The organism is Acinetobacter lwoffii (genome assembly GCF_024129355.1).
In the GTDB taxonomy this organism is placed as follows: domain Bacteria; phylum Pseudomonadota; class Gammaproteobacteria; order Pseudomonadales; family Moraxellaceae; genus Acinetobacter; species Acinetobacter lwoffii_I.
Window position 1 is genome coordinate 1 of record NZ_JAMXXP010000025.1, and the last position, 45,476, is coordinate 45,476.

Genomic DNA, 45,476 nt, shown 5'->3' on the forward strand with positions numbered 1-45,476 from the left:
AAAAGCTTTATTTTCACCCGATAAAATACCCATAAAACAAGAGGAAGCTCAAATGAGCTTCCTCTTGTGAAAAATTGTGGGACAGCAATGGACCTTAGGTCGCTTTTTTAATGAGCTAAATCTGCTGCTGTCCGCGATAAGATAGAGCTTCCGAAAGATGCTGACTTTGAATATCTGGACTTTGATTTAAATCGGCAATGGTGCGTGCAACACGCAAGACCCGATGATAGCCACGTGCTGATAAATTCAGTTTTTGCTGAGCCATTTCAAGTATATTCTGAGCAGACTGATCTAACGAGGCATATTGCTCTAGCTGCTTTGGACTCAAACTTATATTCAAGCTATTTTGCCGTTGCATCTGAATTTCATAGGCCGCAATGACGCGTTGTCTGACCGTTTCGGAGTCTTCGGCGGGTCGATTGTCCTGTAGCTCATGTGCCTGTAATGGCGGTACATCAATATGCAAATCAATCCGATCCAGCAACGGGCCTGAAATCCGGTTCTGATAGCGTTTAATACTTTCGGGTGAACATTGGCAGCGGATATCTTGATTAAAGGCATATCCACACGGGCAGGGATTCATGGCAGCCACCAACTGGAAATTGGCCGGAAAGGTAATTTGGCGTGATGCTCGGGAAATGACGATTTCCTTCGCTTCCAAAGGCTGCCGTAAGACTTCCAGAACTTTGCGGTCGAATTCAGGCAGTTCGTCCAGAAATAAAACCCCTAAATGCGCTAGGGTAATTTCTCCTGGCTTGGGGTGTGAGCCGCCACCGACCAATGCTACCGCCGAAGCAGTATGGTGGGGTGCTCGAAAAGGCCGTTGCCCAAAAGGGTGATTGGCATTCGCCACCGAATAAATACTGGCGACTTCCAGATTTTCCTGCGTCTTTAAGGGTGGCAAAATACTGGCCAATCGGGAGGCCAGCAAGGTCTTGCCTGTTCCGGGTGGGCCTCGAAACAGCAGGGAATGACCACCTGCCGCGGCAATTTCTAAAGCACGCCGTGGTCGTAATTGTCCTTTTACATCCGCAAGATCAAACTTATAAAAATGGTCTGTAGCAAGTGTACCGGATTCTATCTGCTGCAAGGGCTTTGTCTGGGAAAGATGTTCACACACCTCTTTCAGATGATTGGCTGCGAAGACTTTAAAATCAGGGAGCTGACAGGCTTCTTGGGCATTTGGGCCAGGCAGGATCAGTTGATGCTGGTCACTTTGACAGGCAATTGCAATACTTAAGGTACCGCTGACAGGACGTAATTGACCATCGAGGGCCAACTCGCCAATAAACTCCAGATACTCGGTACAATCTTCAGGCAGCTGCCCGGAGGCCACTAAAATACCTAAAGCAATCGGTAAGTCCAGACGTGAGCCATCTTTTGGCAGATCTGCAGGGGCCAGATTAATGGTCAGACGTTTGGTTGGAAATTGAAAGCCGCTATTCAAAATGGCAGAGCGTACCCGGTCTTTACTTTCACGTACCGCCGCTTCGGGAAGCCCCACTATAGTGAGCGAAGGCATACCCGAACTGACATGAACTTCGACTTCAATTAAAGGCGCATGCAGGCCCAGCAAGCCTCGCGTATAAATTTTGGCAAAAGACATTATTATTGTTCCAATTTGGTGCGTTATTTTTATAGTTCTGGTGTCTTTTATGCACTGTAGTTGTGCTTATTTTTTGTTCGAAATTCTCTCTTCTAATGCTTCCACCTGTTTGAGCAAATCATTCAGGCGATGATTGGCATTATTTAGGGCAGTACGCTGACGTTCTATTTCTTCTTTAGACACCAAATCCATTTTCGCCACAGCTTCATTTAACAAGGCACGGATATTATGTTCCAAATCTTTCTTAGGTTGTTCGACTTGCTGCAAAATTGCTTGTAATAAAGTTTCAATCATTGTCTGATCCATCGCCGTAGAAAGGAACCGACAGTTTAGCATTGCTAAAATGCAGACTATAGTATTTCAGACAAAATATAGACTTATTCGATTAAAGATATTGTAAAAATCCACATAAAAAATGTCTATTTTTTGAAGATTCAAAGTCTTTATCCGTATAAAATAAGGTATAAATAAACCACATGCCGGGCTTTCTAATTTCCCCCGACCTTAGGAATCTTGGCATGAAATTTGAACGTAAAACCTTACTGGTGAAATAAGCCGAAGGAAAACAAACATGAAGCTCGTAACTGCAATTGTAAAACCTTTTAAATTAGACGATGTTCGCGAAGCATTGTCTGAAATTGGTGTTCAAGGCATCACTGTAACTGAAGTGAAAGGCTTTGGTCGTCAAAAAGGCCACACTGAACTCTATCGTGGTGCTGAATACGTTGTAGATTTCTTGCCGAAAGTCAAAATTGAAATCGCGATTAGCGATGAAATGGTAGACGCGGTGATTGAATCTATTACTCGTGTGGCGAGCACTGGAAAAATCGGTGACGGAAAAATTTTCGTGACTAACTTGGAACAAGTCATCCGTATTCGTACAGGTGAAACAGGTGCAGACGCTGTCTAACTTGGCACGAAGTTTGCTGAGTACCTAATAACTCACAAAAACTTGGTTGGGGGATACGAATGAAAAAAATGCTACTCGCGTTCGGCATGGCCGGCGCTCTTTTTGGTGGTTCTGTTGCATGGGCTGAAGAAGCTGCAACAGCAACAACACCGACAGAAGAAATTGTGCTTGTTGAAGAAGCAGGCGATACCACAAATACAAAAACAGACACTACAGCAGCAATTGCTGAAGCAGCGCCAGTTGAAGCTGTAGCGCCTGCAGAAGAAGAACCAACTCTAGATACCGGCGATACTGCCTGGGTTTTAACCTCTACTGCTTTAGTTCTACTTATGACCATTCCTGGCTTGGCGCTATTTTATGGCGGTATGGTCCGTAAGAAAAACGTTCTGGCGACGATGGCACATAGCTTTATTGCTGCGGCGGTGGTCAGTATTGCTTGGGTGATTATTGGTTATACCCTAGCTTTCGGTGAAGGCAATGCCTTTGTAGGTGGCCTGGACAAGTTCATGCTGGCTGGTATCACCACAGAGGCGCTTTCAGGTACGATTCCTGAAATCCTGTTTGTGATTTTCCAAATGACTTTTGCCATTATTACGGTTGCCATCATCAGCGGTTCGATTGCAGAACGTATGAAATTTGGTGCTTTCGTTGCTTTCATCGCACTTTGGGTGGTGATTGTCTATGCACCAATTACCCACTGGGTATGGGGTGGTGGCTGGTTAGGTAACGACGGCGCGCTTGATTTTGCAGGTGGTACGGTTGTACATATCAACTCGGGTGTTGCCGGTCTGGTAGCAGCGTATATGCTAGGCAAACGTATGGGCTTGGGTCGTGAATCTATGGCACCGCATAACCTGACGCTTACTGTGGTCGGTGCATCTTTACTCTGGGTAGGCTGGTTCGGTTTCAACGGTGGTTCTGCGTTAGGGGCAAATGGTTCTGCAGGCTATGCTTTGATCGTGACTCAAGTCGCAGCAGCAGCAGCAGCCATTTCTTGGTTAATCACTGAAAAACTGGCACGTGGTAAAGCTTCTGTACTGGGCGGCGTATCGGGTGCAGTTGCTGGTCTGGTGGTCATTACTCCAGCTGCAGGTTTTGTGACTGTAGGCGGTGCATTGGCGATGGGTCTGATCGGTGGTGTGGTGTGTTTCTGGGGGATTACCGCACTGAAACGCGCATTGAAAGCTGATGATTCTTTAGATGCTTTTGGTCTACATGGTGTAGGTGGTATTGTCGGCGCGATTTTAACCGCGTTCTTTGCCAGCGAATTCATCATGGGTGATAATGCCCCTGCCAATGTCATGCATCAGCTTTGGGTGCAAGTGGAAGGCGTACTGGCGACAATTGCTTACTCTGCGATCATGACCTTCATTATCCTGAAAGTCATCGACTTGATCATTGGAATCCGTGTGGCATCTGATGATGAGCGTATGGGTCTGGATTTAAGTCAACATGGCGAACGTGTCGAATAATAATAAATACACCATAATCAATATATAGTGTAAAACAGCCCGAATGGGCTGTTTTTTTCTATATGTTGCGTAAAACTCTACAAAGTTTGTAATTTTTGCTACACTCGGAATCCATCTGGATTTGTTCAATTAAACCGCTATGCATTGCCCATTTTGCAATACTGCAGACAGTAAAGTGATTGATTCACGCCTGGCAGCTGAAGGCTGTCAGATTCGTCGCCGCCGTGAATGTGTCAGTTGTAATGAACGCTTCACTACCTTTGAAAGCTATGAAGTGGTGATGCCGCGCGTCATCAAGTCGGATGGCAAGAATGAACCTTTCGATGAAGCCAAATTACGTCGTTCCCTGATGCATGCCTTGCAAAAACGTCCGGTGACCCAGGAACAGATTGAAACGGTGCTGAGCGATATCCAGCTACAGATTCGCCGTTTAGGCGAGCGTGACGTGAAATCGCGTACCATCGGTGAAATCGTGATGCAGTCTTTATTCGCACTTGATCATGTTGCTTATGTGCGTTTCGCTTCGGTCTATCAGGATTTTCAGGATGTCGAAGCTTTTCGTCATCAGATTGAACAGATGCAACAACGAGAATTACAAGAATAAGTATGGCTGAACTGAATCAAGATCAAATCTGGATGCAGCGGGCCATTGAATTGGCACGTCACGGGCAATATTCCGCCAAACCGAATCCGAATGTCGGCTGTGTCATTGTTAAAGAGGGCATCGTCATTGGTGAAGGCTTTCATCCTCAAGCAGGACAGCCGCATGCCGAGGTGTTTGCGCTGCGTCAGGCGGGTGAGCAGGCACGTGGTGCCACAGCTTATGTCACCTTAGAGCCTTGTGCGCATTATGGCCGGACGCCGCCTTGTGCCGAAGGTCTGGTGGAAGCAGGCGTGGCAAAAGTTATTGTTGCCTGTCCGGATCCCAATCCGCTGGTGGCCGGAAAGGGCGTACAGATCCTGAAAGAGGCTAGAATCGAGGTCGAGATTGGTATCTGTGAAGATGAAGCGCATCAGCTGAATCAAGGTTTCCTGAAAGCGATGGCGACTGGTCAGCCTTATGTGCGTTTAAAAATTGCCTCAAGCCTGGATGGCCGTACTGCCATGGCATCGGGTGAATCAAAATGGATTACCGGTGTGGAAGCGCGTCAGGATGTACAGCATTGGCGTGCAATTTCAGGCGCGGTGATCACCGGAATTGAAACAGTCCTTGCGGATGACTGTCAGCTGAATGTGCGGCAACTGGATGGCGTTGAAGATATCAAGACTGTGGTGCAACCGAAACGGATTATTCTGGACCGTCAGGGGCGTTTACCACTCAACGCAAAAATTTTAGCGCAAGCCGACACCGTGATGGTGATGGGGCCATTTCGTCAGGAGCTTGCAGACATAGGTGTGCTACACTTGCCGGTACAGCCTTTAGCAGAATTATTAAAGCAACTGGTTCAACAGTATCAGATTTATGATGTCTTGGTGGAAGCAGGGGCGACCTTATCTACCGCATTTTTACAAGAACAATTGGTTGATGAACTGATCAGTTATGTTGCACCAACCCTATTGGGTCAGTCTGCGCGTACCATGTTTAATGCAGAATTTAGCCATATGGCCGAACAACTCCGATTTAAGCTGCGCGATGTAACTCGCTTAGGTGATGACGTGCGCTTCAGGCTAATTCCTTTTCAAGAGACACTATGAGTTCAGAGTCTACGGTTTATCATAAACGTCGCCATGCGGCACGTACCACCGATGAATATCTTTTCCATCAGCTGGTTCCTTATTTGGGCAATAAGCGCCGTTTACTGCATTTAATTCTGGAAGCTCTGGAGAGTACAGGAACCCTGAAACGTAGCGATGGCCGTGCTCCGATTTTTGCTGACTTTTTTGCAGGTTCAGGTGTGGTTTCACGTTTGGCCCGTCAGAATGGCTATCGCGTCATTGCCAATGACTGGGAGCCATATAGCCACGCGCTGAATCATGCGGTATTGGCCTGTACGGAAGCACCAGCATTTAAAGAGCTGGGTGGTTATCAGAAAGCCATTGACTATCTGAACCGTTTGCCTGAAGTCAAAGGCTGGGTCACGCATAACCTCTGTCCACGTAATGATGAAATCTATGATCCAGCCCGTGACCGTTTGTTCTTCAAACGTCGTAATGGTATGCGTATTGATGCGATTCGTCAGCAGATTGCCGCCTGGCAGGCCCAAGGTGCAATTGATGATGTAGAGATGTCTGCATTGTTGGCCCCTTTGCTTTATTCCGCCAGTTTTGTCAGCAATACTTCTGGTGTTTTCAAAAGCTTCCACCATGGTTGGGGCGGGAAAACCCAAACTGCGCTGGAACGGATTGAATCATTGCTGTGGCTGACCCCAAGCCGTTTTTGCGAGTCGGATCAGAAAAAGGGGATGGCCGCAGAAATGTGGTGTGTCGATGCCCAGCATCTGGCCAACCAGATGAGCGGTTTTGAAGTAGACGTGGCTTATCTGGATCCACCGTATAATCAGCATGCGTATAGCAGTAATTATCATGTGCTGAATGCGCTGACCTTATGGGATCAGGCCGATTTACCGACTCCGGATACCAAGGGCTTCAAGAGCGGAATTGATCGGGCATGGCGCAAAGAGCGTCCGAGCCAGTACAACTCTTCTAAATATGCCAAAGAAGCCTATGAAAATTTGTTGGCCACCATCAATGCGCGATTCATTCTGACCAGTTATTCAACCGACGGGAATATCAGTGCCACTGATTTATTGCAGGCCAACTTGAAACGTGGCCGGGTGACCTTGCTGACCCAGGATGTGCCGCGCTATCGTGTCAGTAAACAGCGCCAGTCTGAACGTGCACGCGTGCTGGAATTTATTGTGATTACCGATACCCACGCCAAGTCAGGTCCACCGATCCGTCAATTACTCAGCCAGCTGCATCATTATGCAGAGTTGGGCGGTGTCGATACGACCGGCGTCAGCACTCAGTTGGCACTCTGGTAAAAGAATTGAAAAGGAAATAAAAATGTTTACAGGTATTATCGAAAGCCTAGGCAAAGTCGAAAGTCTGCAAAGCGTTGGTGGTGATGTACGTTTACGCATCCAGACTGATCTGGACATGTCCGATGTGCATCTGGGGGATTCTATTGCGACCAATGGTATCTGCCTGACCGTGATCGACTGGGGTGAGAATTGGTATGCGGCTGATGTTTCTCGTGAAAGTCTGAACCGGACTACGCTCGGCACCTGGAAAGCGGGTCAACCTGTCAATGTCGAAAAAGCCATGTTGCCGACTACGCGTTTTGGCGGTCATATTGTGTCAGGTCATGTCGATGCAGTCGGTGAGATCACGCTGGTTCGTGAAGATGCTCGCTCGATTTATTATGAAGTGACTGCACCGGCCGAAATTGCCAAATATTTGGCAGAAAAAGGCTCGGTTACAGTTGATGGCATTAGCCTGACGATTAATCATTTGCGTGGCAGTGTGATCAGTCTGAACCTGATTCCGCATACTGCTGAACGAACCAATATTGGTACCTGGAAAGTTGGCAGCAAGGTCAATCTGGAAGTGGATGTATTGGCACGTTATATCGAGCGCTTATTGCTCGGTGATAAAGCTGCTGAAACTACTGAGCAATCAAAAATCAGCATGGATTTCCTGGCTGAAAATGGTTTCTTAAAATAAAAGAAATGTTGATTTACTGAACAGTCTGATTGAAAAATTAGACTGTTTTTTTATTTTTCGGGATAATCAGCAGTTCAACTTGCAAATATTGCCTGGGTGGGCGGGTCGAATGCTCGATTTTTTACTTAACTTGGAACAGTCATTGCCGCTATTGCTCGATCAATATGGGGTATGGATTTATGCAATCCTGTTTCTGGTGATTTTTGCAGAAACAGGTTCGGTGTTTTTCTTTTTCCTGCCCGGCGACAGTTTATTGCTGGCTGTGGGCGCTTTGTGCGCCAGCAGCGATCTGGTGACCCTGCATTCGATGGGGCTGTTGTTATTCACTGCCTCGGTGCTGGGCTATAGCGTGAATTATTACACCGGAAAAGTTCTCGGTTTAAAATATTTCAATCAACATTCACGCTATTTCAAGCCGGAATATATGGTGAAAACCAATCACTATTTTATGAAACATGGCGGTAAAACTATTTTAATCGCACGTTTTATTCCCTTTGTCCGCTCATTTGGCCCTTTTGCCGCCGGTTCAGCGCATATGAGCTTTGCCACATTCAGCTTTTATAATATTGCAGGTGGCATCCTTTGGATTAGCACGTTATTAAGCATTGGTTACTTGCTCGGAAATGCTGCCTTTATGCTGGCAGATTTTTTCTAAGACGCGACATAGAAGACAAAAAAGCCCGAATTTTCGGGCTTTTTTAATCTGAAAGGATCATTTAAATATTGCGTGGCTGATCAGAAAATTCCGAATTTTTCAGCATATACTCGATTTCTTCTTTGGCCGCCGCACGCATTTTTTCACGCAGTGCATTGACGGTCTGTTCAATCACGGTTTCTGCCTCAAGTTCCAGACGTAAACGCACACTTTCTAATTCGGATAAAATGCTCTGGTCCTCAATCTGGATGCGACCTCTGGCAAAATCAAAAGTCGTCTCAGGATTTTTTGCATAACGTGCGACATAGTGCTGCACTTCAGTCTCTAGATGCGTCTTTATTTCAGCAAGCGCCTGACTTTGTTCGCTAAATTTGCGCTGTTCCTCATGACGTAGCTGTTCCTGATAGGCCTTTTCTTCGGCACGTTTCTCGGCCAAGGCTTTTTCAAGCGCGAGCTGTTTACGAATACGGGCTTCTTCAATCAATTCGGCCTTGCGCTGCGCATAGGCAGCTTCGATCTTGCGATCAGATTCCTGTTGCAAGCGCTGGTCGCGATTCTGCCATTCTTCCAAAGACGTTTCTGGCTTTAAAATATCGCAGATCCGAGAGAGGTCATCGATAAAGGTCTGACGTACAGCTTCCGGTACATTTAACCAGCGCTGTTTAAAATCGGGACCTACATTTAATGCCACGTGCCTCTCCTTGTGGATGATATCGGTTAAAGCTTATGGGTGTCCGGTTCAATACCTAATCGACGATATTGCTTGAATTTTTCACGACCCAGCTGTTTAGCCGTTTCATGGTTTTCAATGATCTCAATAATGTGACTAAATTTTGCGTAAGGTTCAAGTGCTTCCGGATTAAAATTGAAAATAATCCAGTCGGACTGTTCCGGTAGTGTTGCCGAAATACAGACCGTGGCCTGAGGCTGATCAATGCCATGTGGAATAAAGCTGCTGGGGTCAAAACTCCACAGACGTTCATCCAGCTGCTGTTGCAAATCTGTATCGGCACACAGTAACCAGATCCGCGCCGGCTGACGCAGAATCTTACGACATAAACGACAAGTGCTGTCCACTTGTCGTTCAGGGCTTTTTTCAAATAAATAAAAGCTGACTTTAGCCATTGCTTTGAACGCGATTCGCCAGGAATTGCATTAATAATGGGACTGGACGGCCCGTTGCGCCTTTATTGGTACCTGAGTTCCACGCTGTGCCTGCAACATCGAGATGTGCCCAGCGATATTCACGGGTAAAACGTTGCAGGAAGCAGGCTGCAGTCACAGAACCGGCTTTTGGACCACCGATATTGCCAATGTCGGCAAATGGTGAATCCAGTTGTTCCTGATAGTCATCCAGTACTGGCATACGCCATACCCGGTCAAATGAATGCTGGCCGGCAGCTTCTAGTTCTGCTGCCAGTTTATCATCTGGTGTGAACAGACCAGTTAGCACCGAACCTAAAGCGACCACACAGGCACCAGTTAAGGTTGCGATATCAATCACCAAAGCAGGGTTAAAACGTTTTACATAGGTCAAGGTATCACACAGCACCAGACGACCTTCGGCATCGGTATTCAGGATTTCAACCGTCTGACCGCTCATGGTCGTTACGATATCGCCAGGACGGGTGGCTTTGCCTGAAGGCATGTTTTCTGCTGCAGCGATGGTTCCCACCACATGTAGAGGTAAACGGGCTTCGCACAATGCACGCATTGTACCGAGTACAGAGGCTGCGCCGCACATGTCATATTTCATTTCGTCCATGCCTGCGCCTGGTTTAAGGGAAATACCGCCGGTATCAAACGTAATGCCTTTACCCACCAAGACTACCGGTGCTTCGCTACGCTCTGACTGATATTCCATGCTGATAATCCGACCAGGACGCTCTGAACCTTTACTTACCGCAAGGAAGGCACCCATGCCTAAATCTGCCATCTGCTGTTCATCTAGCACAGTGACTTTAAGCAGCTCCGGATATTCGGCCGCCAAAGCCACTGCCTGTTCTGCAAGATATTCAGGGAAACAGATATTGCCTGGGCGGTTACCTAGATCACGTGCCAGGTTTTGTCCGCTTTGCACCGCTTGTACCAGTTGCAACTGCTCGGTAGTTAAGACGCTATGGGTGGCAATCAGGTCGATCTGCTCGAGCACAAATTCATTCTTCTTGGATTTATATTCATCATAACCATAGCTGGCCTGAGTCAGAAACAGGGCAAACAGATAGTGGAATTCTTGTGGAAGTTGTGTCAGATCTACAGAAATCTGTTTGAATTTTTTTTGCGTGACTTGAATAATAGTTTGCGCGATTTTTGCAAGTTTTGCTGGTTGCAGTTCAGCGACCTTGCCTAAACCAATCAGCGCGGCATGGCTGGACTGGTTTACCTGACCAATCAGGCTCAGGCTTTCAGCCAAAGTTGCCTTGAATTGAGAGGCTTCAATTAATGTGTCTAAATTATTGATTTGATAGGTTGCGGTTGTATTCTGAAGTTGTTCCGAGTCAACTAAAATCAACAAAGATTGACTTGATCCATTCTCTGGGAATGACGTATTAATTGTAAGTTTCATATTCTGTTTTCACGCCTGTCTAGATGGGTAAATCATTCAGTCATTGAAACATTTATCTGAATAGATTTTCAATGGGCAGGGCGGCCTAGGTTTTATATTTTTGCTATTCGGGTAAACTAGCACTCGTTTTATGGACCTTATTTTGGAAGAATTAATTTGATTATTCGGCGTTATCTGGTCAAGCAAGTTGTCTCGACATCCTTGGTGGTGATTGCCTTATTGACCTTGATCATGATGGGCGGTCGACTGATCAAGTATTTTGGTGTCGCGGCGCAAGGCCGTCTGGATGCAGGCATTTTATTTAGCATTATTGGCTATCGTTTGCCTGAATTCTTAACCCTGATTCTTCCGCTCGGTTTCTTTATTGGACTGATGCTGGTGTTTGGCCGTTTATATGTCGATCATGAAATGGCTGTAATGAATGGCAGTGGCGTCAGTCGGCATCAATTGGCGCGTCTACTGGTGCCGATGACCCTGGTGTTTTTGATTGCTCAGGCCGGATTGATGCTGTGGGCTGCGCCGTGGGGCATTCGCCAGTTTGAAGCCCTGACCACCAGTCAGGCGGTACGTACCGGCTTTGACTTGGTGAGACCGAAAGAATTTATCTCCTCTGGGCCCTATACCATTTATGCCGGTGACCTGTCAGAAGACCGTAAAAATTTAAAAGATATTTTCTTTTATCAGCGTGCGGAAAAAGAAGGCAAACCGGATGTGATGATTCTAGCGCAGGAAGCCACCCGAATTGAGGTACCGAATGATGCTGCCAATGTGGTGGATCTGGTCCAAGGTCGCCGTTATGAGATCTATCCGGGCACACCGCAATATACCCAAGCTGAATTTGAAAGCTATCGTCTGCGCTTAGAAAGCGATGAAGAAGCGCAATTTGCCAGTACTGAAGTTGAAGCCTTACCGACCTCGCAATTGTGGCAGAACCGTCAGGATCCTGTAGTGGCCAGTGAGCTGGGCTGGCGGGTGTTTGTTCCTTTTGCGATTCTGATTGCCCTGATTCTGGCTGTGGCATTGTCCGAAGTGAGCCCACGACAGGGTCGTTATCTCAAGTTATTTCCTGCTCTCATGATCTTTGCCAGTCTGATTGTAGCCTTGATGGCAGTGAAGACCCGGATCAGTAAAGAAGAAATGGGAATATGGGCCTATCCATTGATCCTGATTGCCTATGCAATTGCGGGTGCCTTGTTCTCACGTAAACAGAAATTAGGTCCAAAAATCAAGAAACAGATTCAGCGAGTGAGGTCTTAACAATGTTGGCACGTCGTATAGTTGCAAAACATGTGACCCAAACCACTGCGCTGGCGATGCTGGGTGCAACCGCAGTATTGGCAGGTTTACAGGTATTATTTACTTATCTGGGTGAGCTTGGCTCGCTCAAAGATGGTTATGGTGCCTGGGATGCCTTGAAATATGTGCTTTGGGGCGCACCAAACTATTTATATGAAATCCTGCCGATTTCTGCACTGATTGGTGCTGTCCTAGGTCTTGGTACATTAGCCTCGAATAGCGAGCTGATTGTGATGCGTTCGGTCGGCGTGAGCTTATGGCGCATTGTCGGCTGGGTCATCCGTTCGGCACTGTTGTTGGTGGTGTTGTCATTTGCCCTGAGCGAGTGGGTCATTCCTTATACCAATGAACAGGCCAAAAGCGTCAAGAGTGCCAGTAAAGCCGCTCAGCTCGGTGAAGTGCGTGGTTACTGGACTCGGGAAGGGCAGCGCTTTATTTATATCGATTATGCTAACTCGCAAGGCCAGCTGAAAAATGTGCAGATGCTGGACTTTGACCAGAACTATCGTTTGCGCGGTACCTTACAGGCAGATCAGGGGCAATTCGTTAAAGATGGTTCCTGGACACTGGACAATACAGAGCAGTTCGATATTTTACAAAATGGCAATGCCACGTTGGTTAAGCAACAACAGCAACCTTTAGCGCTGGCATTGCAGCCCAAATATGTACATATGGTGACGATTGATCCTGAAGATTTATCGCCTAGCCAACTAGTGAGCTTTATGAGCTATATGCATGAATACAGCCAGGTACCGAAAACCTATCAGCTGGCCTTCTGGCAAAAACTTGGTTCGCCTTTTGCCCTGATTGCACTAGTAGTGATTGCCTGTTCATTTATCTTCGGGCCGTTGCGTCAGCAATCCATGGGTTTCCGTCTGGTGATTGCCTTATTTGCCGGACTAGGTTTCTTCTATCTGCAGGATTTCCTCGGCTATGCCAGTCTGATTTATGCACCATCTCCGGCCTGGTTCGTGTTTATTCCGATTCTGATCATGTTCGGCATCGGCGGATACTTGCTGCATCGGGCGCGCTAAGGCACAGGAAAATAGAACAAATCAATCATCATGAGAGGCTTAAACCATATACGGGTCATGGCCTCTTTTTATAAACTTCGCTAAAATAGAGCGATTAATTCGTAGACGAACAGAGTATTTCATTATGACGGATGCAACTGCTGGCAAAATCCCTCACGTTTTGGTGATTATGGATGGTGTGGGTCATCGCGAAGCGGTCGAAGACAATGCGTTTTTAGCAGCTAAACGACCAAATTTAACTGCGATACAGGACAAGCATCCGCATGGTTTGATCTCGGGTTCAGGTGAAGATGTCGGCCTGCCGGATGGCCAGATGGGTAACTCTGAAGTTGGACATATGAACCTCGGTGCAGGTCGTGTGCTGTATCAGGACTTTACCCGAATTACCAAAGACATTCGTACGGGCGACTTCTTTGAACATGAAGTTCTGGTCGATGCGATTGAGAAAGCCAAAGCTGCAGGTGGGGCAGTACATTTGCTTGGCCTTTTGTCTAAAGGTGGTGTGCACTCCCATGAAGATCATATTGTGGCGATGGCAGAGCTAGCGCTAAAACGCGGTGCGCAAGTCTATTTACATGCATTCTTAGATGGTCGTGATACGCCGCCTAAAAGCGCACAACCTTCTTTAGAAAAACTCGATGCCTTATTCGCTCAATATCCAGGTCAAGGTCGTATTGCCACCATGATCGGCCGTTATTTTGCCATGGATCGTGACAACCGTTGGGATCGTGTTGAACAGGCCTATCGCTTGTTGACTGAAGGTGAAGCGGTTCGTACAGCTGCTAGCGCAGTTGAAGGTCTCGAACAAGCCTATGCCGCAGATGAGTCTGACGAATTTGTTAAAGCCACCCGTATTGGCGAGCTGGCAAAAATCCAGGATGGTGACAGCGTTGTATTCATGAACTTCCGTGCCGATCGTGCCCGTGAATTGACTCGCGCATTTGTAGAAAAAGACTTTACTGGTTTCGAGCGCAAAGTCGTGCCGAATTTGGCGAAGTTTGTCATGCTGACGCGTTATCAAGCCACGATTGATGCACCTGTAGCGTATATGCCTGAAGCGTTGAAAAACTCGATTGGTGAATACTTATCTGATTTGGGTAAAACACAGCTGCGCATTGCGGAAACAGAAAAGTATGCGCATGTGACTTTCTTCTTCAGCGGCGGCCGTGAAGATGAATACCCAGGTGAAAAACGTATCCTGATTCCATCGCCAAACGTAGCCACTTATGACCTTAAACCGGAAATGAGTGCTTATGAAGTGACTGATGAGCTGGTGGCTGCGATCAATTCAGGTGAATTTGACCTGCTGGTGGTGAACTTTGCCAATGGTGATATGGTCGGTCATACGGGTGTATTCGATGCTGCGGTGAAAGCTGTTGAAGCGGTTGATACCTGTTTGGGCCGGGTTTATGAAGCGGTAATGGCGCAAAAAGGTCATATGATTGTGACTGCCGATCATGGTAACGTAGAGCAGATGCAGGACTATCACAGTGGTCAGGTACATACTCAGCATACCACTGAATTGGTTCCGTTTATTTATGTCGGCCCAACTCAGGCCACGATCGCAGAAGGCGGTGTATTGGCAGATGTCGCACCGACTTTATTAAGTCTGATGCAAGTTCCGGTACCTGCTGAAATGCAAGGTCGTAACCTGATTCAGCTTGATGCATAATTTTCGATAAAATTCTAAAAAGGTCAAAGAATGGCAAGAACACGCTGGAAGTCTGTTGTAATACCATGCTTACTGATGTGTTTGAGTCATTCAGCTTGGGGTGCGGGTCCAAATGAGCCCGCATTCGATGATATGGAAATGGATGGGCAGGTCTATTCTGAAATTCCTGTGGCATCCATTCAGGAATTCGTACAAATTTATGGCATTGTGAAAGACAATTATATTCAAGATAAAAATGACGATGCCTTGTTTCAACAGGCCATTCAGGGGCTGGTCAGTGGTTTAGACCGCTATTCCCGCTATTTGTCGCCTGAAGATTATAAGCAGCTGCGTGAATATACCGAAGGTGATCTGGCCAGCATTGATTTTGATCTGCAATTTGACCCGCGGATGAAGCAATGGGTGGTTCAGGGCTTGAATGCCGATGCAGATTCAGCCAAGCAGGGACTGCGTAATGGCGTCACTGTTTATAAAATTGACGATCAGGTATTAAGTAGCCTGAATCAGGAACAAGTCCGGCAGTTATTGAGCGGAGCCGTTGGCTCTACGCTCATGATTCAGCTCTCCCCGCAAAGTCCGGCCGTTCGTCTGGTCCGCAATACCAAACTGGATACTGAAATTAAATCGAGCCTGCACAATAATCAGGTACTGGTATTGCAGGTCAAGGTTTTTCAGCAAGATACTGCCAATGAAATCAAGCGCCTGATTGAAAGTTATGCCGACAAGCGCCTAAAAGCCGTGCTATTTGATTTACGCAATAATCCCGGTGGCTTACTCTCGGCCGCAGTTGAATCTGCCGATTTATTTTTGAATCAGGGCGTGATTGTATCGACCAAAAGCCGTGCTGAAGGCAACCAGCAATTTCAGGCCTTGCCGAGTTTTGAGTTCCAGAATCTGAAAGTTGGGGTGCTGATTAACAACCGCTCTGCTTCTGCAGCAGAAGTGTTTACTGCAGCCCTGAAAGAACATAACCGTGCCTGGGTGGTCGGAGAAAAGAGCTATGGCAAAGGCGTAGTACAGAAACTTTTTCCTTTAAGCAATGGTTCGGCTTTACAGATGACGGTATCGCAATACTTTAGCCCAAGTGGCCAGATGATTGAAGGGCGGGGCATACAGCCGCATTTCAACTATCCGTTTAAGCAGGAAATGCGTGAGGAGAGCTATCTGGAACATGTTACAGATTTACTGCTCCTGCAAAAATAATTATTCATCTTCTTCGGTATCCAGTCCGAACTTTTTCAAGCGATAGCGCAGGGAACGGAACGACATGCCGAGTTTTTTGGCGGCCAGTGTCCGGTTCCAGTGGGTCAGATTCAGCGCATTGAGTAAAATTTCTTTCTCGACCTTTTCCAAAAACAGCTCTAAACCCTCTTCAGGCAGCTTTTTAGGTGCAATCAGGGTTTCGGTCGCAATGATCTCGCTGGTGAGCGTATTCATCTCCTGAGGGCTGTTTAGCGCCTGACGCAGCGGTGCACTCTGCAAATGCTGAAGATCAATCCGCTCTTCATCACTTAAAGTAATTGCGCGTTCCATAATATTACGCAATTCACGCACATTACCTGGATAATATTGTCCCAATAAGAAATCTTTGCTACGTTCGGTCAGTTTTTTATTGGGAATGCCCCATTCCTGGCAAATCTTCTGAATGAAATGTTCGGCCAATAGCAGAATATCCTGACCGCGTTCACGTAATGGCGGTAAAGTCAGATCCATTACATGAATACGGAAATATAAATCCTGACGGAATTTGCCTTGTTGCACCAAGGCTTCCAGATCCTGATGCGTGGCACTGATCACACGGAAATCCACATCAATTTCGGTATCCGAACCGAGTGGACGAATACGTTTTTCCTGTACGGCACGTAACAATTTGACCTGCATAGAAAGCGGTAATTCTGCAATTTCATCCAGAAACAGACTGCCACCATGGGCAGATTGAATCAGTCCCTGTTTGTCCTGAGCAGCGCCGGTAAAGCTGCCTTTCTTATGCCCAAACAGTTCGCTTTCCATCAACTCAGTCGGAATGGCGCCACAGTTAATCGCAATAAAAGGACCTTCATTGCGGTTACTCAGGCGATGGACCAGATTGGCCACGACTTCCTTACCTGTGCCTGATTCACCAGTGATAAAAACCGGGGCTTGTGAGCGGGCAATTTTTTGTAAGGTAATGCGTAATTGCTGAATTGGCATGGATTGTCCAATCAGCATTTTATGTTCGAGCGCATCATTCGGATTATTATGCGAATAATCCACCGGTTTATTCAGGGCTTTTTGTAAGAGCTGTTCCAGATGTTTCTGATTAATCGGTTTACTGACAAAATCAAAGGCCCCGGCTTTGAGCGCAGCAATGGCGATTTCCATGTTGCCATAGGCGGTCAGAACCGCGACTGGAAGTGCCGGGTAAAGATTGCCAATCCAGTCCAGTAACTCCAAACCATTGCCATCGGGAAGGTTTAGGTCGGTCAGACAGGCATCATATTGATGATTGGCAAGGCATTTTTTAGCGTCTTCCAAACGATGGGCAATGTGCGTGCGAATTCCCATGCGCAGCAATGACATTTGCATGAGGGTACATAAATCTTCCTCATCATCCACCAAGAGCACCAGTGGTTGTTGTTCCCCATTCATCTTCCTTGACCCCTTTAAAGCGTAATACGTTGACAGCTGATGCGAAAGCATGCGCCCTGTTCTTGTTGTATATAGTTTAATTGTGCCTGATTTGCTTCGCAAAAACTATGTGATAAATACAATCCTAATCCGGTACCACTAATCGATGTGCTAAAAAAGGGTTTAAACAATAAGGCCTGATCATGTACGGCTACGCCAGAGCCAAAATCCCGTACATCAATCCAGACCCGATGTTCATAAGGATGCACATTCAGCTGAATATAGGCTGCATCTGCTGAATTGTGACGAATGGCATTACGAATCAGATTAATCAGGATTTGCCGGAATTGTGCTTCATCAAACTGAATCACTAGCGGGATATCAATATTAAATTGAATCTGATCGCGAATATCGGCCAGATCTTCCTGGATAAATAACGGGATAAATTCATTGAGATGAATCGGTATCGGGTGGGTTTCTTTATTTTTGACCATATTCAGCGTGTCCTGAATAATCCGGTCAATCCGGGTCGCCTGTCGGCCAATCATCTGCTGGAGTAGCTGTTGCTGTTCAGTTTCTGAGTCCAGATACAAATCATTGGCCTGCACAATGGCCGCCAAGGGGTTACGAATTTCATGGGCAATACTGGCTGAGAGTTGACCCAGTGCAGCAAGTTTAAGTTGCTGCACCTGCTGATTCAGTTTTTTGGCATCCTGTAACACCAGTAGCATTAGAGTCTGATGCGGCACAATCAGTTTTTGCACCTGCACATGAATATTATAGCGACTTTGATGGGATTCAAACTGAAAGCGCTCACCATTTTCTAGCGTTTCAAAATGGATCAGTTCAAATAAATCTGGCTGTGATTGAGATAAAGTAAATTTCTCATGGCCGTATTTGGACTCAATTCCAAGAAGATTACAGGCGGCAGGATTACTGAGTACCACATGATAGTTTTCATCCAGAACCAGATAACCGGTTTCAATCTGTTCCAGAATATAGCGGTTAATATTCTGTAAGCGATGCAGTTCCAGCGATTGAGAAAAATTCAAATTTTCCAGAATCTGAAAACGGCGCACGGCAATTTGTCCAGTGCCATAAACCACAAAAAACAAAAAGGCCAGCAGGGCGCTATTACTGATATTGCTGAGTGAAGAAAACGCAAAAATACTGCCGATAAAATGCTGATAAATAACACTAATGACTGCAATGAGGGTGACGACCAAGGCCTTTTTTGCATCTAATAATAAAGATGCAGAAAAGATAGTAATCACAAACAGCAGCCCAATTTGCAGATTAGGACCGTCGCTCGCCAAAGTCAGCAAACTTAAAACGCAGACATCGCTAAAGAAAATCATAATCAGCTGCGGCTGGATCAGGCGTCTGATCCATTTCAGCACAAACAGCTGTACGGTATTGATCGCAACCCCGATTCCCAGTGCATAATAATACAGCTGCGGGTATTGATAATCGGTGGTGAGTTCGGGGTAGGTCAGCAGAAAAATCAGTAACAAACCGGTGCTGATCAGCAGACGATAAGCGCTGTACCAGATACCGAGATGGTATTGATTCAGTTCAGCATAGTTTTTTTGTTGTGCCATATGCACCGGAAATCGTTAAAAGCTAAGGTTTAATGAGTCCATAGCGCATGGCCAGATGAGTCAGTTTAACATCGCTATCGATATTCAGTTTTTCAAAAATACGGTAACGATAAGTATTCACGGTTTTAACACTCACAAAGAGCTTGTCGGCAATTTCCTGAGCGCTGATACAATTCACGACCATCATCGCGACTTGCATTTCACGTTCTGACAATGCATCAAAAGGCGATTGTTGTGTATCAGAAAGGTAAGAGCTTGCTAACTGTTCCGCAATGTCTGCACTGAAATATTTGCCGCCTTGCATGACTTTGTTAATCGCACGGACCATTTCCGAAATCGGGGCCCCTTTGGTGATATAACCTTTGGCACCGGCTTTCAATAACAGGGACGGATAAGGCTCTTCTGCCAGACCGCTGACCGCTAGAACTTTGGTTTCCGGCGCACTCTGAAGTAGACGGCGCGTGGTTTCTACGCCGCCAATGCCCGGCATATTTACATCTAACAAAACTACATTAGGATGATGTTGACGAACCAGAGAGATCGCTTCTTCACCAGATTCAGCTTGTCCAATTACCTGAACCTCCGCATGGTCTTCTAGCATTCTGCAAATTCCAGTACGAACTAATTCATGGTCGTCCACAACTAAAACTGTGATCACCTACGCTCTCCCTCTGTTAAAAAAATCATTTTTTTGTTACATAAAGCAAAATAAGCTTGCAATGAAAGTACAAAATTAGCAATCCTATTCGCAAGATTAAATCTGAAACTTATCACACAGTGTCAAGAACAAAAAATGTTCGGCATTGTGTTTAAATGTAAGGCATATTAGAGGTAATACGCAAATCAATCTTACCTCTGTTAGTTGAGTGAAGGAATAGTGAAGAAAATAAACAAGTCTTTAAGGCATCTACTCGGCCTGTCCGTGTTAATCAGCATGAGCACGACAAGTTTTGCTGAAATCATTATGAATTCTGGCACGGCAGAGGGCGGTTCCAGCATTAGTTGGTCTTCTGAAGAAGTTAACCAGTTAATGAGCGATGATTTTAATGCGTCAGCCAATGAGCCTTCGCCACCCGGGTCTGCAACAGTGACCACCACTTTGCGTCAGGCCGGCACAGCAGCGCCAGCAGTAATCAAACCTGCTTATACTGCGCCGCAGATTATTGATACCAATCATTTTAGTAATCAACCTTCTGTCAATGCACGGGCTGCACTGGTCATGGATGCGCAAACCGGTGAAGTGCTGTTTAGCAAAAATACCAATACTGCCTATCCGATTGCATCGATTACCAAGCTGATGACAGCGGTGGTGATTTCTGATGCACGTCTGAATATGTCGGAAAAAATCACCCTGCAACAGGCTGATTTTTCCTGTTCAGGCTGTAAAAGCTCAAGCTCGACTTTAAGAGCAGGGGACAGCATGAACCGTGCTGAAGCTTTACTGTTTGCTCTGATGAAGTCCGAGAATCCGGCTGCAGCCGCTTTGGCACGGACCTATCCCGGTGGTCGATCAGCGTTTATTGCCAAAATGAATGCAAAAGCTAAAGAGCTGGGAATGAACTCCACTCGCTTTATGGAATCAACAGGTTTGCATCCGGGTAACGTGGCATCAGCTCGTGACTTGGGAATCTTGGTAAATACGGCCTCTCAATACGGCCTGATTCGTCAGTTCTCGACCACGCCAAGCTATGACTTTAACTTGGGTTATCGTGTATTGAAATCGAATAATACCAATGCCTTGGTACGTAATGGCGGATGGAATATCAATATTTCTAAAACCGGTTTTATTAATGAAGCAGGGCGCTGTGTGGTGATGCACACCACTCTGAATAACCGTCCTGTGGCAGTGGTACTTTTAGGTGCAAACAGCTCACAGGCGCGTACCAATGATGCGACCCGTTTAATGAGTTGGGTTAGCCAGCAACCTAAACGAATCTAATTGATTGGTTCATAAAAAAAAACCCTGCACTTGCAGGGTTTTTTTAATTCTGGCCGAAATTACATATTCGACAGAATAGAGTCTTTAACTTGAGTCATGGTCGCATCAATCGACAGCATCACAGCATCAGCACATTGCTTGATGGCAGTGTCTGGATCTTTCAGACCGTTACCCGTTACGGTACATACGATCACTGAACCTTCAGCAATTTTACCCGCTTTAATATCACGGATCGCACCGCCGACAGACGCAGCAGACGCAGGCTCTACGAATACACCTTCATACATAGAAAGCAGACGTTGAGCTTCAAGAATTTCCGCATCAGTCAGTTCATCAAACCAGCCGTTTGAATCACGAACAACCGCTTTAGCATGATTGAAGCTTTGCGGATTGCCGATACGAATCGCAGTTGCAACAGTTTCCGGGTTTTCTACTGGACCGCCACGAAGGAACGGTGCAGCACCAGAGGCTTGGTAACCTGCCATGATTGGCAAACCTGCCGGTTTAGGACCAGTGAAAGCATCAGTTTCAGCATCGTAAACGACTTGCTCAAATTCTTCTTTCGACTGGTTAGCCACCGCTTCGGTATAACCCATCCAGTGTGCAGTGATGTTACCCGCGTTACCTACAGGCAGGCAGTGATAATCCGGTGCACGACCTAAAGCTTCAACGATTTCATAAGCAATGGTTTTTTGACCTTGCAGGCGGTATGGGTTGATTGAGTTTACAATCGTTACCGGTGCCTGATCGGCAACTTCTTTAACCAGACGCATACCGTCATCGAAGTTACCGCGAATTTGCATGGTGATCGCACCATACATCATCGCTTGAGCCATTTTACCCATGGCAATTTTGCCTTCAGGGATGAGCACGAATGCTTTGATGCCAGCACGCGCAGCATATGCCGCCGCCGCCGCAGAGGTGTTACCAGTAGATGCGCAGATGATGGCTTTAGAGCCTTCTTCAACGGCTTTGGTCACCGCCATAGTCATACCGCGGTCTTTAAATGAACCAGTCGGGTTTAAGCCCTCGTACTTCACATAAATTTCAACATCTTTACCAATAATGCGTGGAATATTCTCAAGCTTGATCAGTGGAGTATTACCTTCACCCAAAGAGATCGCACGAGTAGTTGCAGACACTGGTAAACGGTCGCGATAGCGGTCAACTAAACCAGTATAACGATTGGCATTCGACATGATGATGTTCCAATTGTGTGTAGAGCTTGGCAAGGGGAATGCTCCCCTCAACCCGATTAATTATCAAGCGATTCTAAACGAATTCGTACAATTTCGCCATGAATGACGGGTAATGCTTGAATTTGTGAAAGCGCTGCATCCATTTTTGATTCGACGATAGGATCAGTCAGAATCACGATAGGAATAAGGTCTTTGGATAAACGTGGTTGCTGCATGATCGCATCAATACTGATGCCGGCACGACTGAGAATCGTGGTCACATCGGCAAGCACGCCCATCTGATCTTCGGCATTAATACGGATGTAATAGCCGGTGGTCATTTGTTCACGACTCAAGATCGGTAAATCACTGAGCGCTTCAAAAGCCAGTTGCGGAATGGTGCCTGCGCCGTCTTCTGTGTAAATAATGTCACGGACAATATCAACCACATCGGCAACAACCGCAGAAGCCGTTGGTCCCGCACCCGCGCCAGCACCATAGTACAGTGTTGGGCCAACCGCATTCGCTTGTACCAGAACCGCATTTTTCACGCCGTTAACATTGGCAATCAGCTGGTCATCTGGAATCAGGGTCGGGTGTACACGGAGTTCAATCCCGGCATCGGTACGGCGTGCAATACCCAGGTGTTTAATCCGGAAACCGAGGTCTTCGGCATATTTCACGTCTTGTGCAGTGACTTTGCCAATGCCTTCAGTAAAGACTTTGTCAAACTGTAGCGGAATACCAAAGGCACATGAGGCCAGAATGGTGAGCTTGTGCGCAGCATCAATACCTTCCACATCAAAGGTCGGATCAGCTTCAGCATAACCCAGTTCTTGAGCCTCTTTCAGCACATCTTCAAAAGCACGGCCTTTTTCACGCATTTCACTGAGAATGAAGTTACCCGTACCGTTAATAATACCGGCCAGCCATTCAATCTTGTTGGCTGCCAGACCTTCACGAATCACTTTAATAATTGGAATGCCACCAGCCACTGCGGCTTCATAGGCAATCTGTACGGCATTGTCTTCAGCCGCTTTAAACAGTTCGTTGCCGTGTTCAGCCAAGAGTGCTTTGTTGGCCGTTACAATATGTTTGCCATGTTCCATGGCTTCCATAATAATTTCAAAAGCAGGATGAATTCCGCCCATGACTTCCACCACGACGTCTACATCAGGTTGACGTACGATGTCCATCAAGTCGGCACTTTGTTTGACCGATTCTGGCAGATCCAGATCAGGACGTGGACGACGGGTGCCTACATGGGTAATTTCAATTTCACGACCGGTGCGACGTTTGATCTCAGCAGCATTTTCTTTTAATAGTTTCAAGGCACCACCACCTACAGTACCAAGACCGAGGATTGCCAGACGAACTGGTTTCACGTCACACTCCAAATATAAACAGTTTTTTACAAGAGCCTAGATCATAGCTAAAAAACCCGCCTGACTCTAGGGTCATTTCAGAATATCTTTATCTATAAAATAAAGTTAAATAACGTATTAAAATGAGTTATTTAAGCCGATTCAATAATTCCGATGTAGACAGGTAACCGCCCAGATAAGTACCTTCTGAATTATAAATGGCAGGGGTGCCATTCACGCCCATATTCAGACCCATTTGATATTGATCTTGAACAGGATTTTCACATTTCTCTGCACTAATCTGTGCGCCTGAAATCGCTTGGTCAAAGGCACTACGGCGGTCGGCACTGCACCAGATCGCTTCCATGGCTGGCATATGCTGTTCACCACGCGGCCAGGCGATATAACGGACTTCAATGCCTTTGGCATTCATCTCATCCATTTGTTCATGGAATTTATGGCAATATGGACAGCTGACATCGGTAAATACATAGACCACATGCTTGGCTTTGCCCTTGGCTGGATAGACCAGCAAGTCTGCTGGCTTGAGTTCAGCAAAGAGTTTATTGTTGATGCCTGCCTGCAGGTTCTCGCTGACATTGTGCAGCTGTTTGTCGCCGAGACGGATCACATCGCCCTGAATCAGGTATTTACCATCGCTGGTGACATACACCGCAGACATGCCTTCCAGACTCACCCAGTACAGGTTTGGCACTTCAGTGGCTTTAATATCGGTAATTTTGGCACTAATGCCAGCGGTTTTGAAATGCTTTTCCAACGTAGACGCCAGACGCTGTTCTGCATTGCGTTCGGTCAGGGTAGAGGCTTCGCCCGTCGCCGGTGCGCTCGCAGTCAACTCTTGCTTTTTATCGTTGTTAGTGGAATTGGAACACGCAGTCAGACCCAAACCAGCAGCAAGTATGCAAGCCATAAAAATTTTTGAGCGGGCAAATGTCATAAAAAACCCTTTTCTTCTTGGATTAAAAACAGAGCATTAGCATAACAAAAAAAAATACCCACACGTCAAACTTCTCAGTTTATTCCGTCCGGATCTGATTCAAGCCCGTGGATGATGGGTGGCATGCAGCTGTTGCATCCGTACCTGTGCCACATGGGTATAAATCTGGGTGGTAGACAGATCACTATGCCCGAGCAACATCTGCACTACGCGTAAGTCTGCGCCATGATTGAGTAAATGTGTCGCAAAGGCATGACGTAAGGTATGCGGTGACAGTTCGGACTGAATGCCGGCCTGCAGCGCATAACGCTTAATCGCATACCAGAAATTCTGTCGGCTCATGATGCCGCCATGCTGGGTCAGAAACAGATAATCGGTCGAAGTCTTATACAGTTGCGGACGGGCTTCGTTCAGATATTTTTCTACCCATTCACAAGCCATTTGTCCCATCGGAACCAGGCGTTCTTTATTGCCCTTACCGACGATACGTAAATAGCCCTGTTTTAAGTTGATCAGTTCCAGACGTAAGTTAATCAGTTCGGTCACCCGGAGTCCGCAGGCATACAGCACTTCGAACATGGCTCGATCACGCAGTCCTAATGCCGTGTTGATATCCGGAGCATGAATCAGGGCTTCGACATCAGCTTCGGAGAGATCTTTGGGTAAGGCCCGGCCCAGTTTCGGGGTTTTATGTGCAGCCACCGGATTGTCACTACGAAGTTTCTGCTCACGCAGAAATTTATAAAATGAGCGCAAGGCAGATAGGCAGCGGGCAATCGAACGTGGACTTTTTTGCTGTTTGGTCAGCGCAATCAGTACATCAGAAATATCATCATGATTCCATTCCGGTAGAGGCTTGCTCAGGCATTCTGCACATTGCACCAGATCGGACAAATAGGCATTGCGGGTATGCGGGCTGACCGTTTGCGCAATCAGATAATCACGAAAACCCTGTAAATAACTGAACGCATCAGGAATCTGGACAGGGGCAGGAATACGGGGTTTTTTATTCAGCATAGGGTGAAAGGATCTGATCTGAAAAAGCGATAATCGGGATTGGTATTCTCCACTGTAGTTTAATTTTATGACAGTGTCGATGTGGTATAAGGCTAAATCGAAATGTAATTAATCTTATTTGTTAATTATTCTCATTTGTTTGTATACTGTACAAAATAGTTTAGGAATTTCACGGTGCGTTTGTCTGATTTAAAAGCAAAACAAATTGCCATCATTCGAAAAGTGAGTCGAACAACTGATGGTGAAAGTGCTCTACACGATGTCGTCGCGAGTCGTTTGGAAACTTTAGGCTTTGTACCAGGTACAAAGGTACAGGTCATTACTAAAGGTATTTTTGGTGGAGATCCCATTTTGATTCAAGTTGGATTCACACGTTTTGCTTTGCGTAAATCAGAAGCAGCCAAAATTGAAATCGAACAGGCGGTGTCGGCATGAGTGATACATTACGTATTGCCCTTGTCGGTAACCCTAACTGCGGTAAAACTTCATTATTCAACCATTTAACCGGAACGCGCCAAAAAGTCGGTAACTATGCGGGTGTGACGGTTGAACGTAAAGTCGGTACGTTTCAGCTTGCCTCAGGCAAAGCGGTACGGGTACTGGATTTGCCGGGAACCTATAGTCTGGATGCAACCAGTCCGGATGAAGAAATCACCCGCAACGTCGTACAAGGTAAAATTGCGGAAGAGCAGGAGCAGGATGCATTTTTATGTGTGGTAGATGCCACCAATCTAAAATTGCATCTGGGTCTGGTGCTGGAAATGATTGCACTGGGTCGTCCGGTGCTGGTTGTGCTGAACATGATGGATGAAGCACGCCGTCGTGGCATGCAGATCAATACCCAGAAGCTGTCTGAGCGACTGGGCGTACCTGTGGTAGAAACGGTGGCTGTGCGCAATTCAGGGATTGAAAACCTGAAAAATGCGCTGGATCAAGGCAAGTATTCTGTACCACAGACCGAACTCAGCGGCTTGAAAGGTGACAGTCATCAGCGCGTGGAAAACATTCTGAATGACGTGGTTAATTTCGTCGATCAGGAAGATAAACGTACAGATTTTCTTGACAAGATTTTTCTGCATCCGGTATTGGGCTTAATTAGTCTGGCCGTGATGATGTTCGTGATTTTCCAGGCGGTATTTGCCTGGGCTGCGCCGTTTATGGATGGGATTGAATCCTTCTTTGGCTGGCTGGGTGAGTTCCTCGGCGAATATATTTCGCACCCATTACTGAACAGTCTGGTGGTGGACGGGATTATTGCCGGTGCCGGTGGCGTGGTGGTGTTCCTGCCGCAGATTCTGATTCTGTTCTTCTTTATTCTGGTACTCGAAGAATCAGGTTATTTACCGCGTGCTGCTTTTCTATTAGATAAGCTGATGTTTAAAGCTGGTTTATCAGGACGTGCCTTTATTCCGTTATTGTCCAGCTTTGCCTGTGCCATTCCCGGAATTATGGCTTCGCGGACCATTAGTGATCCACGAGATCGTTTAACCACGATTTTCGTTGCACCTTTAATGACCTGTTCGGCACGCTTGCCAGTTTATGCCTTGCTGATTGCGGCATTTGTACCGGCACAAACCGTCTGGGGTTTCCTGAATCTGCAAGGTCTGGTGCTCTTCGGTCTTTATATGGCAGGTATCGTAAGTGCCTTGCTGGTGTCTTTTGTGTTGAAATTCTTCCACAAAGATAAATCACAGCACATGCTGCTGATGGAACTGCCAAGCTACCGTTTTCCGGACTTGAAGAACGTTTGGATCGGCTTATTGGATCGCGGCAAAATCTTCTTGAAACGTGTCGGCGGCATCATCTTCGCCTTATCGATTGTGCTGTGGTTCCTGTGTACGTTCCCGCAGCCACCAGAAGGCGCAACCCTGCCGGCCATTGATTATTCATTGGCAGGGATGCTCGGTCATCTGATGCAACCGATCTTTGCACCCCTCGGTTTTAACTGGCAGATCTGTATTGCCCTGATTCCGGCGATGGCAGCGCGTGAAGTGGTCGTTGCAGCACTGGGCACAGTCTATGCGATGTCGGCAGTTGATGAAGATGCGATGTCTGAAGGTCTGGCTGCGCTGATCAGCGGTGGAGGTGATCTGGGCTGGTCAGTTGCGACAGGTTTGTCTTTGCTGGTGTGGTTTATTTATGCACCACATTGTCTAGCGACTCTGGCAACGGTTAAACGTGAAACCGGTTCCTGGAAAACCGTCAGTATCATGACTGTTTACCTGTTTGGTCTGGCATATTTCATGTCATTCCTGACTTATCAAATTGCTTCATATTATTTGGGCTAAATCTCAGCTTGGCCTTGGCCAATTGAATTTGCTGCATTGTATATGTATGGGAGATTGAGATGATTGAAATTCTAATTGTGACAGCACTGGTGCTTTGGAGCATGCTGGTAGTATTCAAAAAGGTGTTTCCGAACACCTCTAACTCAGTCTTCCAGAAGCTGTCTGATGCCTGTGCAGCCAAGGGCTGGCAGCGTCTGGCCAAATGGCTGCAACCGGGTATGGCTGCAGGCTGTGGTGGCAACTGTGCCTGTCCGGTTTCAGAAAAAAGTTCAGAAGAAAAGCCAGCCCAACAAGCGGTGAAATGGAAATAATTTCCTTTTCTGGCTGAATTTTAAAAACCGTCATGATCATGACGGTTTTTTACGCATGGACACAAAAAAAATGTGCAGAAAGGCCAATCAGAAAAGGCATTCAAAACAGCAAAGTGCTACCATTTCGACAGTTTCAAAATAGACCAAAATATGGGGCGAAAATGTTAATACAACGTGGTGGGTTAAAAGTCGTTGCAGGACTCGGAATATCAGGTGTTGCAGCAGTCAATTTCTTGCATAGTCAGGGCTACCGCGTTGCAGTAACGGATTCTAGAGCTAACCCGCCCGGACATGACCAGATACCCGCTGAGGTTCAGACCAGTTTTGGTCAGTTTGATGCCGAGCTGTTGCTGTCTGCAGAAGAAATCGTGATCAGCCCGGGGCTTGATCCTAAACTTCCTGAAATTCAGGCAGCGATTAACAAGGGTATTCCGGTGGTCAGTGAAATCCAGATTTTACGCCGTGCTACGGATAAGCCTATTGTGGCGATTACCGGTTCTAATGCCAAAAGTACCGTGACTACCTTGATTGGTTTAATGGCAGCAGATGCAGGTAAAAAAGTCGCTGTCGGTGGTAACTTAGGCCGTCCTGCGCTAGACCTGACTAAAGACGATCCTGAGCTGTATATACTCGAGCTGTCCAGTTTTCAGCTGGAAACCACCTCAAATCTGGCAGCTGAAGTCGCGGTGGTGTTGAACATGAGTGAAGATCATCTGGATCGTCATGGCGATATGATGGGTTATCACACGGCGAAACACCGGATTTTCCAAGGTGTGAAAAAAGTCGTCTATAACCGTGATGACTCTTTGACCCGTCCTCTGGTGCCAGACGTAACACCGATGCAAAGCTTTGGTCTAAATGCACCGGATATGAACCAGTACGGTATTCTCAAGGATACTGATGGCAGTATCTGGCTGGCGCGTGGTCGTGAGCGTCTGCTGAAAAGTACCGAGATGTATATGCAGGGCACGCATAATGTTGCCAATGCCTTGGCCTGTCTGGCGCTGGGTGAGGCGATTGGTCTGCCACTGGACAGTATGTTGAATACCTTGAAGACGTTTAAAGGTCTGGAACATCGCTGTGAATTCGTCAAGGAAGTACAGGGCGTACGCTATTATAACGACTCCAAAGGTACCAATATCGGCGCAACCTTGGCGGCACTGGACGGTCTGGGCATGGCGATTGAAGCCCAAGGCGGTAAGGTTGCGATTATTCTTGGTGGACAAGGTAAGGGCCAGGATTTTAAAGCTTTACGGGAATCACTCGCTAAATATGCCAAAGTAGCGGTATTGATCGGTGAAGATCGTCCCATCATTGAAGCAGCGATTGCGGGCACGACAGAACTGATCCATGCGGACAGCCTGCAGCAGGCGGTAGAAATCTGCCAAAAGCACACTCAGACCCATGATGTCGTGCTATTGTCTCCTGCATGCGCAAGTTTTGATATGTTCTCGGGTTATCCTGAGCGTGGTCGCAAGTTTGTTGCGTATGTGAATGAACTCAATTAAGAATAACAAGGATTCGTGATATGGCTGGGTTTGCTCAGACTACGATCAATAAATTAAATCAATTTTATACGCAGTGGATACCTAGAATACCTGCTGAAGTGAATCCACGGAATGTATTGATTTTCTGTGTGTTGGCTTTGCTCTGCATTGGTTCGATCATGGTGGCATCGGCCTCGATGCCCTATGCAGAACGTATGCATGAAAATCCGTTTCACTATATTAGCCGACATGGGATTTCGATTTTTGTCGCTGCCGTAGCAGCTTTTCTGGCTTATAAAATCCCCTTAAAAGTCTGGTTTAATAACACTTTCTTTTTGTGGATTATTACCATCGTACTTTTGGTGGCCGTGCTATTTGTCGGGACGGAAGTCAATGGTTCCAAACGCTGGATTCGGATCGCAGGCTTTACCTTACAGGCTTCGGAAGTCGCCAAAGTGATGATGGCAATTTTTACTGCAGACTACGTGGTGCGCCGTGCGGAAGAAGTACGGAATAATATCAAGGGTCTGGTCCGTTTAAGTGCCATCATGGGTGCTACCGTCGGTTTGATTATTCTCGAGCCTGACTTGGGTGCAACCGTGGTAATTACCTTAACCATGCTTGGCGTGTTCTTTCTGGCGGGTGCGCCGTGGATTCAGTTCGGTGTGGCTTTTATGACCTTGGTCGGCGCATTTGCTGCCGCGATTCTGTTGGAACCGTATCGTCTGCAACGTCTGCTGTCTTTTTCGAATCCTTGGGAAGATCCCTTAGGCACCGGTTATCAGCTCTCTAATGCCCTTATGGCCTTTGGCCGTGGGGAATGGGCAGGGGTAGGCTTGGGGCATAGTATCCAGAAAATGTCTTATTTGCCTGAGGCGCATACCGATTTCATGCTGGCAATTTTGGGTGAAGAATTTGGCTTTTTAGGCATTTCAACCATCCTGATCTTGTCCTTCACCATGCTGGTTTGCTGTATCCGCATTGGACACCGCGCCTTGCAGCATCAATATTTGCGTGCCGGCTATCTGGCTTATGGCATCAGTATCATTTTCCTGTTACAGATTCTGGTGAATGCCGGTATGAATATGGGCATGTTGCCGACCAAGGGTTTGACCTTGCCATTTATTAGTTATGGCGGTTCATCCCTGATTATCTGTGCGGTCATGATCAGTCTGATTCTGAAAATTGATTCGACCACGCGTCAGGTCAATCCAAGCCGCGAAGAATCAAGCTTCTAGATTGGAGTTTCGTCCTGGCTCTGGCTGAGCATGGTCCAGTACCGTGCTCGGCATTGCGGTTCCACAATTGGAACAGGTCACAAAAGCAGATTTAGGCTTGGAAAGTGGAATCAAGGGTATAAAAAATAAAGAAAAATAATTACGCTGCTGTTTTAGCTCATAGCCCGAACGAGTACGGCAGACCGGACACAGAAACTGGCTTTTCTCAATGGTTTTGGTTTTAGGGCCGACGCCAAAAATAAAAAACATACTCTTCTTCCTATCAATTTTTCATTCTAGAAGTCTAGCTTAAGTGAAAAGCTGTTTTTATAAATAGTGACCTTGTAGCTCAGTTGTATGTGGAATCCGCTCAATGTCCCATTGTACTACCGCCTGTTGCAGCATCCGATCGGGAGTGTCCAAATCAACTTCAGCCTGATGCAAAGCCTGAAGTGCCTGTTTTAATAATTGGGGTGCCTGAGTTAAATCCAGTGCTTGGGCCAGATTCTGTTTTGACAGTTTTTGCCCCTGATCATTCATTGCCAGCGGTAGATGCATATAGCTCAGACGCGGATAACCGAGTAACTGTCCCAGATAGATTTGCCGTTCGGTATTATCTAAAAGATCAGCTCCACGTACCGCATGAGTCATACCTTGCAGATAGTCATCGACTACTACAGCCAGCTGGTAATTCATAATGCCGTCACGACGTTTTAAGACAAAATCGCCCAGATCTTTTTTCAGTTCTGAACAGTGCTGACCTTGCAGCCGGTCTTCAAAACAGATTTCAACATCTTCAACTTTTAAACGGATGGCCTGATGCTCAAAAGCCAGACCCAAGTTGCGGCAGGTATCCTGATAGATATGGTTGGAACCGAGCATTTTACGGGTACATTGACAGGCATAGACTAGGTCTTGCTGACGTAATTGCTGGATGACGTCTTCGTAAATATCTAAACGGTCTTTCTGGAAAATGATTTCGGCATCAGGTTCAAGCTGAAAGGCATCCATGGCACGCAGGATATGCTCTTCGCTGCCGGGATAAATGCGGGGAATATCGGTGTCTTCAATCCGGACCAGCCATGTGCCTTGATTGGCTTTGGCATCGCAGTAACTGGCAACTGCGGTAATGAGGGAGCCAAAATGCAAAGGGCCGGTTGGCGATGGCGCGAACCGGCCCACATAAGCCATCCTGTTGTCCCCCTCCTTTTTTAAAGGAGGGGTTAGGGGAGGATTATTTACAGACATACTTAACCGTTATTTTGCTTCTCTTTGATCTCTGCAAGGGTTTTGCAGTCAATACATAAAGTAGCCGTTGGACGTGCTTCTAAACGACGCAAGCCAATCTCGATACCACAAGTTTCACAGAAACCATAGTCATCATTCTGGATTGCTTCGATCGACTGTTCGATTTTACGAATCAGTTTACGTTCACGGTCACGGGTACGTAACTCAATCGCAAACTCTTCTTCCTGAGTCGCACGGTCATTCACATCTGGAAGAGCAGTATTTTCGTCTTGCATCGTATTCAGGGTACGATCCACTTCTGACATCAACTCAGCTTTCCAAGCCAGCAAGATTTGGCGGAAATGCTGAAGCTGACCTTCAGACATGTATTCTTCATTTTTTTTAGGTTGATAAGGTTCAATACCAAATAAGCTAGCAGTAGAACCACCGTCAGTCGTTTTAGGCTTAGATTTGCGTACGCGCTTTGCAGCTTTCTCTTCTACAACATCAGTTTGATTGTCTAAGACTTGATTTTGGTTGTCATTCGCCATTTAGGGCATTCCTCATCTATGCGTATGATTGCTACGCAAAAAATATGGTGATATGCAGTTTTTTATCCACCCTGTAGAAAGATTATCCTCCTATGGGGGCCGTCATCATATAGACTTTTTATGCTTATTGATAGTCTTTGATGTCTGGACTATGCATATCACATTTCCTTTGGTTGCAATAAAGTAATGCAAAAAAAACAAATTGAAAAGTTAATAACCTGAAATTTCGGTATTAATATTTTGCTGGCTCAATGCCACCCGTTCAATATAGGTATCAAACTCACCATTTTGTTGCAAATGTAATACACGATAACCTGGTGCCGCCTGATCTAGCGCGAAATCTTCACTTTTAGGTTTAAACTGCACACTGGTCGATGGCGTGGATAAAAAGTAGATGCCATGCCATTCGTTGCAGGAATCCTGATGCACATGACCAAACAGAACCAGCTTGATATTATGATGCCGAGCCAGTACATCTTTTAAATCTTCAGCATTTTTCAGCCGGTGCTGATCAATCCAGTACGATTTCATCGCAAAAGGATGATGATGGCAAGCGACAATGACATGCTGATGCTTAAATTCAAGCAATAATTGGTCCAATTGATCGAGTTGAGCTTGTTCCACCCAGCCATCGATCTTGCCTTGAACGGCACTATTTAACAGGATCATGGTCCAGGTGCCAAAATGAATGGCATGTACCTGATTCGCATGCTGGTGAAAAGGGAACACCCGAGAATCGTCATGGTTACCTGGAATCTGATAATACGGCACGTTTAAAGACTGGACAAATGCTAAATAGCGTTGATAAGTCTGCTCGACCGGCACCTGTGCCAGATCACCGGTATGAATCAGTGCATCCATTTGGGGAAAGCGCTGTTGGATCTGCTGCATCACCTCGTGAAAACTCTGCTCGGGATTCATCCGGGCAAATTCCAGCTCTTCCCGATCCATCAAATGGGTATCAGAAATCTGGATAATGGTCCAATCTGGCTGTGTGTTTATGCTTGACTGCTGAAAACTCATGTCTTTCCCCTTAGACATATTCCTGCAGTATGAATATGTTGTTGCAACCATTGCAAGGCCATAATGACAGGCGCATTTCTTAAGCGACCATTCGTGAGCAAGAACGGAATATCGGCATAATCCAGAATATGCAGCTGGATATTTTCCCCTTCATCCGGCATGCCAAAAACACCACCCTGTTCAGGTAATTCGGTCTGGGCCACATATAAATGAAATAATTCGGAACATGCTCCGGCGGAAGGATAGAAGCTGAAAATGTGCTGTAGCTCATCCAGGGTACAGCCTGATTCTTCAAGTGCCTCGCGGCGGATGCACGCTTCAGGCGCTTCATTGCCATCCAGAACGCCAGCAATCACTTCGAGTTGCCAAGGAGAATCGATATCGTCCAGTCCACCAATCCGGAACTGTTCAATCAGGCCGAATTTCTGCTGTTGATGGTTGTACATCAGCACACCCGCTGCTTCTGGCCGGTGAATCAGCTCACGTTGCAAAACAGGGGTTGAGCTTTCCTGATTAAATAAACGGTGTTTCAGGCTGACTTGTTCTACCTGAATAAATCCCCGGTACAAGAACTCACGTGCCTCTACGCTAAAGTCTTTTTTATTATAAGAGGCCTGTTTAATAATATTCATATGCTCAGATAGAATGAATTGATTTATTTTCATCCTATCTGAGTTTTTTTTGAAGACAACTGTTTTTTTTACAGTTTTATAGTTTGTGGTATAAATTTTGACCAGATTTGTGGAAGCTGGCTTTCATCTGATCCATACCCGCTTCAATTTCGGCCTGAGAGCTTGCTGGCTGATCAGGATTAGCCTGTTGACTGGCATAATCACGAACATTCTGGCTAATCTTCATTGAACAGAACTTCGGTCCGCACATGGAACAAAAGTGCGCAGATTTATGCGCCGCTTTCGGCATGGTTTCATCATGCATGCTGCGCGCCGTGTCCGGATCCAGACTCAAGTTAAACTGGTCTTCCCAGCGGAACTCAAAACGGGCTTTGGACAGGGCATTATCCCGCGCTTGTGCACCCGGATGACCTTTGGCCAGATCGGCTGCATGCGCGGCAATCTTGTAGGTAATAATGCCGTCTTTGACATCCTTTTTATTGGGTAAACCGAGATGCTCTTTAGGTGTGACATAACACAGCATTGCGGTACCGTACCAGCCAATCATCGCAGCGCCGATGGCTGAAGTAATGTGGTCATAACCCGGTGCAATATCCGTGGTTAAAGGCCCCAAGGTATAAAAGGGTGCTTCCTTACAGACTTCCAGTTGCAGGTCCATATTTTCCTTGATCATATGCATCGGGACATGCCCCGGACCTTCGATCATCACCTGAACATCATGCTCCCAGGCACGGTGGGTCAGCTCACCCAAAGTTCGAAGTTCGGCAAATTGCGCTTCGTCATTGGCATCCTGTACACAGCCGGGACGCAGACCATCGCCAAGACTGAAAGACACATCGTAGGCTTTCATGATCTCGCAGATTTCATCGAAATGGGTATACAAGAAGTTTTCCTGATGATGTGCCAGACACCACTGCGCCATGATCGAACCGCCACGAGAGACGATACCGGTCAAACGGTTGGCAGTCAGCGGTACATATCTTAAAAGCACGCCGGCATGAATGGTGAAATAGTCCACACCTTGTTCAGCCTGTTCAATCAGGGTGTCTTTAAAGATCTCCCAGGTCAGGTCTTCGGCCACACCATTGACTTTTTCCAGTGCCTGATAGATCGGTACGGTTCCAATTGGTACAGGAGAGTTGCGGATAATCCATTCACGGGTTTCATGAATATTCTGGCCGGTCGAGAGGTCCATAATGGTATCTGCGCCCCAACGTGTCGCCCAGGTCATTTTCGAGACTTCTTCTTCGATACTTGAACCGAGTGCAGAATTACCAATATTGGCATTGATTTTGACCAGAAAATTACGCCCGATGATCATCGGTTCCAGTTCCGGATGATTGATATTGGCCGGAATAATCGCGCGGCCGGCGGCGACTTCCTGACGCACAAATTCTGGCGTAATTTCAGTCAGGTTTTTTGCACCAAAATTCTGGCCCGGATGCTGGCGCATATCGACACCATCGAGTTGACGCAGGTTTTCACGAATGGCGATATATTCCATTTCCGGGGTGATGATGCCTTGCTTGGCATAATGCATCTGGGTGATGTTGCGGCCGCGTTTGGCTTTACGTGGTTTTTGGATATGCGCGAAACGGATCGCGGCTGTGCGGATATCGCGTAAACGCTGGCGACCAAATTCAGAACTGAGCTGATCCAGAATTTCGCTATCGTTGCGCTGTTCAATCCAGCTTTCACGAATATTCGGCAGACCTTTGTTCAGGTCAATCGTCACATTGGGGTCAGTATAAACACCAGACGTATCATAGACCATCAAAGGTGGATTATGTTCGCCACCCAGACTGGTCGGGGTTTCACTTAAGGAAATTTCCCGCATGGGTACCTGAATATCAGGATGGGAACCTTGCAGATAGACTTTACGTGAGGCTGGCAGAATTCGCGTTAAATCGCGGGCTTCCTGTTCATGAGCGGAGAGAGAAGTTTCAGAAGAAAGATTCGTTAACTGGTTCATGGCTATGATCCTTATGAATGACATCAACGAATCAAGCACGACCAAAAACGTAGGCAGATTTATCCTGAACGGATAAAGCAAGGGCTGGGTTTTTAGCTGGCTTGATTCCTACGCAGGTATTAACCTGATCAGGTTCAACGGTACTCATGCTCAATTCCTGATAACGATAAAAGGAATCACATGATCTCAGCGAGGCATTACTCGCGCTCCGTCAAGCGAGGCTAAAGCTTAGCTCAGTTTAGGCAGAATAGACAGGTCTAAATCGCTCAACTTTAAGCGAGGCTTGATTTAGACATGGTCCTACTGATTGAAGGTGAAACTGATCCCAACTAGATACAGATGGCATCGGTAAAGCAGTCCTTATCGTATTTTTGTGAAGGTGGACTGATCTGGGCATAGTACAGAATCTGTTCTGCTTCCGAGCGGTTTCTATAATCGGCAGGCAAGGCTTGCTGGCGCTGTTCCGGAGTCATGTCCAGAAATTCCAGAAACAGGCGTGCCTGTGTGGACAGCGTTGATTTCTGACCACTCGACAGCCCAATAATAGTTTCCAGATGACTGGTATCCACAGCATAACGATCGTGATAATCTTCAGACACCGGGGATTGCTCGGTACCTCTAAACAGGAAATAGGTATATTGCTTCAGCAGATATTCGGCATCGCGTTTATAACTGCTATTCGGATAAGTCTTGAGATAATCTTCCCAAAGCAGGCTGCGGGCTGCAATATCAGCGGCTTCAATCTGCAGGCGTTTTTCCACCAGCACCGGTTCCATATTCTGTTCCGCCAGATTTTCAATAAAGGCTTTTTCAGCGGCCGGTAAATAAGGGGCAAAAATACGCGCCAGATATTCCGGACTGCGGCGATAATGTAAAGTGCCATCCCCCAGATCCAGCAGTTCTACATAAGCCTGCCCCTTGTGTTTTAACAGATACTGGTCACGTGAGGTGAGCTGTTGAAAATGCGCATGCTGAATGGTCGGATGCTGGGCCATTTCCAGTGCATACTGCTCAAAGGCGCGTTGCTGGAACTCGGTGCGATCCACCTTTAAAAAGCGCTGATACATTTCGGTAGAGCGCTGCATCAGGTGCTTCTGCTCCGCCAAGTCCATCAACGGCAGGCATACTTTAAGATCCTGATTAATCTGCTCCAGCGCAAACGTCGTGCGCTGGTCATTAATCTGGGACATATTTTTTTCAATATTCTGGCACATGAGGCTAAAGTCATTGACTGGACTTTGCGTTTGCTTTGCCTCAGTCTGTTCGACCTGGATCTGTGGATCTGAGGGCTGTTGGCAGCCCCCAAGAAGCAGCACGCTACCAGCAATCAAACAGGCTTTGAATATCGACGGGAATGGCATTAACACTATGCTTCAGGACTCTGTATATAGGTGAATTCAGAAAATAACGGCCTTACTGGGAGGTATATTGTATAGATCAAATTAAAATACTATGTTTAGTATTGTGAATTGCTTTGTTACATTGCAGGCAGAGGTCTTGAAAATTGAATTAATCGTGGATAAAACCCGATAGTTATATTAAAAAGTTAATAAAAATCATACGTAAAAATCGAAGAGATCTCTTTAGTATGGCTTAGCTTAAAGCGCCAGCATTTTTTGATCTGAATGGCTGTTAGGGGTTAACACTATAAAATGAAATTAAAACTCAGTGTCATGGCCGGTTTATTGCTATTAATTAGTCCGGCGATTTTTGCCCTGGATTTACAAGAAGCGTATGCACGCGCCCAGCAAAATGATCCAAATTGGCAGGCGAATGTGTTGCAGTACCAATCTGATCAGCTCAATCTGGGGATTGCCAGCGGAAATTTGCTGCCGACCGTGACTTTATCTGGAAATGTGACCCGTAAAAACCAGTCCGTCAACAACTCAGAGTCTGAAGGTTTGCCTGCTGAATTTGGTGAGTTGCAAAGTTCCAGTACAACCAGCCGTCAGGTGGCCTTAACCGCACGCCAACCTTTATTTCGCTGGGATGCCTGGCAAGGTTATAAGCAGGTCAAGACCTCGGTCGAACTCAGTGAAGTCAATCTGCGTCTGCAAAAACAGCAGCATATTTTACAGGTGGCCGAAGCCTATTTTAATGTGTTGCGGCAGCAGTCTTTGACTACGGCTTATTTACAGGAAGAGCAGGCGCTGTCTGAACAGTTACGCATGATGAATGCTAAGCTGAAAGAAGGTTTGGTGGCGCGTAGTGAGGTCAGTGAAGCCAATGCCCAGTATCAAAGTGCCCAAGCCAACCGGATTTCGACTCAAGTTCAGCTGGTACTGGCCCAAGAACAGCTGGCACATTTAATCGGCCCTTATCAGGAAAATCTGGCGGTATTACGCAACGATTTCCAGTTCCAGAAACCGGTTCCAAGTGATATGCAGTCCTGGACCGAATTAGCACAAAGCCAAAATCTGAATATTCTGCAAGCGCGTCTGCAAAAGCGCTATTCTGAAGATGCCAAACGGGTCGAACAGGCTGCGCTCTATCCGCAGGTCGAAGCGGTCGGAACCTATGGCTATTTAAAGCAAAGTCCGGCTACGATCATGTCCAGCAATGGAGATTTCGACCAGATTGGGGTGGAGGTGAACTGGAATGTATTTAGCGGTGGACGCACGCAAAAAAGTATCCGTCAGGCCGGTGTCAATGTGCAAAAAAGTGAAGCGCAACTGGATGCGGCCATCCGTAAAGCCAATACCGATGTGAAACAGTCCTTTATGCAGGTAGAAACCGATCAGGCCAAACTGAATGCACGTAAAGCCGCGATGGACTCTTCGGAAATTGTCTCACAAGCGTCCAGAGCCCAATATCAGGAAGGCTTAAAAACCATGGTCGATGTGTTGCTGGCACAGCGTAATGCCTTTTCTGCCAAGACCGATTATTTGAATGCCAAATATGATTATCTGTTGCATGTGCTGCAATTGCAGGCCTCGGTCGGGCGGTTAACCGAAAAGGAACTGGCAGAGCTGAATGCCTGGCTGATTGAATATGATTCGCCTCAGCCTCTATGAGGCTACTATTGTCATCAAACTTTCATCATAGATATGCTTTAATATGATTTATTATTGATCATTGTCCTCTATCGTTCAGGAGTAGCTTTCCTTGTGTCCAAATAATCCTGTATTAAGTCATCACATTTCTTCGCAATTTAATGAAGAACTGCAGGACGTAAATACCAAATTCATGACGATGGGCGGACTGGTAGAACAGCAGGTAGCTAATGCCATTCATGCCCTATTGGACACAGATGTCTCAATGGCAGTAGATGTGCAGTTTCAAGATAATGTCGTCAATCAGATGGAACGAGATATTGATGAAGCGCTGACCCTGATTCTGGCGCGCCGTCATCCTGCCGCGATTGATTTACGTATGGTGCTTGCCATGTCCAAGGCCAATACCGATCTGGAACGGATTGGCGATGAAGCCTCGAAAATAGGCCGAATTGCACAAAGCTTATGTGAAGAGGGCGGCTCACCGCGCGGTTATATGGAAACCCGGCATATTGGCAACCAGGTGCGGGTGATGATTCATGATGCACTGGATGCTTTTGCGCGTCTGGATGTAGATCAAGCTTTGAAGGTCATGTTGGCAGATGCGGATATTGACCGTGAGTATCAATCAGCCACACGTACGCTTATGACTTATATGATTGAAGATCCGCGGCATATCAGTCGTGTCATCAATGTATTATGGGTGCTGCGTTCGCTAGAAAGAATTGGCGATCATGCCCGGAATATTTCGGAACAGGTGATCTATATGGTCAAAGGTTTTGATGTGCGTCATACCAGCGTTGAAGAAATTGAACAGAAAGTTCAGCGTTAAACGTTCCAGACTTAAATAAAAAAACCTCCAGCTCGGAGGTTTTTTATTGGGATAGAAAAGCTAACTATGAGTTTCTTCCTCAGCATCATCTTCAAAAGTTTTGGCAATTTTTTCAATATTCAGGCTTTTGGCCATCGCATCAAAGATTTCCTTATATACGCCTTGCTGATGATAAAGCTGGTCGTGTTCACCATGTTCGGCAATCGTTCCTTCTTTCATTACATAGGTATAATCCGCATCAATAATCTGCGACAGGCTATGCGAAATGATGATCACGGTACGGCCTTGCTTGATCTGGTCCAGACTTTGTTTGATCTGTTCCGTGGCAATTGCATCCAGACTCGCCGTCGGTTCATCCAGAAAAATAATCGGTGGATTTTTCAGGAACATCCGTGCCAAGGCAATGCGTTGCTGCTGGCCGCCAGACAGCATCAAGGCATCGCTGTCATAGCCATCCGGTAACTGTAAAATCTGCTCATGAATCGAGGCTTTTTCTGCCGCCTCAATTACATCTTCCATTGAGGCAGTAGTTTTACCGTAACGGATATTGTCAAAGATGGTGCCCTGAAAAATATGGTTTTTTTGCAAGACCAGACCAATATGATCGCGTAGATATTGGGTGTCATAATCTTTCAGGTCAATGCTATCCAGTTTGATCTGGCCTTGCTGTGGTTCATAAAATTTATCCAGCAGACTGATCAGGGTAGATTTTCCAGCACCCGATAAGCCCACCAAGGCGGTAATTTTATTAGGGCGAATTTCCATATCAATATCTTTCAGGGCATGGTGGCCATTTGGATAATAAAAATTCACGCCACTCAGTTCAAATTTGCCTTGGACAATCGGTTTCTGCTGACCGCTTTGTTCAATTTCATCATCGGCTTCCAGAATCTTGAAAAAGCTTTCTGAGTAGATCATGGCATCATTCACTTCATCATAAATCCGGTGCAGGGATCGGATCGGGGCAGAGACATTATTAAATAGCAGCACATGAAACATGATCATGCCGATACTCATCTGGCCATCCAGCACAAAGTAGGAGGTTAGAATAATGATCAGTACAATCCCGATCTGTTCCAGAAAAGTTTTCAGGCCGTCAAACAGGAAACTGGTCTGGCGGGTTTTCATCTGATTGTCGGTCAGTTCACGCTGTAATCCCAACTGCTTTTCCGATTCAATCGATTCGCGGTTAAAAGACTTGATCACGGTAATCGAGTTGATGATGCTGAGAATACCCTGACTCTTTTTTTCCCGGCCATCGCGAAGGTTACGGCGCCAGCCTCCCAGCTTTTGCGCCTGTTTATAGGTCAGCCAGAAATAGATCGGGACAATGGCAGTCGCGACCAGACCGACATAGATATTGGCATAGTACATCAGCCCCAAAGCCACAATGGCACTGGTAAATAATGGTAAAATATCAATAAAGAAGATTTGTACCAGACGGGTCAGTGAGCCAATGCCACGGTCAATCCGGGTCTGTAATTTACCGGCCTGGTTATTTTCCTGATTAAAAAATTCCAGACGATATTTTAAAAACTTTTCAATAATCCCTTGGGCCAGATCCTGAGAGACAAAAATCCGCAGTTTCTCTCCATAGAACTTCTGCCCGAACTGGACAAAGGCATTGATAATTTCTTTGCCAAGCAAAATCGCCGAAATCGTGATCAGAATATGCCAGCCTTGCTCCAGTCCTTGACCGGTTTCGAGTAGCGAATTGATGCTGTCGACTGCATATTGCAAGGTAATGGCATTGACCTGTGCGGTGAATGAACCGATCAGGGTCAGAATCAGCGTGGCAATCACCAGCAACCGGTAAGGCTGAACAAAGGGACGAAGTTTCTGAAACAGCTGCCATAAGTTCATAAAAGGATTATTTTTATTGTGAAAATTGAATTCAGTCTAGGCAGGAATTAGGCAAGCCACAAGCATAAATGTTGTAGTCATTTGTGAAGAGCAGTTGTAATCCTTTAGGTCGAATGTCAGTATTTTCATGTGGATACTGGATCTGATGGATATGACTCTCGATTTATTTGCACCCCAGCCGCAAGCCAATGTATTACCTTTTGATGGGGTAGTGGAGGATTATGGCCTGATTTTGGATGAGGGACAAAGCCAGCAGTATCTACAGCATTTTCTCAGTCAGCTGGCCTGGCAACATGATGAAGTACATTTATTTGGCAAGCACCATGTCACAGGCCGCCAGGTAGTCTGGTATGGCGATGAACATTATCAGTATCGTTATTCTGGTACACTTAAGCAAGCTCAAGTATGGACACCCGGATTATTCCGTTTAAAGCAGCATATTGAAATTCTGGTCGGTCATCCCTTTAATTCCTGTCTGGCCAATTTGTATGAAGATGGTTCTCAAGGCTTGGGCTGGCATAGTGATGATGAGCCGGCGTTATATACAGGTACTTCTCGGGAAAATGTCATTGCTTCTCTGAGTCTGGGAGCCACTCGTAAAATGAGCTTTAAGCATAAAATTCGTAGCGATAAAGTCGATGTGCTGTTACACAGTGGACAGTTGATTGTGATGCGTGGCGCGACTCAGCAACACTGGAAGCATAGTATCAGCAAAACCAGCAAAGTTTTAACACCACGAATTAACCTGACCTTTCGTTATTTTTATCCTTAAGAAGCATTTTGGAGCATAAAAAAGCACCCTGAAGGATGCTGATTTAAAAAATTTTCAAAACAGATTAAGGCGTGATCCCAGCTGGATGGCGATACCAGCTTTCAATCAACAATGCAGCCGCAATGCTGTCGGCAGAGATTTTCTTGCCACGACCTTGAGCCTGATAATGCCCCAGTTCATCGCGTGCTTCACGGGTGGTCAAACGTTCATCTACCATCCAGGTTTCAATATTGGTCTGATGACGTAAACGGCGGGCAAATTTTCGCGCCCGTGTCGACAGCTCCGATTCACTATCATCCATATTCAATGGCAAACCGACCAGAAATAAATTCGGTTGATGGCTTTTCACGATTTTGAGCAATTCATCCCAGTTGGGAATACCATCTTTCATGGGAAATAAGGGTAGGGGATTGGTACTTGCAATCAGGGATTGTCCAACCGACATTCCCATTTTTTGTGTACCAAAATCAAACGCCATAATGGTTTGTGGCGCGTTTACATCAGGCATGTCCAATCTCGGAAGATAACCAGTTGCGGTCTACGCCCATTTTTCTATAGGCAGCGTCCCAACGGTCGTTATAAGGTAAGTTAAATATCAGATCCATATCGGAATCACAAATCAGCCAGTCACCACGGGCAATTTCTTGTTCCAGCTGGTGTTTGCCCCAACTGGCATAACCGAGGGCAATCTGATAGCGACCGACACCTTCATTATGTGCAATGGCATCCAGAATATCTTTGGAGGTAGTAATGCAGACATTTTCACCCACGGCGATGGAGGAATGCCAGGTCGGCTGACCGGTATGCAAGACAAAGCCGGCTTCAGGGCGCAAAGGGCCACCTTGCAATACCTCATGCGGATTGACATTATCTGCTTCAATATCCAGATCATTCAGCAATTCTTTAATTTGAATGCCGGCAGGTCGATTGATAATGATGCCTTGGGCACCATCTTCATCATGACGAGCGAGATAAATGACCGTCTGGGCAAAAAAATCATCATTCGCATGCGGCGGTGCAATCAGACAACGATGTGTCAGAAACTGTTTGGTCACCTGAGCAGTTCTCCCAAAGTCAGTATGCTATGCAGTCTGAAAAAGTGAAGCATGGCCTACGGGCCTAATTGTAATCACTCAAACAGCGGCTTTCTTCCTGCTAGTTATCCCATAAAATGCTTAGGCTGACAACTTGGATATGGGGTAAATCAGGCATGAACAGGTTAAGGCCGGTTTTAAAATTCCTTTTAAAAAGACCTTCAGTGATTTTATTTAAATGATGGGAGGTAGTTTTAAGTGAACTGTACCGGGTTTGTCGGAGACTTTTTTATTTAAGTTAGGCCACCTGACCTAACGGGTTAATCTTATCATAGTACATTGCTTCAAACTCAAAAGGCGATACATAACCCAGTGCACTGTGTACACGCTTTTTATTGAACCAATCTACCCAGTTTAGTGTCGCAAGTTGTACATCTGCTAAACCTTGCCAATCTGCTTTTAAATATTCAATCACCTCTGTTTTGTATAAGCCATTCACCGTTTCAGCCAAAGCATTATCGTATGAATCACCAGTTGTACCGACTGATGCTCGTAAATTTGCAGCTTCTAAACGATTGGTATAGCGAATAGAAAGATATTGAACACCTCTATCGGAATGATGAATCACATTCTTTGGCATGCCTCGATCGTGCAATGCTTGCTCAAGTGCATCGAGCACCATATCTGTATTCATCCGTGTAGATACTTTCCATCCAACAATTGCTCGTGAGAACACATCAATAATAAAGGCGGTATAGACCCAGCCTGAATGAGTTTGAATATACGTAAAGTCACTCACCCACAGTTGGTCAGGATGATCAGCATTAAAATTACGTTTCACTAAATCATCTGCTCTTTTTTGATCATCTCGGCTACGGGTGGTTTGTTTGTTCTTACCACGCCAAACACCTTGTATACCTAGCTTCTGCATCAATCGAGCAACTGTACAACGTGCGATAACATAACCTTCACGTTTCAATTGTTGCCAGACCTTACGCACACCATATCGACCTGAACTTTCTTTCCAAATTCGTTTAATTTGTTCAGCATGATGCTCATCATGTAGATCTCGTTTCGCTCGATGTTCTGGATTTACTGTGAGATCTAGTGTTCGATAATAGGTAGAACCCGCGATTGGTAAAATCCTACAAATCGCATCAACACCATATAAGTCTTTATTGTTATGGATGAAATCCACCATTATTTGTGTGGGCGGTCGAGCTCCGCCTGGGCGAAAAAAGCAGCTGCTTTACGTAGAATTTCGTTAGCACGTTGCAGTTCTTTATTTTCGCGTTCCAGTTGTTTGATACGTTCTTGGTCTGAAAGCTGCTGTACTTTAACTGGATTTTGTTTATCTAAATATTTTTGATACCAAACACGTAGTGTTTCAGGAGTACAACCCTTGCGCAGTATACTGCTCAGGGAGCAATAGCTGTGATCGCAGCCCAATTCGATGGATAATCTTTCTCGGATTCAATCAATAATTGAACCGCTCTTTCTCTGATTTCAGGGGTATATTTTAATTTTGTCATCGGGATAGTCTCTCAGAATATTGACTCTCCGACAAACCTGGTACGGTTCAAAGCGTTTTTTATTTATGCTAAAACAGCCAGATAAACCGAGTAAAAACTTACTTAAATTTTACGCCAATCTCAACTTTTAATTAAGTTTTCCAACTGTAAAGGAGGATTACCTAATTGAGAATTTAAAACGACTGAAATTGTATGTGAAAG

The 45,476-nt window shown here is 46.1% G+C and carries 42 protein-coding genes, 1 pseudogene, 1 riboswitch and 1 other annotated feature; of the genes and pseudogenes, 20 read left to right on the top strand and 23 right to left on the bottom strand.

Annotation, left to right across the window (positions count from 1 at the left end; all coding sequences use genetic code 11):
• Positions 1 to 115: 115 nt before the first annotated feature.
• Positions 116 to 1,606, bottom strand: a complete 1,491-nt coding sequence (locus tag NI468_RS11565; protein ID WP_174894114.1) for a YifB family Mg chelatase-like AAA ATPase — start codon at positions 1,604 to 1,606, stop codon at positions 116 to 118.
• A 66-nt stretch (positions 1,607 to 1,672) separates the two neighbouring features.
• Positions 1,673 to 1,900, bottom strand: coding sequence for an accessory factor UbiK family protein (locus tag NI468_RS11570; protein WP_004732524.1), 228 nt, complete (start codon positions 1,898 to 1,900; stop codon positions 1,673 to 1,675).
• 277 nt (positions 1,901 to 2,177) lie between these two features.
• On the opposite strand from NI468_RS11570, the gene glnK reads away from it, so the two are divergent.
• From glnK to NI468_RS11605, 7 genes are all read left to right on the top strand, one after another.
• Positions 2,178 to 2,516 carry a P-II family nitrogen regulator gene (gene glnK / locus NI468_RS11575; RefSeq protein WP_004281042.1) on the top strand — a complete coding sequence of 113 codons (339 nt, stop codon included), beginning with the start codon at positions 2,178 to 2,180 and terminating at the stop codon, positions 2,514 to 2,516.
• A 59-nt stretch (positions 2,517 to 2,575) separates the two neighbouring features.
• Positions 2,576 to 3,988, top strand: a complete 1,413-nt coding sequence (locus tag NI468_RS11580; RefSeq protein ID WP_085064321.1) for an ammonium transporter — start codon at positions 2,576 to 2,578, stop codon at positions 3,986 to 3,988.
• A gap of 139 nt (positions 3,989 to 4,127) precedes the next feature.
• A complete protein-coding gene (gene nrdR, locus NI468_RS11585) occupies positions 4,128 to 4,592 on the top strand; it encodes a transcriptional regulator NrdR (RefSeq protein ID WP_004281044.1) in 465 nt (154 codons plus the stop codon).
• A 2-nt stretch (positions 4,593 to 4,594) separates the two neighbouring features.
• A complete protein-coding gene (gene ribD, locus NI468_RS11590; protein WP_253102015.1) occupies positions 4,595 to 5,683 on the top strand; it encodes a bifunctional diaminohydroxyphosphoribosylaminopyrimidine deaminase/5-amino-6-(5-phosphoribosylamino)uracil reductase RibD in 1,089 nt (362 codons plus the stop codon).
• On the top strand, positions 5,680 to 6,972 hold the full coding sequence (locus NI468_RS11595; RefSeq protein ID WP_253102018.1) for a DNA adenine methylase: 1,293 nt from the start codon (positions 5,680 to 5,682) through the stop codon (positions 6,970 to 6,972). Before ribD ends, NI468_RS11595 begins: the two co-directional genes overlap by 4 nt.
• 22 nt (positions 6,973 to 6,994) lie before the next feature.
• Entirely contained in the window at positions 6,995 to 7,654 is a 660-nt protein-coding gene (locus tag NI468_RS11600) for a riboflavin synthase (RefSeq protein ID WP_004732516.1), read from the top strand.
• A 109-nt stretch (positions 7,655 to 7,763) separates the two neighbouring features.
• Entirely contained in the window at positions 7,764 to 8,309 is a 546-nt protein-coding gene (locus tag NI468_RS11605) for a VTT domain-containing protein (RefSeq protein WP_086044360.1), read from the top strand.
• A 61-nt stretch (positions 8,310 to 8,370) separates the two neighbouring features.
• On the opposite strand, the gene blhA is transcribed toward NI468_RS11605, so the two are convergent.
• Genes blhA through NI468_RS11620 form a run of 3 tightly spaced genes read right to left on the bottom strand, consistent with a single transcriptional unit; the run spans position 8,371 to position 10,875 of the window.
• Complete coding sequence (blhA, locus tag NI468_RS11610) at positions 8,371 to 9,000, bottom strand: cell division protein BlhA (protein WP_253102021.1); 630 nt, start codon at positions 8,998 to 9,000, stop codon at positions 8,371 to 8,373.
• 26 nt (positions 9,001 to 9,026) lie between these two features.
• Positions 9,027 to 9,434, bottom strand: coding sequence for a DNA polymerase III subunit chi (locus tag NI468_RS11615; RefSeq protein ID WP_253102024.1), 408 nt, complete (start codon positions 9,432 to 9,434; stop codon positions 9,027 to 9,029).
• The gene (locus tag NI468_RS11620; protein WP_174894120.1) at positions 9,427 to 10,875 is read right to left on the bottom strand and encodes a leucyl aminopeptidase; all 1,449 of its coding nucleotides are present in this window, start codon (positions 10,873 to 10,875) and stop codon (positions 9,427 to 9,429) included. Before NI468_RS11620 ends, NI468_RS11615 begins: the two co-directional genes overlap by 8 nt.
• A 156-nt stretch (positions 10,876 to 11,031) precedes the next feature.
• On the opposite strand from NI468_RS11620, the gene lptF reads away from it, so the two are divergent.
• The 4 genes from lptF (at position 11,032) to NI468_RS11640 (ending at position 16,080) form a co-directional block, all read left to right on the top strand.
• Positions 11,032 to 12,132: an LPS export ABC transporter permease LptF gene (lptF, locus tag NI468_RS11625; protein ID WP_005108446.1), complete on the top strand. Its 1,101-nt coding sequence runs from the start codon at positions 11,032 to 11,034 to the stop codon at positions 12,130 to 12,132.
• A gap of 2 nt (positions 12,133 to 12,134) precedes the next feature.
• Positions 12,135 to 13,205 carry an LPS export ABC transporter permease LptG gene (gene lptG / locus NI468_RS11630; protein ID WP_004281054.1) on the top strand — a complete coding sequence of 357 codons (1,071 nt, stop codon included), beginning with the start codon at positions 12,135 to 12,137 and terminating at the stop codon, positions 13,203 to 13,205.
• A 124-nt stretch (positions 13,206 to 13,329) separates the two neighbouring features.
• Complete coding sequence (gene gpmI / locus NI468_RS11635; RefSeq protein ID WP_253102027.1) at positions 13,330 to 14,877, top strand: 2,3-bisphosphoglycerate-independent phosphoglycerate mutase; 1,548 nt, start codon at positions 13,330 to 13,332, stop codon at positions 14,875 to 14,877.
• 30 nt (positions 14,878 to 14,907) lie between these two features.
• Complete coding sequence (locus tag NI468_RS11640; protein ID WP_253102030.1) at positions 14,908 to 16,080, top strand: S41 family peptidase; 1,173 nt, start codon at positions 14,908 to 14,910, stop codon at positions 16,078 to 16,080.
• On the opposite strand, the gene NI468_RS11645 is transcribed toward NI468_RS11640, so the two are convergent.
• The 3 genes from NI468_RS11645 to gacA are packed head-to-tail and all read right to left on the bottom strand — an operon-like array spanning position 16,081 to position 19,743.
• Entirely contained in the window at positions 16,081 to 17,505 is a 1,425-nt protein-coding gene (locus tag NI468_RS11645; RefSeq protein WP_253102032.1) for a sigma-54-dependent transcriptional regulator, read from the bottom strand. It abuts the gene before it with no gap.
• Positions 17,506 to 17,519: 14 nt separating this feature from the next.
• Positions 17,520 to 19,085, bottom strand: coding sequence for a sensor histidine kinase (locus NI468_RS11650; RefSeq protein ID WP_253102035.1), 1,566 nt, complete (start codon positions 19,083 to 19,085; stop codon positions 17,520 to 17,522).
• A 22-nt stretch (positions 19,086 to 19,107) separates the two neighbouring features.
• On the bottom strand, positions 19,108 to 19,743 hold the full coding sequence (gacA, locus tag NI468_RS11655) for a response regulator transcription factor GacA (RefSeq protein WP_005108454.1): 636 nt from the start codon (positions 19,741 to 19,743) through the stop codon (positions 19,108 to 19,110).
• A gap of 219 nt (positions 19,744 to 19,962) precedes the next feature.
• Here gacA and NI468_RS11660 point away from each other — a divergent pair, with 219 nt between their 5' ends.
• Positions 19,963 to 21,024: a serine hydrolase gene (locus NI468_RS11660; RefSeq protein ID WP_005249689.1), complete on the top strand. Its 1,062-nt coding sequence runs from the start codon at positions 19,963 to 19,965 to the stop codon at positions 21,022 to 21,024.
• Positions 21,025 to 21,083: 59 nt separating this feature from the next.
• Here NI468_RS11660 and thrC read toward each other — a convergent pair whose 3' ends face one another.
• The 4 genes from thrC to xerD form a co-directional block, all read right to left on the bottom strand.
• Positions 21,084 to 22,223 carry a threonine synthase gene (gene thrC / locus NI468_RS11665; RefSeq protein WP_005248423.1) on the bottom strand — a complete coding sequence of 380 codons (1,140 nt, stop codon included), beginning with the start codon at positions 22,221 to 22,223 and terminating at the stop codon, positions 21,084 to 21,086.
• Between the two features lie 56 nt (positions 22,224 to 22,279).
• On the bottom strand, positions 22,280 to 23,587 hold the full coding sequence (locus NI468_RS11670) for a homoserine dehydrogenase (protein ID WP_253102038.1): 1,308 nt from the start codon (positions 23,585 to 23,587) through the stop codon (positions 22,280 to 22,282).
• 127 nt (positions 23,588 to 23,714) lie between these two features.
• Positions 23,715 to 24,524, bottom strand: coding sequence for a DsbC family protein (locus NI468_RS11675; RefSeq protein ID WP_253102041.1), 810 nt, complete (start codon positions 24,522 to 24,524; stop codon positions 23,715 to 23,717).
• A gap of 99 nt (positions 24,525 to 24,623) precedes the next feature.
• Positions 24,624 to 25,541: a site-specific tyrosine recombinase XerD gene (gene xerD, locus NI468_RS11680; RefSeq protein WP_253102044.1), complete on the bottom strand. Its 918-nt coding sequence runs from the start codon at positions 25,539 to 25,541 to the stop codon at positions 24,624 to 24,626.
• Positions 25,542 to 25,715: 174 nt separating this feature from the next.
• On the opposite strand from xerD, the gene NI468_RS11685 reads away from it, so the two are divergent.
• The 5 genes from NI468_RS11685 to ftsW all read left to right on the top strand — a co-directional run bounded on the left by NI468_RS11685 (position 25,716) and on the right by ftsW (position 30,865).
• Positions 25,716 to 25,976 carry a FeoA family protein gene (locus tag NI468_RS11685; protein ID WP_004281065.1) on the top strand — a complete coding sequence of 87 codons (261 nt, stop codon included), beginning with the start codon at positions 25,716 to 25,718 and terminating at the stop codon, positions 25,974 to 25,976.
• Complete coding sequence (gene feoB / locus NI468_RS11690) at positions 25,973 to 27,829, top strand: ferrous iron transporter B (RefSeq protein WP_180037288.1); 1,857 nt, start codon at positions 25,973 to 25,975, stop codon at positions 27,827 to 27,829. Before NI468_RS11685 ends, feoB begins: the two co-directional genes overlap by 4 nt.
• A 59-nt stretch (positions 27,830 to 27,888) precedes the next feature.
• Positions 27,889 to 28,140, top strand: a complete 252-nt coding sequence (locus tag NI468_RS11695) for a DUF6587 family protein (protein WP_004281067.1) — start codon at positions 27,889 to 27,891, stop codon at positions 28,138 to 28,140.
• Positions 28,141 to 28,301: 161 nt separating this feature from the next.
• Positions 28,302 to 29,648 (top strand): UDP-N-acetylmuramoyl-L-alanine--D-glutamate ligase, encoded by a 1,347-nt coding sequence (gene murD / locus NI468_RS11700; protein WP_071851145.1) that lies wholly within the window; start codon positions 28,302 to 28,304, stop codon positions 29,646 to 29,648.
• 20 nt (positions 29,649 to 29,668) lie between these two features.
• Positions 29,669 to 30,865, top strand: a complete 1,197-nt coding sequence (ftsW, locus tag NI468_RS11705) for a putative lipid II flippase FtsW (protein ID WP_004281069.1) — start codon at positions 29,669 to 29,671, stop codon at positions 30,863 to 30,865.
• Here ftsW and NI468_RS11710 read toward each other — a convergent pair.
• The 7 genes from NI468_RS11710 to NI468_RS11740 form a co-directional block, all read right to left on the bottom strand.
• Positions 30,854 to 31,114 (bottom strand): zinc ribbon domain-containing protein, encoded by a 261-nt coding sequence (locus NI468_RS11710; RefSeq protein WP_004281070.1) that lies wholly within the window; start codon positions 31,112 to 31,114, stop codon positions 30,854 to 30,856. The two genes, ftsW and NI468_RS11710, sit on opposite strands and share 12 nt — an antisense overlap.
• Positions 31,115 to 31,171: 57 nt before the next feature.
• Positions 31,172 to 32,092, bottom strand: a complete 921-nt coding sequence (gluQRS, locus tag NI468_RS11715; protein WP_004281071.1) for a tRNA glutamyl-Q(34) synthetase GluQRS — start codon at positions 32,090 to 32,092, stop codon at positions 31,172 to 31,174.
• Between the two features lie 2 nt (positions 32,093 to 32,094).
• The gene (gene dksA, locus NI468_RS11720) at positions 32,095 to 32,622 is read right to left on the bottom strand and encodes an RNA polymerase-binding protein DksA (protein ID WP_004281072.1); all 528 of its coding nucleotides are present in this window, start codon (positions 32,620 to 32,622) and stop codon (positions 32,095 to 32,097) included.
• A 210-nt stretch (positions 32,623 to 32,832) separates the two neighbouring features.
• Positions 32,833 to 33,645: a metallophosphoesterase gene (locus tag NI468_RS11725; RefSeq protein ID WP_004281073.1), complete on the bottom strand. Its 813-nt coding sequence runs from the start codon at positions 33,643 to 33,645 to the stop codon at positions 32,833 to 32,835.
• Positions 33,642 to 34,277 (bottom strand): NUDIX domain-containing protein, encoded by a 636-nt coding sequence (locus NI468_RS11730; RefSeq protein WP_180180654.1) that lies wholly within the window; start codon positions 34,275 to 34,277, stop codon positions 33,642 to 33,644. Before NI468_RS11730 ends, NI468_RS11725 begins: the two co-directional genes overlap by 4 nt.
• Before the next feature lie 76 nt (positions 34,278 to 34,353).
• Positions 34,354 to 36,249 (bottom strand): phosphomethylpyrimidine synthase ThiC, encoded by a 1,896-nt coding sequence (thiC, locus tag NI468_RS11735; RefSeq protein ID WP_253102048.1) that lies wholly within the window; start codon positions 36,247 to 36,249, stop codon positions 34,354 to 34,356.
• Positions 36,250 to 36,337: 88 nt separating this feature from the next.
• A riboswitch (TPP riboswitch) is annotated at positions 36,338 to 36,470 on the bottom strand.
• Between the two features lie 108 nt (positions 36,471 to 36,578).
• Complete coding sequence (locus NI468_RS11740) at positions 36,579 to 37,610, bottom strand: hypothetical protein (protein ID WP_253102051.1); 1,032 nt, start codon at positions 37,608 to 37,610, stop codon at positions 36,579 to 36,581.
• Between the two features lie 291 nt (positions 37,611 to 37,901).
• Here NI468_RS11740 and abuO point away from each other — a divergent pair, with 291 nt between their 5' ends.
• Together abuO and phoU are read left to right on the top strand one after the other, a co-directional pair.
• Positions 37,902 to 39,263 (top strand): multidrug efflux outer membrane protein AbuO, encoded by a 1,362-nt coding sequence (gene abuO, locus NI468_RS11745; RefSeq protein WP_253102054.1) that lies wholly within the window; start codon positions 37,902 to 37,904, stop codon positions 39,261 to 39,263.
• 91 nt (positions 39,264 to 39,354) lie between these two features.
• On the top strand, positions 39,355 to 40,074 hold the full coding sequence (phoU, locus tag NI468_RS11750; protein WP_005108465.1) for a phosphate signaling complex protein PhoU: 720 nt from the start codon (positions 39,355 to 39,357) through the stop codon (positions 40,072 to 40,074).
• Between the two features lie 60 nt (positions 40,075 to 40,134).
• Here phoU and NI468_RS11755 read toward each other — a convergent pair whose 3' ends face one another.
• Positions 40,135 to 41,937, bottom strand: coding sequence for an ABC transporter ATP-binding protein (locus tag NI468_RS11755; protein ID WP_253102056.1), 1,803 nt, complete (start codon positions 41,935 to 41,937; stop codon positions 40,135 to 40,137).
• A gap of 151 nt (positions 41,938 to 42,088) precedes the next feature.
• On the opposite strand from NI468_RS11755, the gene NI468_RS11760 reads away from it, so the two are divergent.
• Positions 42,089 to 42,709 carry an alpha-ketoglutarate-dependent dioxygenase AlkB family protein gene (locus tag NI468_RS11760; protein ID WP_005101447.1) on the top strand — a complete coding sequence of 207 codons (621 nt, stop codon included), beginning with the start codon at positions 42,089 to 42,091 and terminating at the stop codon, positions 42,707 to 42,709.
• Positions 42,710 to 42,773: 64 nt separating this feature from the next.
• On the opposite strand, the gene ruvX is transcribed toward NI468_RS11760, so the two are convergent.
• From ruvX to NI468_RS11775, 3 genes and pseudogenes are all read right to left on the bottom strand, one after another.
• Positions 42,774 to 43,217: a Holliday junction resolvase RuvX gene (ruvX, locus tag NI468_RS11765; protein ID WP_180086784.1), complete on the bottom strand. Its 444-nt coding sequence runs from the start codon at positions 43,215 to 43,217 to the stop codon at positions 42,774 to 42,776.
• Entirely contained in the window at positions 43,210 to 43,764 is a 555-nt protein-coding gene (locus NI468_RS11770; RefSeq protein WP_180086785.1) for a YqgE/AlgH family protein, read from the bottom strand. Before NI468_RS11770 ends, ruvX begins: the two co-directional genes overlap by 8 nt.
• Before the next feature lie 277 nt (positions 43,765 to 44,041).
• A pseudogene (locus NI468_RS11775) lies at positions 44,042 to 45,275 on the bottom strand (IS3 family transposase).
• Positions 44,873 to 44,986: a sequence feature (AL1L pseudoknot), on the bottom strand. (Overlaps the previous pseudogene by 114 nt.)
• Positions 45,276 to 45,476: the final 201 nt, after the last annotated feature.

Excerpts from the sequence above, each read along its gene's own strand:
- gluQRS (WP_004281071.1), bottom strand. The coding sequence starts at position 32,092 with ATGTCTGTAAATAATCCTCCCCTAACCCCTCCTTTAAAAAAGGAGGGG.
- NI468_RS11710 (WP_004281070.1), bottom strand. The coding sequence starts at position 31,114 with ATGTTTTTTATTTTTGGCGTCGGCCCTAAAACCAAAACCATTGAGAAA.
- NI468_RS11725 (WP_004281073.1), bottom strand. The coding sequence starts at position 33,645 with ATGAGTTTTCAGCAGTCAAGCATAAACACACAGCCAGATTGGACCATT.
- lptG (WP_004281054.1), top strand. The coding sequence starts at position 12,135 with ATGTTGGCACGTCGTATAGTTGCAAAACATGTGACCCAAACCACTGCG.
- NI468_RS11740 (WP_253102051.1), bottom strand. The coding sequence starts at position 37,610 with ATGCCATTCCCGTCGATATTCAAAGCCTGTTTGATTGCTGGTAGCGTG.
- NI468_RS11675 (WP_253102041.1), bottom strand. The coding sequence starts at position 24,524 with ATGACATTTGCCCGCTCAAAAATTTTTATGGCTTGCATACTTGCTGCT.
- NI468_RS11620 (WP_174894120.1), bottom strand. The coding sequence starts at position 10,875 with ATGAAACTTACAATTAATACGTCATTCCCAGAGAATGGATCAAGTCAA.
- ribD (WP_253102015.1), top strand. The coding sequence starts at position 4,595 with ATGGCTGAACTGAATCAAGATCAAATCTGGATGCAGCGGGCCATTGAA.
- NI468_RS11695 (WP_004281067.1), top strand. The coding sequence starts at position 27,889 with ATGATTGAAATTCTAATTGTGACAGCACTGGTGCTTTGGAGCATGCTG.
- NI468_RS11595 (WP_253102018.1), top strand. The coding sequence starts at position 5,680 with ATGAGTTCAGAGTCTACGGTTTATCATAAACGTCGCCATGCGGCACGT.
- dksA (WP_004281072.1), bottom strand. The coding sequence starts at position 32,622 with ATGGCGAATGACAACCAAAATCAAGTCTTAGACAATCAAACTGATGTT.
- NI468_RS11570 (WP_004732524.1), bottom strand. The coding sequence starts at position 1,900 with ATGATTGAAACTTTATTACAAGCAATTTTGCAGCAAGTCGAACAACCT.
- xerD (WP_253102044.1), bottom strand. The coding sequence starts at position 25,541 with ATGCTGAATAAAAAACCCCGTATTCCTGCCCCTGTCCAGATTCCTGAT.
- NI468_RS11640 (WP_253102030.1), top strand. The coding sequence starts at position 14,908 with ATGGCAAGAACACGCTGGAAGTCTGTTGTAATACCATGCTTACTGATG.
- NI468_RS11600 (WP_004732516.1), top strand. The coding sequence starts at position 6,995 with ATGTTTACAGGTATTATCGAAAGCCTAGGCAAAGTCGAAAGTCTGCAA.
- NI468_RS11760 (WP_005101447.1), top strand. The coding sequence starts at position 42,089 with ATGACTCTCGATTTATTTGCACCCCAGCCGCAAGCCAATGTATTACCT.
- thrC (WP_005248423.1), bottom strand. The coding sequence starts at position 22,223 with ATGTCGAATGCCAATCGTTATACTGGTTTAGTTGACCGCTATCGCGAC.
- ruvX (WP_180086784.1), bottom strand. The coding sequence starts at position 43,217 with ATGCCTGATGTAAACGCGCCACAAACCATTATGGCGTTTGATTTTGGT.
- nrdR (WP_004281044.1), top strand. The coding sequence starts at position 4,128 with ATGCATTGCCCATTTTGCAATACTGCAGACAGTAAAGTGATTGATTCA.
- feoB (WP_180037288.1), top strand. The coding sequence starts at position 25,973 with ATGAGTGATACATTACGTATTGCCCTTGTCGGTAACCCTAACTGCGGT.
- NI468_RS11650 (WP_253102035.1), bottom strand. The coding sequence starts at position 19,085 with ATGGCACAACAAAAAAACTATGCTGAACTGAATCAATACCATCTCGGT.
- NI468_RS11565 (WP_174894114.1), bottom strand. The coding sequence starts at position 1,606 with ATGTCTTTTGCCAAAATTTATACGCGAGGCTTGCTGGGCCTGCATGCG.
- ftsW (WP_004281069.1), top strand. The coding sequence starts at position 29,669 with ATGGCTGGGTTTGCTCAGACTACGATCAATAAATTAAATCAATTTTAT.
- glnK (WP_004281042.1), top strand. The coding sequence starts at position 2,178 with ATGAAGCTCGTAACTGCAATTGTAAAACCTTTTAAATTAGACGATGTT.
- NI468_RS11645 (WP_253102032.1), bottom strand. The coding sequence starts at position 17,505 with ATGAATGGGGAACAACAACCACTGGTGCTCTTGGTGGATGATGAGGAA.
- gpmI (WP_253102027.1), top strand. The coding sequence starts at position 13,330 with ATGACGGATGCAACTGCTGGCAAAATCCCTCACGTTTTGGTGATTATG.
- NI468_RS11730 (WP_180180654.1), bottom strand. The coding sequence starts at position 34,277 with ATGAATATTATTAAACAGGCCTCTTATAATAAAAAAGACTTTAGCGTA.
- NI468_RS11755 (WP_253102056.1), bottom strand. The coding sequence starts at position 41,937 with ATGAACTTATGGCAGCTGTTTCAGAAACTTCGTCCCTTTGTTCAGCCT.
- NI468_RS11605 (WP_086044360.1), top strand. The coding sequence starts at position 7,764 with ATGCTCGATTTTTTACTTAACTTGGAACAGTCATTGCCGCTATTGCTC.
- NI468_RS11580 (WP_085064321.1), top strand. The coding sequence starts at position 2,576 with ATGAAAAAAATGCTACTCGCGTTCGGCATGGCCGGCGCTCTTTTTGGT.
- murD (WP_071851145.1), top strand. The coding sequence starts at position 28,302 with ATGTTAATACAACGTGGTGGGTTAAAAGTCGTTGCAGGACTCGGAATA.
- abuO (WP_253102054.1), top strand. The coding sequence starts at position 37,902 with ATGAAATTAAAACTCAGTGTCATGGCCGGTTTATTGCTATTAATTAGT.
- thiC (WP_253102048.1), bottom strand. The coding sequence starts at position 36,249 with ATGAACCAGTTAACGAATCTTTCTTCTGAAACTTCTCTCTCCGCTCAT.
- NI468_RS11615 (WP_253102024.1), bottom strand. The coding sequence starts at position 9,434 with ATGGCTAAAGTCAGCTTTTATTTATTTGAAAAAAGCCCTGAACGACAA.